49 protein-coding genes and 7 pseudogenes (1 of these 56 only partly in view) are annotated in these 55,600 nt (G+C 70.0%); 25 read left to right on the top strand and 31 right to left on the bottom strand.

What is annotated here, in order from left to right; genetic code table 11:
• Positions 1-2,355, top strand: partial view of a right-handed parallel beta-helix repeat-containing protein gene (locus tag ACLQ2N_RS22055; RefSeq protein ID WP_425815592.1) — the 3' portion only. Its footprint begins 345 nt before the window's first position; the window shows 2,355 of its 2,700 coding nt (coding positions 346-2,700); its start codon lies beyond the left edge, outside the window; it ends in the stop codon at positions 2,353-2,355.
• 63 nt (positions 2,356-2,418) lie between these two features.
• Here the strand turns inward: ACLQ2N_RS22055 and ACLQ2N_RS22050 are convergent, their stop codons facing one another.
• Positions 2,419-3,168, bottom strand: a complete 750-nt coding sequence (locus tag ACLQ2N_RS22050; protein ID WP_425815590.1) for a FadR/GntR family transcriptional regulator — start codon at positions 3,166-3,168, stop codon at positions 2,419-2,421.
• A gap of 505 nt (positions 3,169-3,673) precedes the next feature.
• Between ACLQ2N_RS22050 and ACLQ2N_RS22045 the strand changes: the two genes are divergently transcribed.
• Positions 3,674-4,333, top strand: coding sequence for a ThuA domain-containing protein (locus ACLQ2N_RS22045; protein WP_425815588.1), 660 nt, complete (start codon positions 3,674-3,676; stop codon positions 4,331-4,333).
• Between the two features lie 82 nt (positions 4,334-4,415).
• On the opposite strand, the gene ACLQ2N_RS22040 is transcribed toward ACLQ2N_RS22045, so the two are convergent.
• The 5 genes from ACLQ2N_RS22040 to ACLQ2N_RS22020 form a co-directional block, all read right to left on the bottom strand.
• Positions 4,416-5,456: a LacI family DNA-binding transcriptional regulator gene (locus ACLQ2N_RS22040; RefSeq protein WP_425815586.1), complete on the bottom strand. Its 1,041-nt coding sequence runs from the start codon at positions 5,454-5,456 to the stop codon at positions 4,416-4,418.
• A gap of 74 nt (positions 5,457-5,530) precedes the next feature.
• Entirely contained in the window at positions 5,531-6,703 is a 1,173-nt protein-coding gene (locus ACLQ2N_RS22035) for a fumarylacetoacetate hydrolase family protein (protein ID WP_425815584.1), read from the bottom strand.
• A 36-nt stretch (positions 6,704-6,739) separates the two neighbouring features.
• Positions 6,740-7,543: an enoyl-CoA hydratase/isomerase family protein gene (locus ACLQ2N_RS22030; protein WP_425815582.1), complete on the bottom strand. Its 804-nt coding sequence runs from the start codon at positions 7,541-7,543 to the stop codon at positions 6,740-6,742.
• Positions 7,540-8,637: an extracellular solute-binding protein gene (locus ACLQ2N_RS22025; RefSeq protein WP_425815580.1), complete on the bottom strand. Its 1,098-nt coding sequence runs from the start codon at positions 8,635-8,637 to the stop codon at positions 7,540-7,542. Before ACLQ2N_RS22025 ends, ACLQ2N_RS22030 begins: the two co-directional genes overlap by 4 nt.
• Complete coding sequence (locus ACLQ2N_RS22020; protein WP_425815578.1) at positions 8,634-9,842, bottom strand: CaiB/BaiF CoA transferase family protein; 1,209 nt, start codon at positions 9,840-9,842, stop codon at positions 8,634-8,636. The genes ACLQ2N_RS22025 and ACLQ2N_RS22020 overlap by 4 nt, the downstream gene beginning before the upstream one ends.
• A 201-nt stretch (positions 9,843-10,043) precedes the next feature.
• Here ACLQ2N_RS22020 and ACLQ2N_RS22015 point away from each other — a divergent pair, with 201 nt between their 5' ends.
• The 4 genes from ACLQ2N_RS22015 (at position 10,044) to ACLQ2N_RS22000 (ending at position 13,937) form a co-directional block, all read left to right on the top strand.
• Positions 10,044-10,790 (top strand): SDR family NAD(P)-dependent oxidoreductase, encoded by a 747-nt coding sequence (locus ACLQ2N_RS22015; RefSeq protein ID WP_425815576.1) that lies wholly within the window; start codon positions 10,044-10,046, stop codon positions 10,788-10,790.
• Complete coding sequence (locus ACLQ2N_RS22010) at positions 10,787-11,854, top strand: aldose 1-epimerase family protein (protein ID WP_425815574.1); 1,068 nt, start codon at positions 10,787-10,789, stop codon at positions 11,852-11,854. Before ACLQ2N_RS22015 ends, ACLQ2N_RS22010 begins: the two co-directional genes overlap by 4 nt.
• Before the next feature lie 836 nt (positions 11,855-12,690).
• Positions 12,691-12,975, top strand: a complete 285-nt coding sequence (locus tag ACLQ2N_RS22005) for a hypothetical protein (protein ID WP_425815572.1) — start codon at positions 12,691-12,693, stop codon at positions 12,973-12,975.
• A 632-nt stretch (positions 12,976-13,607) separates the two neighbouring features.
• Positions 13,608-13,937: a VOC family protein gene (locus ACLQ2N_RS22000; RefSeq protein WP_425815772.1), complete on the top strand. Its 330-nt coding sequence runs from the start codon at positions 13,608-13,610 to the stop codon at positions 13,935-13,937.
• A gap of 742 nt (positions 13,938-14,679) precedes the next feature.
• On the opposite strand, the gene ACLQ2N_RS21995 is transcribed toward ACLQ2N_RS22000, so the two are convergent.
• Positions 14,680-15,405: a glycoside hydrolase family 11 protein gene (locus tag ACLQ2N_RS21995; RefSeq protein WP_425815570.1), complete on the bottom strand. Its 726-nt coding sequence runs from the start codon at positions 15,403-15,405 to the stop codon at positions 14,680-14,682.
• A gap of 360 nt (positions 15,406-15,765) precedes the next feature.
• Here ACLQ2N_RS21995 and ACLQ2N_RS21990 point away from each other — a divergent pair.
• The 3 genes and pseudogenes from ACLQ2N_RS21990 to ACLQ2N_RS21980 all read left to right on the top strand — a co-directional run.
• Positions 15,766-15,920: pseudogene (locus tag ACLQ2N_RS21990) on the top strand (short-chain dehydrogenase); the annotation flags it as partial.
• A gap of 53 nt (positions 15,921-15,973) precedes the next feature.
• Entirely contained in the window at positions 15,974-16,477 is a 504-nt protein-coding gene (locus ACLQ2N_RS21985) for an ArsR/SmtB family transcription factor (RefSeq protein ID WP_425815568.1), read from the top strand.
• A gap of 25 nt (positions 16,478-16,502) precedes the next feature.
• Complete coding sequence (locus tag ACLQ2N_RS21980) at positions 16,503-17,357, top strand: M23 family metallopeptidase (RefSeq protein ID WP_425815566.1); 855 nt, start codon at positions 16,503-16,505, stop codon at positions 17,355-17,357.
• Between the two features lie 826 nt (positions 17,358-18,183).
• On the opposite strand, the gene ACLQ2N_RS21975 is transcribed toward ACLQ2N_RS21980, so the two are convergent.
• Both ACLQ2N_RS21975 and ACLQ2N_RS21970 read right to left on the bottom strand, forming a co-directional pair.
• Positions 18,184-18,588: a hypothetical protein gene (locus ACLQ2N_RS21975; RefSeq protein WP_425815564.1), complete on the bottom strand. Its 405-nt coding sequence runs from the start codon at positions 18,586-18,588 to the stop codon at positions 18,184-18,186.
• A gap of 283 nt (positions 18,589-18,871) precedes the next feature.
• Complete coding sequence (locus tag ACLQ2N_RS21970; RefSeq protein WP_425815562.1) at positions 18,872-19,267, bottom strand: winged helix-turn-helix transcriptional regulator; 396 nt, start codon at positions 19,265-19,267, stop codon at positions 18,872-18,874.
• Between the two features lie 120 nt (positions 19,268-19,387).
• Here ACLQ2N_RS21970 and ACLQ2N_RS21965 point away from each other — a divergent pair, with 120 nt between their 5' ends.
• Positions 19,388-20,215, top strand: a complete 828-nt coding sequence (locus ACLQ2N_RS21965; protein ID WP_425815560.1) for an enoyl-CoA hydratase/isomerase family protein — start codon at positions 19,388-19,390, stop codon at positions 20,213-20,215.
• 382 nt (positions 20,216-20,597) lie between these two features.
• Here ACLQ2N_RS21965 and ACLQ2N_RS21960 read toward each other — a convergent pair whose 3' ends face one another.
• A complete protein-coding gene (locus tag ACLQ2N_RS21960; RefSeq protein WP_425815558.1) occupies positions 20,598-21,215 on the bottom strand; it encodes a hypothetical protein in 618 nt (205 codons plus the stop codon).
• A 738-nt stretch (positions 21,216-21,953) separates the two neighbouring features.
• Here ACLQ2N_RS21960 and ACLQ2N_RS21955 point away from each other — a divergent pair.
• A pseudogene (locus ACLQ2N_RS21955) lies at positions 21,954-22,148 on the top strand (transposase); the annotation flags it as partial.
• A gap of 338 nt (positions 22,149-22,486) precedes the next feature.
• Here ACLQ2N_RS21955 and ACLQ2N_RS21950 read toward each other — a convergent pair.
• From ACLQ2N_RS21950 to ACLQ2N_RS21930, 5 genes and pseudogenes are all read right to left on the bottom strand, one after another.
• Positions 22,487-22,936 carry a hypothetical protein gene (locus tag ACLQ2N_RS21950; RefSeq protein WP_425815556.1) on the bottom strand — a complete coding sequence of 150 codons (450 nt, stop codon included), beginning with the start codon at positions 22,934-22,936 and terminating at the stop codon, positions 22,487-22,489.
• Between the two features lie 45 nt (positions 22,937-22,981).
• On the bottom strand, positions 22,982-23,386 hold the full coding sequence (locus ACLQ2N_RS21945; protein ID WP_425815554.1) for a cupredoxin domain-containing protein: 405 nt from the start codon (positions 23,384-23,386) through the stop codon (positions 22,982-22,984).
• A 39-nt stretch (positions 23,387-23,425) separates the two neighbouring features.
• Positions 23,426-24,061, bottom strand: coding sequence for a COG4315 family predicted lipoprotein (locus ACLQ2N_RS21940; protein WP_425815552.1), 636 nt, complete (start codon positions 24,059-24,061; stop codon positions 23,426-23,428).
• 117 nt (positions 24,062-24,178) lie between these two features.
• Positions 24,179-24,530, bottom strand: a pseudogene (locus ACLQ2N_RS21935) (MerR family transcriptional regulator); the annotation flags it as partial.
• 47 nt (positions 24,531-24,577) lie between these two features.
• Positions 24,578-25,501: a hypothetical protein gene (locus ACLQ2N_RS21930; RefSeq protein WP_425815550.1), complete on the bottom strand. Its 924-nt coding sequence runs from the start codon at positions 25,499-25,501 to the stop codon at positions 24,578-24,580.
• Between the two features lie 139 nt (positions 25,502-25,640).
• On the opposite strand from ACLQ2N_RS21930, the gene ACLQ2N_RS21925 reads away from it, so the two are divergent.
• From ACLQ2N_RS21925 to ACLQ2N_RS21910, 4 genes and pseudogenes are all read left to right on the top strand, one after another.
• A complete protein-coding gene (locus tag ACLQ2N_RS21925) occupies positions 25,641-26,222 on the top strand; it encodes a hypothetical protein (protein ID WP_425815548.1) in 582 nt (193 codons plus the stop codon).
• Positions 26,223-26,500: 278 nt separating this feature from the next.
• The gene (locus tag ACLQ2N_RS21920; protein ID WP_425815546.1) at positions 26,501-27,115 is read left to right on the top strand and encodes an HAD family hydrolase; all 615 of its coding nucleotides are present in this window, start codon (positions 26,501-26,503) and stop codon (positions 27,113-27,115) included.
• 67 nt (positions 27,116-27,182) lie between these two features.
• A pseudogene (locus ACLQ2N_RS21915) lies at positions 27,183-27,332 on the top strand (NF041680 family putative transposase); the annotation flags it as partial.
• Between the two features lie 83 nt (positions 27,333-27,415).
• Positions 27,416-27,715 (top strand): annotated as a pseudogene (locus ACLQ2N_RS21910) (transposase); the annotation flags it as partial.
• 9 nt (positions 27,716-27,724) lie between these two features.
• Here ACLQ2N_RS21910 and ACLQ2N_RS21905 read toward each other — a convergent pair.
• The 3 genes from ACLQ2N_RS21905 to ACLQ2N_RS21895 form a co-directional block, all read right to left on the bottom strand.
• Positions 27,725-28,252: a GNAT family N-acetyltransferase gene (locus ACLQ2N_RS21905; protein ID WP_425815544.1), complete on the bottom strand. Its 528-nt coding sequence runs from the start codon at positions 28,250-28,252 to the stop codon at positions 27,725-27,727.
• A 1,260-nt stretch (positions 28,253-29,512) separates the two neighbouring features.
• Positions 29,513-30,487, bottom strand: a complete 975-nt coding sequence (locus ACLQ2N_RS21900; RefSeq protein ID WP_425815542.1) for a hypothetical protein — start codon at positions 30,485-30,487, stop codon at positions 29,513-29,515.
• 135 nt (positions 30,488-30,622) lie between these two features.
• A complete protein-coding gene (locus tag ACLQ2N_RS21895; protein ID WP_425815540.1) occupies positions 30,623-30,775 on the bottom strand; it encodes a hypothetical protein in 153 nt (50 codons plus the stop codon).
• 183 nt (positions 30,776-30,958) lie between these two features.
• On the opposite strand from ACLQ2N_RS21895, the gene ACLQ2N_RS21890 reads away from it, so the two are divergent.
• The 4 genes and pseudogenes from ACLQ2N_RS21890 (at position 30,959) to ACLQ2N_RS21875 (ending at position 35,844) form a co-directional block, all read left to right on the top strand.
• The gene (locus ACLQ2N_RS21890) at positions 30,959-31,699 is read left to right on the top strand and encodes a beta-phosphoglucomutase family hydrolase (RefSeq protein WP_425815538.1); all 741 of its coding nucleotides are present in this window, start codon (positions 30,959-30,961) and stop codon (positions 31,697-31,699) included.
• Positions 31,696-34,074 carry a glycoside hydrolase family 65 protein gene (locus ACLQ2N_RS21885; RefSeq protein WP_425815536.1) on the top strand — a complete coding sequence of 793 codons (2,379 nt, stop codon included), beginning with the start codon at positions 31,696-31,698 and terminating at the stop codon, positions 34,072-34,074. The genes ACLQ2N_RS21890 and ACLQ2N_RS21885 overlap by 4 nt, the downstream gene beginning before the upstream one ends.
• A 183-nt stretch (positions 34,075-34,257) precedes the next feature.
• Positions 34,258-34,380 (top strand): annotated as a pseudogene (locus tag ACLQ2N_RS21880) (esterase); the annotation flags it as partial.
• A 369-nt stretch (positions 34,381-34,749) separates the two neighbouring features.
• Complete coding sequence (locus ACLQ2N_RS21875; RefSeq protein WP_425815534.1) at positions 34,750-35,844, top strand: hypothetical protein; 1,095 nt, start codon at positions 34,750-34,752, stop codon at positions 35,842-35,844.
• 335 nt (positions 35,845-36,179) lie between these two features.
• Here the strand turns inward: ACLQ2N_RS21875 and ACLQ2N_RS21870 are convergent, their stop codons facing one another.
• Positions 36,180-36,671, bottom strand: a complete 492-nt coding sequence (locus ACLQ2N_RS21870) for a hypothetical protein (RefSeq protein ID WP_425815532.1) — start codon at positions 36,669-36,671, stop codon at positions 36,180-36,182.
• Between the two features lie 454 nt (positions 36,672-37,125).
• Here ACLQ2N_RS21870 and ACLQ2N_RS21865 point away from each other — a divergent pair, with 454 nt between their 5' ends.
• Together ACLQ2N_RS21865 and ACLQ2N_RS21860 are read left to right on the top strand one after the other, a co-directional pair.
• Complete coding sequence (locus ACLQ2N_RS21865; RefSeq protein WP_425815530.1) at positions 37,126-38,529, top strand: cytochrome P450; 1,404 nt, start codon at positions 37,126-37,128, stop codon at positions 38,527-38,529.
• A 285-nt stretch (positions 38,530-38,814) separates the two neighbouring features.
• Positions 38,815-38,976: pseudogene (locus ACLQ2N_RS21860) on the top strand (SDR family oxidoreductase); the annotation flags it as partial.
• A 197-nt stretch (positions 38,977-39,173) separates the two neighbouring features.
• On the opposite strand, the gene ACLQ2N_RS21855 reads toward ACLQ2N_RS21860, so the two are convergent.
• From ACLQ2N_RS21855 to ACLQ2N_RS21810, 10 genes are all read right to left on the bottom strand, one after another.
• The gene (locus ACLQ2N_RS21855; RefSeq protein ID WP_425815770.1) at positions 39,174-39,674 is read right to left on the bottom strand and encodes a metallophosphoesterase family protein; all 501 of its coding nucleotides are present in this window, start codon (positions 39,672-39,674) and stop codon (positions 39,174-39,176) included.
• Positions 39,675-40,451: 777 nt separating this feature from the next.
• A complete protein-coding gene (locus ACLQ2N_RS21850; protein WP_425815528.1) occupies positions 40,452-41,873 on the bottom strand; it encodes an NADH-quinone oxidoreductase subunit N in 1,422 nt (473 codons plus the stop codon).
• The gene (locus ACLQ2N_RS21845; protein WP_425815526.1) at positions 41,870-43,378 is read right to left on the bottom strand and encodes a complex I subunit 4 family protein; all 1,509 of its coding nucleotides are present in this window, start codon (positions 43,376-43,378) and stop codon (positions 41,870-41,872) included. The genes ACLQ2N_RS21850 and ACLQ2N_RS21845 overlap by 4 nt, the downstream gene beginning before the upstream one ends.
• Before the next feature lie 5 nt (positions 43,379-43,383).
• Positions 43,384-45,243 carry an NADH-quinone oxidoreductase subunit L gene (locus ACLQ2N_RS21840; RefSeq protein ID WP_425815524.1) on the bottom strand — a complete coding sequence of 620 codons (1,860 nt, stop codon included), beginning with the start codon at positions 45,241-45,243 and terminating at the stop codon, positions 43,384-43,386.
• On the bottom strand, positions 45,240-45,545 hold the full coding sequence (gene nuoK / locus ACLQ2N_RS21835) for an NADH-quinone oxidoreductase subunit NuoK (RefSeq protein ID WP_425815522.1): 306 nt from the start codon (positions 45,543-45,545) through the stop codon (positions 45,240-45,242). Before nuoK ends, ACLQ2N_RS21840 begins: the two co-directional genes overlap by 4 nt.
• A complete protein-coding gene (locus ACLQ2N_RS21830) occupies positions 45,542-46,105 on the bottom strand; it encodes an NADH-quinone oxidoreductase subunit J family protein (protein ID WP_425815520.1) in 564 nt (187 codons plus the stop codon). The genes nuoK and ACLQ2N_RS21830 overlap by 4 nt, the downstream gene beginning before the upstream one ends.
• Before the next feature lie 19 nt (positions 46,106-46,124).
• Positions 46,125-47,069, bottom strand: coding sequence for an NADH-quinone oxidoreductase subunit H (locus ACLQ2N_RS21825; RefSeq protein ID WP_425815518.1), 945 nt, complete (start codon positions 47,067-47,069; stop codon positions 46,125-46,127).
• Positions 47,062-48,324 (bottom strand): hypothetical protein, encoded by a 1,263-nt coding sequence (locus ACLQ2N_RS21820; RefSeq protein WP_425815516.1) that lies wholly within the window; start codon positions 48,322-48,324, stop codon positions 47,062-47,064. The genes ACLQ2N_RS21825 and ACLQ2N_RS21820 overlap by 8 nt, the downstream gene beginning before the upstream one ends.
• Positions 48,315-48,665 (bottom strand): NADH-quinone oxidoreductase subunit A, encoded by a 351-nt coding sequence (locus tag ACLQ2N_RS21815; RefSeq protein WP_425815514.1) that lies wholly within the window; start codon positions 48,663-48,665, stop codon positions 48,315-48,317. The genes ACLQ2N_RS21820 and ACLQ2N_RS21815 overlap by 10 nt, the downstream gene beginning before the upstream one ends.
• Before the next feature lie 287 nt (positions 48,666-48,952).
• Entirely contained in the window at positions 48,953-50,092 is a 1,140-nt protein-coding gene (locus ACLQ2N_RS21810) for an FAD-dependent oxidoreductase (RefSeq protein WP_425815512.1), read from the bottom strand.
• 167 nt (positions 50,093-50,259) lie between these two features.
• Between ACLQ2N_RS21810 and ACLQ2N_RS21805 the strand changes: the two genes are divergently transcribed.
• Positions 50,260-50,907: a TetR/AcrR family transcriptional regulator gene (locus ACLQ2N_RS21805; RefSeq protein ID WP_425815510.1), complete on the top strand. Its 648-nt coding sequence runs from the start codon at positions 50,260-50,262 to the stop codon at positions 50,905-50,907.
• On the opposite strand, the gene ACLQ2N_RS21800 is transcribed toward ACLQ2N_RS21805, so the two are convergent.
• Entirely contained in the window at positions 50,891-51,319 is a 429-nt protein-coding gene (locus ACLQ2N_RS21800; RefSeq protein ID WP_425815508.1) for a VOC family protein, read from the bottom strand. The two genes, ACLQ2N_RS21805 and ACLQ2N_RS21800, sit on opposite strands and share 17 nt — an antisense overlap.
• Positions 51,320-51,420: 101 nt before the next feature.
• On the opposite strand from ACLQ2N_RS21800, the gene ACLQ2N_RS21795 reads away from it, so the two are divergent.
• The 3 genes from ACLQ2N_RS21795 to ACLQ2N_RS21785 all read left to right on the top strand — a co-directional run bounded on the left by ACLQ2N_RS21795 (position 51,421) and on the right by ACLQ2N_RS21785 (position 54,503).
• On the top strand, positions 51,421-52,410 hold the full coding sequence (locus ACLQ2N_RS21795; RefSeq protein ID WP_425815506.1) for a helix-turn-helix transcriptional regulator: 990 nt from the start codon (positions 51,421-51,423) through the stop codon (positions 52,408-52,410).
• 222 nt (positions 52,411-52,632) lie between these two features.
• A complete protein-coding gene (locus tag ACLQ2N_RS21790) occupies positions 52,633-54,198 on the top strand; it encodes a hypothetical protein (RefSeq protein WP_425815504.1) in 1,566 nt (521 codons plus the stop codon).
• Between the two features lie 152 nt (positions 54,199-54,350).
• The gene (locus tag ACLQ2N_RS21785; protein WP_425815502.1) at positions 54,351-54,503 is read left to right on the top strand and encodes a hypothetical protein; all 153 of its coding nucleotides are present in this window, start codon (positions 54,351-54,353) and stop codon (positions 54,501-54,503) included.
• 331 nt (positions 54,504-54,834) lie between these two features.
• Here ACLQ2N_RS21785 and ACLQ2N_RS21780 read toward each other — a convergent pair whose 3' ends face one another.
• Complete coding sequence (locus ACLQ2N_RS21780; RefSeq protein ID WP_425815500.1) at positions 54,835-55,416, bottom strand: TetR/AcrR family transcriptional regulator; 582 nt, start codon at positions 55,414-55,416, stop codon at positions 54,835-54,837.
• Between the last annotated feature and the right edge of the window lie 184 nt (positions 55,417-55,600).

Genomic DNA, 55,600 nt, shown 5'->3' with positions numbered 1-55,600 from the left:
GCGTACCACGATGAGAAGGTCACGCTGACCGGGTCGCACGAACTTCCGGCGGACGGGTGGCAGCGGCTCACCGACCTCTCGGCCGATACGCTCGCCGAGCCCCGGTACTCCTCCAACACCCGCCTGAACACACCGGAACTGCGTGACGGCGTATGGGTGTTCGACCTTGGCGCGCACGGGATCGACCCGGGAACGCTCTACAAGAACGGCTTCAACTGGGTGCAGCAGCCGTTCGCTCCGGAACTCGTCGTCGACGGCGGCACCCAGACCCTGGCCGAGTACCCGAACGGCGCCTCGTGCACCACCACGGAGACCGCCTGCCACCTGTGGGGGACGGGAGCCAAGTGGAAGGCCGACGGCCCCCGGGACCTGATGAACGTGGATACCGACGCCCGCTTCGGTCCGGAGGACGACTGGAACACCTCCGGCACGACGCCCCGCGCCCAGTTCGAGGACAAGAAGCAGCTCGTCCCCGACACCGGGCAGCGGGACACCTGGAGCCCGGAGGAGATGCGGCGCATGACCCCGTCCGTCTTCACGGTCGGCGGCCGCGCCGCCAGTGGCGACCGCTACCGCACCTGGGGACCCGAGGCGGTGCCCGCGGTGGATGATCCCGGCACCCGCGGATTCGGCGAGTACTCCGACGTTCCGGTCCAGCTGGATCCGCGCTGGATCGAGGACATCGACAACACCAGGTCCGAGACGGAGGGCTGGCTCTCGGGCTACCTCGGAAACAACTACGCCAACGACATGGTGCGCATCCTGTCGTGGAGTGGCGACAAGCTGTACACGAAGTACCCCTCCATGTACATCCCGCAGGACTCCTGGACCAAGGTCAAGGTGCTCAACGTCCTGTCGGAGATGGACACGGCCGGCGAATACTACATCGACCGCTACCACGACAACGACGTCCTCTACTACCGGCCCCAGGACGGGACGGTCGAGGGCAGGACCACCACGCTGCAGACGTTCGACAAGAACTTCATGCTGCTCGACGGCACCCGCGGCGTGACGGTCCGGGGCCTGGCCATGACCGGGTCGCTGATCAGCGGTGTGCAGTTGCTGGACGCCGTCGGGACCCTCATCGACGGGGTCGACATCTCCAACGTGAGCATGGACGCGATCCGGATCGGGCGTACCACGGACACGATCACCAGCATGCCGGACTACGAGACCGTGCAGGGCGGGCACGACAACGTCGTGCAGAACTCCTACCTCCACGATCTCGGCGGCGGAGGCGTCCTGCTCGGCGGCGGCGACCGTGCCACGCTCGCACGCGGAAACAACGTCGCCCGGCACAACGAGATCACACGCTTCTCCAAACTCGCCACATACACCCCGGCCGGCTACATGTACGGCGTGGGGAACACGTTCGAGTACAACTACGTCCACCACGCCCCGCACATGGCCGTGCAGATCATGGGCAATGACATGCGCGTCAACCACAACCACTTCTACGACGTGGTGAAGAACGCGGGCGACATGGGGGTCGTCTACGCCGGCCGCGACTTCACCTACCTGGGCAACGAGATCGCCTACAACCGCTTCGAGAAGATCGGGGGTTCCAACGACGCCCTGTACATGGACGACGGCGCGACCGGGGTCCGCTTCCACCACAATGTCGTGAGCGACGCGAAGTCCGGCGTCAACTTCAACTCCGGCCACAGCAATACCGCGGACGACAACGTGTTCATCGGGGTGGACCACGTGGGCCACGGCGGCATATACCACAAGAACGGCGAGACACACCTTCCGCCGGACAACAGCTGGGTGTTGGAGAGCCGTTACAACACGTTCCTCGACGTCCGCGAGGGCGAGAAGTACAGCGCGACTTCCCGGACCGTCGCCGCGTGGCACGCGCACTACACGAACGGGAAGCAGAAGTACTCCGACGGAAGGCCGATCACGTATCCGGAGATCACCGACTGGTACGTGCCACGCGTGACCGCGACGGGGCAGGAGTGCACGACCGCCGTCTACACCACGGCCGGGACCAACGGCTGCAGCCGCGCGACGGTGTGGGAGGATCCCGACTCGGTCTGGGTGCCGTCGCGGGTCGAGATCGACCACGCGGTGATCGTCGGCTGCTGCAGCTTCATCGAGACGAAGGTCGACTTCGCCGAGCCGGCCTCGCGGTACAGCCTGTCGCGGTGGAGCGACCGGGTCAACACCAACCCCGTCCTGGCCTCCTCGGTGGCGGAGACCGGCCTCGACCCCGACACGCTCACGTTCTCGTCCTCCGGCTCGGTGGCGCGGTCGTACGGGGCCGCGTGGGTCCGGGAGTGGAACCGCAGCGTCACGACGCAGGGCATCGGCCGGCCGGCCAACCGCGAGACGGACGCCGTTCGCCGGTAGCCGCCGGGTGACACCGTCTCCTCGCGCCGGGGCATCCACCGCTCGCGGATGCCCCGGCGCACGTCACGCGCCGGACGTGCCGGGCGGTCGCCGGCGCTCCCAGGAGGACGTGATGTGGTCCCGCATCGCTTCGGCCGCCTCGTCGGCGTCCTGGGCGAGCAGGGCGGCCGCGAGCCGTGCGTGCGCCTCGTGCGTCAGCTCGATGTGCTCACGTGTGGGATCGCCACTGTATTGGGGGTAGCGCACGGCTTTGCCCTGGATGCTCGACACGATGGCCCGCCCGAACGCGTCCCGCGACGCACGGTGGATGATCTCGTGGAACTCGATGTCGGCACGGGAGTAGGCCTCCGGGTCGCCTCGCAGGGCCGCGAGTTCGTCGAGCTTGGCCGAGAGCGCCGCCGCCTGCGTGTCGTCCATGAGACGGGCGGCGCGGGCGGACATGGCGCACTCGAGCGTCGTCCGGATCTCGATCAGGTTGTCGAGGAAGACCAGCCGGTCCTTCCGCTGGAAGAGCGCGTCGAGGATCAGGGGGTCGAGCAGACTCCACTGCTCCTGGTCGAGCACGACCGTCCCCCAACCCTGGCGCGTCGCGACGAGCCCCTTCTCGGAGAGGGCCATGGTCGCCTCGCGGATGACGGTGCGGCTCACCTCGTACTCTTCGCACAGGACGCCCGCCGAAGGCAGCGCCGTTCCGGGCGGGTACTCGCCGAGCACGATGGCCGTCGCCAGGCTCTGCACGACGGCGGCGGCGAGGGGAGGCCGACGCCGTTGTCGGGGGGACACGGCAACGGCGTCCGCGGATGGGTTACTCATCTGGTCAGCGACTCCCAATGTGTGTGCAGGTGTGCCCGGTCCCCGCTGTCCGAGGGCTCAAGGCTAGCGGAACATGCTAAGGTCATCACTCGTATCATAAGTGATGACCAAGGTTTCCGGTCACGCCACCACTCCGGAGGCGAAAGCACGCCCGGGGCCGAACGGAGCGCCCGCGAAAGGCACTTCGGGACGTGCCCGGTCAGAGCTCCGGGGGGCCGGATTCGCCCGTCACCACCGTGCGACACGCTCCAACCGAAGGCGGGGTGCGACGCATGTCGCTGGGTCCCGGTTCACGGCCACGACGGGAACACCCGGCCGAGGAGCGTGACCACAGGAAGGCCCGGAGCGCTTGGCGCCAGGTTACTCCCCGGTGCTCAATTCGCACTCAGGGATGGGATGTTGAGGGATCCAGCAGTAATCGACCGAACGCGGTTCCACCCGGCAGCGGCCGAGCGGAGCCATGAGAGCCGCAGGGACAACCGACACCGTACGGAGGCAATCCCAAGTGAGTCAGCGCAACGCCCTGGTGGTACGCGGCGGCTGGGAGGGGCACGACCCGGTCGGCTGCACCGGGATGTTCATTCCCCGGCTCGAACGCGCGGGCTTCGACGTATCCGTCGCCGAGGACCTCTCGGTGTACGAGGACGCGGACCTGCTCGCCGCAACCGACCTCGTCGTCCACTCCTGGTCCGGCGGCGAGCTGACACCCCTTCAGGAAAACACACTCGTCTCGGCCGTGGAGGCGGGAACGGGTTTCGCCGGCTGGCACGGCGGCGTCATCGGAACGAATGTCGCCGCCGCTCGCTATCTGCGCATGGTGGGGGGACGGTTCCTGTGGCACCCGGACGGGTTCCAGGACTTCACCGTCCGCATCACGGCGCTGCCGGAGCGGGACGGCGAGATCACCCAGGGGATCGGGGACTTCGACGTCCTCACCGAGCACTACTGGGTGCTGACGGACACTCTGAACACGGTGCTGGCCACCTCGGTCCTCTCCCCCGACGGCGGCCAGTGGGACGAGCCGGTCGAGTTTCCCGTCGTGTGGACGCGCCACTGGGGCGCCGGCCGGGTCTTCGTCTGCACCCTCGGCCACCGCGTCGCGGACCTGGAGGTGCCGCAGACCGCGAAGATGGTCGAGCGGGGCCTGGTCTGGGCGGCACGCTGAGGCCGGGGGCGGCCGGCGCGCCGGCGAGCGGCCGCCCCCCGCCTCAGCAGAATCCGCCCGGGCCCGGGCGGCACACCGCGCGTCAGGAGCTGCCGCGGGCGACGACCCGGTAGCCCACGTCGCGGTGCGGATCGCCGACCGGGTTGCCTCGCATCCTCTCCAGCAGCAACTCGGCCCCCAGCTCACCGATGAGGGTGCCGGGCACCGCCACCGTGGTGAGCGAGGGGACGAGATGCCGGGCCAGCTCGAAGTCGCCGAAGCCGGCCAGGGCCAGCGTGCCGGGGACGTCGATCCCCCGCCGTACGCACGCCTGCAGGGCGCCGGCGGCGAAGACGTCGCTGGAGAACATCACGGCGTCGGAGTCCGGATGCCGTTCCAGCACAAGGTCCAGGAGCGTGACGCCGGTGTCCATGGTGACCGGCTCCGGGCCCGCGTCCACCGTGCGCGGAGCCGTGCCCAGCAGCTCACGGACAGCGGTCGCGTAGCCGTCGAGCCGCTCGGCGGCCCGGAGGTCGCCGGAGGTGTGCCGCCCGGCGAACGTGATCCGGCGCCGGCCCCGCTCGACGAGGTGTCCGACCATCGCGGCGGCGGCCGCCGCGTTGGAGAAGCCGACCAGCAGGTCCACCGGATCGTCCGACCAGCCCCAGGTCTCCACGACGGGTACTCCCGCGGCGGCCAGCAGGGCACGGGTTCCGGGGGTGTGGTCGGTTCCCACCATGAGCAGTCCGTCCGGCCGCCTGCCGAGGAAGCTCCGCAGCACGTCCTCCTCGTGCTCCGCCCGGTAGTCGGTCGTGCCGACGAAGATCTGGTAGCCATGGGCCGCCAGGGCGGTCGAGAAGGCGTGAACGGTGTCCGCGAAGACCGACGCGTTGATCTGCGGGACCAGGACACCGACCGTGCGGCTGCGGTTCGACGCCAGGTTGCTGGCGGCGAGGTTGGGCACGTAGCCGGTCGCCGCGATGGCCGCTTCGACGTTGGCCCGGGTCTCGTCCGGCACCGACCGCGGGTCGCGCACGACCCGCGAGACCGTCTGCGGGGACACCCCGGCCGCCGCCGCCACGTCCGACAGGGTCACCGAACGGGTGGCGGAACGCTTGCGTGGGCGGCGGGGTGGCTGGGTCACATCCGAAACGATATCCATTGCGTCCGCCGGCGGGCCGTCCGCCCGGCCGCGCCGGGCGGACGGCTCGCCGGGCGTCACAGGGCTCCTCGTGCGGCCAGGGAGCGCATCAGATCGGAGATTCCGAAGGTCCACGGCTCGCAGGCGTCGCTCGGCCTGATCCGGCTGACGAGTGAACCGAGCCGGGGCGTGGCGACGGTGACCAGGTCTCCGTCGTGATGGGTGAAGCCCTGGCCCGGGGCGTCACGGTCCTCGACGGGGGCGAACATCGTGCCCAGGTAGAGCACCGCACCGTCGGGGTACCGGTGGTGCGGTCCGATCAGCTGACCGACGAGGTCCAGTGGGTCGCGGCTGATGGCGGACATGGAGGACACGGCGTCGAGTCGGTAACCTTCCTCGCCCTCGACGGTCAAGGTCACCGCCGCCTTCCGCACGTCGTCCATCCCGAAGGACGCGTCGAAGAGCCGCACGAAGGGCCCCAGGACGGCCGAGGCGTTGTTGTCCTTCGCCTTCGACAGGAGGAGTGCCGAACGTCCTTCCACATCACGGAGGTTGACGTCGTTTCCGAGAGTCGCGCCCACGACCTCCCCCGCGGAGGAGACGACCAGCACCATCTCCGGTTCGGGGTTGTTCCACCGTGAGGTGGAGAGGACCCCGGCATCGGTCGCGGTGCCGACAGCGGCCAGCACGGGGGCCTTGGTGAAGATCTCGGCGTCGGGCCCGATGCCCACCTCCAGGTACTGACTCCACATCCCCCGGGCGACCAGGAGTTCCTTGAGCGCGGCGGCCTCCGCGGAGCCGGGCCGCAGGGATGCCGGATCGTCCCCGACGAGGCCGCGTATCCGCTCGCGCACCTCGGCGGCGCCGGAGGCCTCGCCCCGCACACGTTCCTCGATCACCCTCTCCAGCATGGACACCACGAAGGTCACGCCGGCGGCCTTGACCGCTTGAAGGTCCACGGGGGCGAGCAGCCAGGGACGTGCCGGATCACGTGTCTCGGGCGGCGTGTTGCCCAGCAGTTCGTCGAGTCCGGCGAGGCGCTCGCCGTCGGCCGTGCGCAGCTGCGCCGCCGGATCGGGGGTTTCGCAGAGGTCGCGTACGGTCGGGAAGGCCGCCGTCACGTCGTGCACACCGCTGTCGCGGACGGCGACGACGCAGGGACCGGTGCCGGGCTGCCAGACCCGGCCGACGAGGGCCCCCTCCGTGCCGTCGTCGGGCAGGGTGGTGGCGGCGTCGGGCCACTGGGTCATGTCGTTCCTCTCAGGCTTTGCGGAATGTGGGCGCTCTCAGGCCTTGCGGAAAACGGGCGGGCGCTTCTCGGCGAACGCGCGGCGGCCTTCGGCGGCGTCCTCGGTGGCGAAGCAGATGGTCTGCAGGTCCCGTTCGTAGGCGAGAGCCTGGTCCTCGGGCAGATTCCCGGCCGCCCGAAGGTTGATCTTGGCCGTTTCCGCCGCCACGGGGGCCTGGGAGGCGATTACCGCGGCGAGGGCCCGGGCCCGGTCGAGCAGTTCGTCGGGGGCGACCACCTCGCTGACCAGGTGCCACTCCAGCGCCCGTGCGGCATCGATGCGGTCGCCGGTGAGCAGCATGAGTGCCGCGTTGCTCGGCCCGGCGGCGCGGCTGAGGAAGGCCGCCATGCCGCCGCCCCCGATCCAGCCCAGTGTGATCTCCGGCGCTCCGAAGGACGCCGTCCGTGAGGCGATCCGGATGTCGCAGGAGAGCGCGGTCTCCAGCCCGCCGCCGAGGGCGTAGCCGCCGACGGCTGCGATCGTGGGCGTCCGGGCCTCGCGGATGGCGTCGCAGTAGTCGACGCGATTGCGGAACTCCCACGGGGTGCGGTATCCGTCGAGTTCGCGGATGTCAGATCCGGCACTGAAGGCGCGCCCGCCCGCACCGGTGAGGATCACCGCGCGAACGTCGTCCGTGGTGTCGCACCATTGCACGGCCTGGACCAGGGCGCGGGACATCTCGGGGGTAACGGCGTTCAGTTTCTCGGGCCGGTTCAGCGTGAGGGTGGCGACCCGGTCGGCGACGTTGAGCAGGACGTGTCCGGTGCCGAGGTCGGGCGGGGTGCTGGTGGTGTCGGTCATGCTCGTCCTGCTTCCTTCGTGGTCCGGCTCGCGCGGTAGAGGGCTCGTAGCCGGCCGACTGCCGCCCCATGGCCGGTCCCGCCGGCCAGTGCGTCCCGGACGACGGCGGAGGCGGCGCTCTGGAAGGCGATGTAGCCGGCATGGCGGGGGCGGACCCACGCCTGCTCACAGGTGCGGGTGGTCCGGCGGTAGAAGTCCGCTGCGACGATCGCCGGGTCGGTCCAAGCGGCGCGTGCGCTGGGCTGCCCGCTGTGCCGGGGCAGGAAACCGCACTGGGCGGAGGGCGACATCAGCCAGCGGATGTGGTCAAGGAGTTCCGAGGTGGGGGTACAGCGGGAACTGACGGCGAGTCCGGTGCCGCCGAGGGTGGAGCCCGGCCGTCCCCCCGGCCGGGCGGCCGGGGCGTCGGTGAACGTCAGCCGGTCCGCGTAGGTGACGTAGCCGTACACCAACGGGCAGTGCGCCAGGCGGTCGGTGCCCGCCATCAGCTCCAGCAGACCGATCGGGTTGAGCGTGCGCGTACCGGCGGGTGCGCGGGCGTCGATGCCGGCCATGAGGTCCAGGACGGCACGTCCCGTCGCGTCGCTGATCAGTTCACCGGGGCCAGTGGCCGGCTCCTCGCCGAGGGCGACCGCGACGGAGGCGAAGGTGAGGAAGGCGTGCGGTCCGGCGAGCGACAGGGCCACCGGCGCGCGGCTCGCGAGGCCGAGCACCTCCTCCCAGGTGGTGGGCGGCTCCCCGGCGAGATCGGCGCGGGTCGCGGAGACCTGGGTGGCCGCGTCCAGGGGCAGGGCCCACTGCCTGCCGTCCATCGCGTACGAGTGCATGGTGGGGCCGATCGAGCCGGCACGCCAGCCGTCCAGTTCGTCCCTGCCGAAGAGATCATCCAGCGGGCGGAGGCAGCCCGAGGCGAGTGCCTCCCCCAGGTGCGGATGGTCCAGCACGACGAGGTCGTACCGGGCGCAGAGCTCGTCGACGGGATGGGACTCGAAACCCTCCAGCGGCTGGACGGACCAGTGCACGAGGCCGCCGGCCGCCGCGGCGAGGGCGTCGTGGCCGCGCGGGTGGTCCCAGGTCAGTCCGGCGTAGGTCACTGGGTCTCCGTCACGGTGCCGGAGGCGAACAGCGCCTCGATCTCCTCCTGGCCGAGGCCGGCCTCGGCCAGGATCTCGCGCGAGTGCTGGCCGGTGAGCGGGGCGCCGCGGTCGATGCGGGGCGGCGTGGCGGAGAACTTGTAAGGGAATCCGGGCACCTTCACACGGCCCTCGGTGGGGTGGTCGTAGGTGATGAAGGTGCCGTTGTGGCGGATCTGCGGGTCGTCGACCAGATCCGCGTAGCCGTAGACCGGTCCGGCCCATACGCCCGCGGCCTCGAAGGCGTCGAGCCAGTGGCGCGAGGTACGGGTGCGGAGTTGGGAGGCGGTGCGCGAGAAGAGCTCGTCGCGGTGGGTCCAGCCGTGCTCCTCGTCCTCCATGGACAGGAAGCTGTCCTCGCCGAGGAGTTCGCCGAGTGTCTTCAGCGGCGGGAAGGCGAGGACGATGTAGCCGTCGGCGGTTTCGAACGCGCCGTAGGGTGCGCGAATGTAGACATGTGCGTGCGGTTCGCCGGAGCGGTTCTGCTCCAGGCCGCCCACGGTGTGCACCGACAGTTCCTGCATTTGGAGTGTGGTGACGGCATCCAGCATGTTCACCGTCACGAGCTGTCCCTCACCGGTGCGTTCGCGGTGGAGCAGCGCGGCGAGCACCCCCTCGAAGGCGGTGGACGCGGTGACCGCGTCCACGAGGTACTGGCCCGCGGCCTGCGGTGCCTCGCCGGCGCGGCCCGCGGAGAGCATGGCGCCGGACATCGCCTGGAGCAGCAGGTCCTGGCCGGGGCGCTGAGCGTAGGGTCCGTCCTCGCCGTAGCCGGAGATGGAGACGTACACGAGCGACGGGTTGATCTCCGCCAGCGACGAGTAGTCGACGCCGAGTCGGTCGGCGACACCGGGGCGGTAGTTCTGCAGGAAGACGTCGGCGTCGGCCACGAGCCGGCGGAGCACCTCTTTGCCGTCCGGGTCCTTGAGGTCGACGGCGAGGGAGCGCTTGTTGCGGTTCAGCGAGAGGAAGGAGACGTTGATCCGGTTGCCGCCCGCGCCTCCCGCTGCCGCATGACGCTGCCACTCCCCGGTGACCGGCTCGACCTTGACCACGTCGGCCCCGAGGTCGCCGAGCCGCTGGGCCGCGAACGGGCCGGCCATGGCGATGGAGCAGTCGAGGACCCGGTACCCGCTGAGTATCCCGGGCTTGTCAGGCGTCGTCATGGGACTCCTTGAAAGAGGAGGGAGGAGAAGAGGAGCGAGAGAGGGGAACTCGCCGCGCCGCCGCCGCATTTGTTGTTCCGAGCCCTGTTGTTAGCGCTACCGGCAGCGCTAACATTCACGCTATGCGGGCCCCGCTCGCAGTGTCAACGCCTCGATCCGCCCCGCGGCGCCCGGCCGGCACCGGGAAGATGGGAACCACCGATGAGTCAACCGCAAGCAGCACTCGTGACCGGCGCCGGCGGCGCCCTGGGACGCGCCATAGCCTCCCGCCTGGCCGCCGACGGGCACGATGTGGCCCTGCTCGACCGCGACGCCGCGTCGCTGGAGCAGACGGTCGAGGAGGTACGGAAGTCGGGTGCCCGTGTCCTGGCTCTGACCACCGACCTGCGCGACGCACAGGCGGTCGAAGCGGCCGTCGAACGGACCACGTCCGAGCTGGGCACCCTGCGCGTCCTGGTGAACAACGCGGCCGTGTACCCGAGCCGGCCCTTCCTTGATGTGCCGCTGGCGGAGTACGACAATGTGGTCGCGGTGAATCAGCGCGCCTACTGGGTCGCCGCTCAGGCGGCAGCGCGCCGTATGACCGGCACGGGCGGCGGGGCGATCGTGAACGTGGCCTCGATCACCATGCACGGGGGCTGGGACTCGCTCGCCGCCTACATCTCCACCAAGGGTGCGGCCGTCGCCTTCACCCGCGCACTGGCCCGCGAGCTCGGGCCTGCGGAGATCCGCGTCAACTGCGTCTCCCCCGGCGCGTTCCCCACGGCGGCCGAGGAGATCCACGACGATCCCGAGGCCTACACCCGGCATGTGCTCGACCATCAGGCCCTCAAGCGGCGCGGCCGCCCGGAGGAGCTGGCCTCGGCCGTCTCCTTCCTCACCGGACCGGACTCCTCGTTCGTCACCGGCCAGTGCCTGGAGGTCAACGGAGGGTGGGTGATGGCGTGAAGCTGAACGGACGCGACTACGACCGTCACGCCCTCGCCCGGCACGCGGGCGACGTCTCGGCCGCCGGCGGTGTGCGGTCCGTCGTCCTGGACGACGGCTCCGAACGCGGCATCCGCACGCTGGAGTTCCGTACCGGCGCCGGACTCTCCTTCGATGTGCTCGTGGACCGGGCCATGGACATCGGCGGGGCGGAGTTCCTGGGCCGCGGGTTCGGCTGGCGCTCCGCGACGGGGTTCCGCCACCCCGGCCTGCACGAGTACCGCGACGACGACGGCCTGTCGATGATGCGCAGCTTCTCGGGACTGCTGCTCACCGCCGGTCTCGACCACACGCTGTTCGGCGCCGAGGTGGACGCCTCGCAGTACCGCTACCCGCCGCGCCGCACCGCCTCCCACGCGCTGCACGGCCGGGTCGGCAACCTGCCCGCCCGGCTCACCGGCTACGGCGAGCAGTGGCAGGACGAGGACCACTGCGTCCTCTGGGCGGAGGGCGAGGTCCGCCAGGCCGCGATCTTCGGTGAGCACCTGCGGCTCACCCGCCGCATCGAGGCCGATCTCGGCGGCACGGAGATCCGGCTCATCGACCGGGTGCGCAACGCCGGCTTCGACCCCACACCGCACATGTTCCTCTACCACATCAACGTCGGCTGGCCCTTCCTGGACGAGGGAGCGCGCTACGAGATGCCGCTGCGCCGCACGCTCTGGCAGAGCGACAGCGTCGCCGAACAGGGGGTGCTGAACACCGAGATGCCGGGCCCGCTGTCCGGATTCGTCGAGCAGGTCTACGAGCATGAACTGGAACCGGACGCCGACGGCTCGGTACGGCCCCGGCTGGTCAACGACCGCCTGGGGATGTACTTCGAGCTGGAGTACGACCAGGCGCAGTTCCCGTCCTTCTTCCAGTGGATGCACCTGCGCGAGGGCGCCTACGCCGTGGGCTTCGAGCCCTCCACGCACCATGTGCAGGGTGAGGCCGCGGCCCGGGAGAGCGGATCCATGACGTTCCTGCAGCCGGGTGAGGAACGCCTGTACACGACGACGTTCCGGGTCGGCCGGACCGGCTGATCACCTGACGGAGCGGACCGTGCGAACCGGTTGGGCCGGACGCCGCGCCCGTCTACGCTGACGGCCCACCGAGGCGAGAGGGATGACGCACAGGGAGCCGGTCCGGATCATTCCCGGGCTCACCGTGAACCGGGAGCCGTACGAGAAGGCCGGGCGGGTTCCGGTACGAGTACGCGGCGTCGCTCCACGCCCGCAACGGGCGACGCGCCGATCTCAGCGCATCAGCAGCGCCGCGGAGCGGGTCGGCGCCCGTCAAGTCAACTCCCTCCTGGTCCAGGAGGCTGTCGACTGGGGAAAGCACCGGCAACTCGGGCAGGCGATGGCCGACCTGGACATGGACGCGATGCCGATCCCGCCGTCCAGCTCTGGCTATCCGCCGGCGCTGCTCTACCGCCGCGAGACGATGGGCCGGTGGAAGTTCTGGAACACGGACTTCGCGCAGGAGACGCTCCATGGCTTCGGTGTCGCGGTATTCGACGTGGGCCTGCCCGCTCCACTCACGCTCACCAGCGCGCGCCTGAACCCGTTCGTCGCGACGCCGCACAGAAGCTGTACGAGGAGCGCGGAGACAAGGAGCTGCTGCGCAAGACCGCGACGGACGACCGGATCGATCAGCTGTGGGTGTCGGCACCGCTGCGCGACACAATCGTCGGCTACGCCCTGCTGGACACCCCTGCGGGTGCCTCGGACCACCCCGGTACCGGGCTCGTCGAGGGGATCATGGCTTGCAGGGCCATGCCCGCAGCACCGGGGCGAATCGTAGCGGCCTCTGGAGGGCTTCAGCTCGCTCCGGGCCATACGGTTTCGTCGAGGAACTGCTCAATTCTGGTCGCTACATGGCCGAGCACAGCTGCGGAAGCAGCAAGGGGCCCCGGGACTTCCATCCCGTGGTCCGCGCCGTCGACTTCGAGAACGAAGGGCGTGAGCTCGCGGGCGAGCCTTCCCTCCCACAACACATCCGCAGTTCCCCCGACGAGCAGGAACGGAGCTCGGGCGGCGCGAAGCCCCGCCACTACCTGCGGGTCGGTAAGCAGGGGGGTGAGCCATACGGCTGGGAATCCACGCTCGCCCACGAGGGAGGCTGCAACGCTCCCGAGCGACTTACCGACAACGAGCACTGATCCCCTGGGGACAGCGGCTGCCGCGACGTCGACCACCTCGGCCGCTCGCGGCAGGACCCACTCAGCACGCTTCGAAGGCTGGAGGTCGGCCGGTGCTTGCCACCACGCACGGTGCACCTGCGCGCCTCGAGCCTCGGCAGCCGAACCAGCGAACAGTGGCAACGGGGCGAACGGGCCGCCCAACCCACCCGGCAGGACCACCACGGCACGCGGAGGAAAAGAACCGATCACAGCAGGAGATTATCCGCGTGCCCACCAGACGATCACAGCGCCCCCAGAGGCACCGCGCCTCCGCTCGGCGGTCCTACTCGTAACAGAATGATCCCTGCGGGCTGACCTACAGGGATCCTGGCTCGCGGTCGGCGATGAACCGGGTCAGGGTTCCCTCTCGTAGTTCCAGAAACTGCCGCAGGTTGTCAGCTGCCTTGGCTGGATGAAGCGGCGCGCTCCAGGAGATCGCTCACCGCGTGCGTGTCCCGGTGGGGGCGAGCGAGTGAAAGACGGGCAGGCGCGTGCCGTGAGTCTGCCCGGGGGCCGACTTCGCCGTCGAGCGCTCAGCGACGGTACCAATCTGCCCATGGCCGAGTCGCTACTGGCCGGTCGAATGGGGCCTGGTTGCGCCGTCTCTTGACATCGGTCCCTCGCTGTCAGGCTTGGCGGGCGTAGGACGCGAGGCGATCGGCGAGCTCAAGACCCCGGGCGCCACCCTCGCGATCGCCGGCACCCGCACCGTCCCGCTGTTCGCCCCAGGCTCTGCCCGTCCGGCGGACAACCACAGCGTGATCACCGAGTTCCTCGTCGACGACGTCGACCGTGTGCACCAGAACCTGACCGGCTTCGTCACCGAGCCCACCACGATGCCCTGGGGCAACCGGTCGCTGCTGTTCCGTGACCCCGACGGCAACCTCGTCAACTTCTTCACCCCCGTCACCCCGGCGGCTATCGAAAAGTTCGCACGCTGACGCCACGCACAGCCGCTCACGCGGGGAGCCCTGAGATCCCAGGGTTCCCGGTGCACGCGGCCGCCGAGTCCAGGAGAGCCACCAGCCGGGGGCACCGGAACACACCGCTGACCTGCGGCTAACTCCCGGAATCCGGGCGTTTCCCGGCTCCCCAGACGACGCCGACCGCCACAACATCCCGGAGGTTGACGGTTGCCCCGGTGACGATGGCGACGGCCCCGGACCGTGCCGATGACCTGAAACGCACGGCTGTCGGGCCTAGGGAAGCCCCCGTGGGAGCCGTCCGGGTACGAAGGAGGCGATGAAGCCGCGGAACTGGGGCGGGCAGCCGGGGCGAGCCATCCCCGGGGACGCCCGACGCAGAGCGTCAGGCGTCGGATGGGGCCGGAGCGGCGGGAACCGGGCCGTAGATCCCAGGCCCTGGCAGGCGCTTACATACTGGCCGCCGAACTGGCCGCTCCTGGGTCGGCGGCGTGAAGACGTACTGGCTTCCGTGGACTCCGATGACCTGATTGTGCTCCATGTAGCGGCTGAGACGCCCTGTGCACCGGCCCCCGCGACCGGTCGAGGCCTGTGCGAGCGCGGTGGCGGAACCCGTACCCGCGGGGCGGAAGGCGGCCGGCCGCTGCGGGAGGGGCTGGGTTCCGCACCGGCCGGGCCGCTCCCGCGGTGACGCGTTGACCATGGTTGCGCACTCCGCCGCGAGACGGGACGCGCAACCGGTCGTTCGCCTGCCAGAGGTTCAGCCGCTGACCGTGATGTTCGAACTCCCGCTGCTCTGGTACCCCTCGGTGGCCATGATCATGTAGTACTTGAACTGGCCCATGCTCATGCCCGCGCGCGCCCAGGCGTCGAAGTGGTTGCCGGTGGTGATGGTGCCGGAGCCACTGGTCACCTTCGACTGCCGGACACTCCAGTACTGGTCGAAGGTGCGGGTGCCCTCGACGGAGGGTGCGTTGTACCGCGTCGTCTTGTAGATGTCGTACGTGCCGCCGTCACTGGAAACGGTGCCCCTGTACTCACCGGTGGGCCGGTAGCTGCCCCAGTTGTCGACGATGTAGTACTCCACAAGCGGGTTCGACGTCCAGCCGTAGAGGCAGCCGTAGCCGTTGCCCGACGGGTTGAAGTAGCCGTTGTAGCGGACCGTCCTGCGCCCACCGGTGTTCCAGCCCTTGCCGGCGACGAAGTTGCCGCAGTTGGTCCACTGGGTGCTGTAGCTGCCGCCACCTTTGAGGGTCATGGAGACGGAGCCGCCGCCGTCGGTCCAGAACGAGTAGTACATACCGTCGGTGCCGGTCCGGCTGGTGGTGATGGTGGTGGCGGCGTGGGCGGTTCCGGGCAGCAGCAGCCCGGACGCGGTAGCGAGCGCGACCGTGCCGGCGCCGCCGAGAAAGTTTCGTCGGCTCATGCCGACGAAGGGAGCGGGGTCCTGCCTGATCTGGTCCTGTTGCGAGCCGTCCTGCTGCATGGGATCTCCCGATGAAGGCTGGTGGGGGGCGGGCGGCTTCTGCCACCCGCGGCCTTGCACGAACCACGGCGAGACCGCCCGGTGGTCGTCGCAACCGCAACGATCCACCGTCGTCCCGGCCACGCGGCGCGCGGCCGACCGACGGACTTCCGTCATCCGATGGGCCACAGTTTTCGTAGAGGGCCATGCTCATGTCAACTCTTCGCCATTCTTTCGGAAAGAATTCTCTTCTCGAAGGACGCCCCGGCAAGGAGACATCCGCAGCTCAGGCCGCTATTCACGCACGCGGTCGCGGTGGCACGACTGAACCAGGAAGAGAGAACTTCCCACTCGTGCGCTTGGCGACCGAAACTTTCGAAAGGCTCCTGCGGCCGCGGGCTCGGACAGCAGGCCGTCGAGGAGCTGGGGGACGGCGCCCGCCTGCTGGTCCTCGACGTGACAGATCCCGACGGCGCCGCACGGGCCGCGGCCCAGGTGGCCGCCTGGACGTGCTGGTCAACAATGCCGGGACCTCTGTGGGGACAGATGCACGCTTGCACGTAACTCCGTAATTGCGTAATCTCGCTCCATGGATCTCGAAGAGCGTGTCGCCGAACTCGAACGGCGCATGGCGGAACTGGAGGCGGCGCCGCCCGCCCCGCCCGTGGGGGAGGGTGACTTCTGGGCGCTCGACGCGCTGAAGGCGCGCCATCCGGTGACGCAGGAGGCGGATGGCGCCGTGCTGTTCACCGGCGCGGTGCGCGTCCCGACCGGGCACCGCTACGAATGGCAGTACGGGCTGCTGACCGAGACGCTGTTCGACGACAACTGGTCGGAGGCGGCCGCGTCATTCGCCGCGCTCGGCCATCCCGTGCGGCTGACGCTGCTGCGTGAGGTCCTGGGAGGCCTGCGCACCGCGGCCGAACTGGCCGCACTCGACGGCGTAGGGACGACCGGCCAGATCTACCACCATCTGCGTCAGCTGACGGGCACGGGCTGGCTGCACTCCCCGGAGCGCGGCCGCTACGAGATCCCGACGGGGCGAGTCGTGCCACTCCTCGTCGTGCTCACCGCCGCGCGCCCCGTCGCATGACCGATTCACGGACAAGGGGGAAAGCATGTCCGTTGACCGACGGAAGATCGCCGCAAAGGTCCAGTACGCCTTGTGGGTGGTCTTCTTCGCGCAGATCGCCGCCCGGTTCTTCATAGAGCTGCCGTACAACTACTGGGTGAGCTGGCTCCCGGCGCTCGGCGCGCTCGGGATCGGCCTGGTCGTCGCACGCTCCGCACGCCAGCGGACCGGGACCCGGCCCCTGGCACCCGTCGCCGTTGCACCCCCGGTCACCGGCCGCTGGTCCGCGCCCAACAGCCCCGCCGACAAGGTCCCGAGCCACGGAACGCACAGCCTGGCGCAGACCTACGCCATCGACATCGTGGCCGAGCCGGCGGGCGGGCCCGCCCGTCCCGCCCCCGTCTGGTTCTGGCCCGTCGCCCGGCGCAACCGGGACTACCCCGCCTTCGGCGCACCGTTGTACGCCGTCGCCGACGCGACCGTCGTGCACGCGGAAGACGGCCAGCGCGACCACCTGAGCCGCAGCTCGCTCGCCGGGGTCCTGTACTTCTGGCTCGTCGAAGGGGCCTGCAGAACCCTAGGAGGTAGCCGTCGCATCGTGGGCAACCACATCGTCCTCGACCTGGGCGACGGAACGTACGCGGTGTACGCGCACGTTCAGCGAGGCTCACTCCGTGTCCGCCCGGGCGACGAGGTCGGGGCCGGTCAACCGCTCGGCCGCTGCGGCAACTCGGGCAACTCGACCCAGCCCCATGTGCACTTCCAGCTGATGGACGGACCCGACCTGGAGACAGCGCGCGGGATTCCCTTCACCTGGAGCGGAGTCGGCGTGCCCGCCGCCGGCGGGACATTCACCGTCGACGCGGACTCCACCGCTCCGGCACCGCCTCGGAACACCTGACCCGAACCGCCCGCGCTCTGCCCACCCTTGTCTCCGGGCGGCCCGTCGAGAACGGTGAACAGCGGCGAGAGGTGGCCCTTGGGTGCGGTGAGGACGATGTCGGCCTGGGCGCCTTCCCGGCCTGGCGTGCTCCAGGAGCCGGAGACCCGGAGCGGGACCGCCGTCCCGTACGAGCCGATGCGCCGCACCCCGCCGTAAGTGGATGCCCCCGACCGGCCCGTTGCGCCCGCGCCCGTCCGACCTGGCAAAGCGGTGGAGGGGCACCCCCCTGGGTGTGCTCGTCAGCAGCGGCCTCCTTCGGCCGCTGCTGACGGACGTCGGCGTTCCGGGGTCTTGTGGTGTCGGCGGCGGGCGGCGGCCAGACGTGTGCTGACAGCCGCGGGCTCGGTGCCGGTCACGGTGGCGATCTTGTCGATGCCGAGCCCGAGTTCCTCCATCCGAGTCAGGGCCTGTCCGCTTCGGCGGGCGACGGGTCTGGGTATGGCGTTGCCAGGCCCAGGCGGCGGGGTCGGGTTCGCGGACGATGGTGCTCCAGTGGCTGGCGATGCGTCCGGGAGCAGGAGAGCGATCGCGTACGGCCCCGCCGCTGGCGGGCTCCGCATCTTGTCCGGCGTCGACGCGGAGCCCTCCTCGTGCCGCGGCCCGGCACGGTGGGTGTCAGTTCCTGTGCCTCAGCCGCGCGTACCAGGCCTGGACGCGTGCCCGGACCAGGGAGGCGACGACGAGCACGGCGAGTCGGACGCCCTTGTCCACATTTGCGCGGACCCGTCACCGGGGCCGCAGTTCCCGCAGGCCTGCACAGCACGCAATGGGCCAGGGAGTGCCTTCAGTTCCGTGTCGGACGGCGTCGGAACGTACCCCGGTTGTAGTCGGCCGTCACCGATGCTCTACCGCCGGCAGGCACCGTGGCAGTCTGCTCCACCGTCGGGGGGTACAGGTCATGGTCGGTGCCGCGCACCCTGCCCGCCGTAATGGTGTAGCGGCCCGGCTTCACACCGGCGAGGGTGCTGGTTCGGGAGACATGCTCTGTCATGCCCTCCGGCCCCCGCACCGTCACGTCGCCGATCTTGCCGACGGGCAGGCTCCCGACACGCACGTGGAGCTGCCCCTCGGACTCTGACTGCCAGGGCATCCAGCCCTCGTTCACAGCGACGACGCTTCCGCCGACCATGCAGGCGACGACGCTGAAGATGACGCTGCGTCCCCATCGTGTCGAAGCCCAACTGGCCATCCCTCATCCCTTCCTCGGCCACTTGTACACGGCGCACGATACGGTCGGCCGACTCCCCCGGCTCCAGAGCCAGCCATCACGTGCCTCTGGCTCAACGGCAGGGCAGCGCGAGGGTCCCTTCCCTGGATATCGAGGTCGGCACCGCGGACGCAGCACTCCCCAAGGGAACCGCCACCGCGCGGCAGTACCGCCCCTTCACGGTCAGCTCGGATTAGGCGCCGAGCGCAGCAAGCATCCCCTGGGGTGGGTACCGCTCGTTACGGCTCGCCTCATGGTCGTCGTGTCAGCGCGGGGCTCGCTGGTCGTAGTCGCGCTGGCGTGCTTGGATCTCGGAGGCGTTCGCGACGGTCCAGTCGTAGAGGTGGGCGAACGGCTCGCGCAGGGATTCGCCGAGAGCGGTCAGCGAGTATTCGACGCCGACCGGCGAGGTCGGCAGCACGCGGCGCTCGACCATCCCGTTGCGTTCGAGCCGGCGCAGGGTCTGCGTGAGGACACGTTGCGTGACGCCGTCGAGGCGGCGCTTGATCTCGTTGAACCGGCGCGGTTCGACCAGGACTGCCATCACCATCATCGACCACTTGTCGGCGATCTGATCGAGGATGGGCCGGCTCGGACAGTCGGCCCGAAACACTACGTCGTGCTCGGCGACGGCCCGGTAGACGGCCTCAGAAGTGGCCATAGCGGTATCCTCCACGATCCCCGGGATGCCTGAAGTGCCTTATTGACGCAGGTCACAGCCGGTTTCACTGTAGGTATGCAACAGGAACCAGAATCCTGCCAGGTACCGAGGGGAAAAGCCATGGGCCACGACGCCTACCAGACCTTGCGCGTCAGCCGGAAGGATGCGGTCACACACGTCACGATCGACAACCCGCCGATCAACGTACTCAGCGTCGCGGTCATGACCGACCTGCGGCGCCTGCTCACCACGCTGGCCGGCGACGACACCGTACGCGTGATCGTGTTCGACAGCGCGGACCCGGACTTCTTCCTCGCCCACGTCGACATGACCGCCACCCCGAACGCCCTCGCCGGGCTCATGGCCGACCTGCCGGACGGCGTCAACGTCTTCCAGGCCGTCGGGGAGCAGCTACGCCGCCAACCTCAGGTGACCATCGTCAAGCTCGCCGGCAAGGCGCGCGGTGGCGGAGCCGAGTTCGTCGTAGCCGCGGACATGGCGTTCGCAGCGACCGGCACGGCCGGGCTCGGCCAGATCGAAGCTCTCATGGGCATAGTCCCTGGCGGTGGCGCCACGCAGTACCTCACCGAGCGCGTCGGCCGTAACCGCGCCTTGGAGATCGTGCTCGGCGCCGACCTGATGGACGCCGAGACCGCCGAGCGGTATGGCTGGGTCAACCGAGCCGTCCCAGCCGACCAGCTCGACGAGTTCGTCAACCGCCTCGCCCGTAACATCGCCGCGCTGCCCGACGGCGTTGTGACGGCAGCCAAGCATGCCATCGTTCCCCACGATCATTCTGATGGCCTGGCGCGGGAGAACGCCGCCTGGGCCGGGCTCGTATTCCGACCCGCCACAGCACAGCTCATGGACGCCGGGCTGGCCAACGACGCCCAGACTCGGGACGGCGAACAGGACCTCGAGAGTCTGTTCCGCCACCTCGCCGGGTAGCTGAACCCGGTGCAGGAGCCGCTGTTACCGAAGAGGGCCAGGCCGCGCCCGCCCACCGGCTCTACGACGAGCGGGAGAAGTCCGTCCAGCAGATCCCCGACAAGTGCGGCGCGCCGTGCTCGACGGTGTACGGACACCTCAACAAGGCCAGAACCTTCCCCTGTCAGCCCAAGGAGGCCAGGACCACGAAGCCCTGACTGCCCGTTTGCGGCTGGTGACACGGTTCTTACCGGCACCCCAGAAAACGGGCTGTGAGGCTCAGAGCGCTCACAGCGGTGACACCGGGTGAAATGACTGCGGGTGTCCTATGACAGCCAATCTGGAGTGGTCGCCACCGAACGTGGATTGCGGGTAGCTGATCAGGTCTGTGCTGACGAGGAGCTCAGCCGACCAGCAGATAGAGAACCAGCCTGATCAGCACAAGGCCAGTAAGCACAGTTCCAGCGATGAGCAGCGGGCTGCGGGTGTGGCGGAGGAGACGGATGCCGCACCGGACTCCGTAGACGGCCAGGCCGCCGGAGATGAGCAGAAACACAAGACTGCCCGCCAGTCCGCCCCCGCCCAGGACGCTGAGAATGACGTAGCCCACCAGGAACTGCGGGAGCCCCAGAAGCCAAACCTTCCTCACCTCTGCCCCGTCTGGGGCGGCCGGCGGCGGAGTCACAGCGGGCATGGGCGGCGTGACCGGCGGTGGAGGACCTGCGGCGATGTTGGAGGCAGGGGCATGCGTCGCTGGGGTGGAGAGCGGCTCAAGGGCTGTGCGCAGCCGTTCAGCGAACTTCGGGTCCGCCTGCACCTCGTCGGCGATCACGGAGCTGACGATGCCCGCTGATCCCTCGCCGGGCTGCTCATGCAGGCGGGCGAGGGCGGACGACCCCAGCGCGCTCCTTCCGAGCCGGCCCCATACCAGTTCTCGCACCGCCGCGGTCTGCTCTGCCGACGCCGACGTGCCTCCGGTCAGCACCCTGATCGCCGCAGCGGGTAACTCTGAAGCCTGCATTCCGATCCTTCCAACACCAGTGTGATCCGATCGTATGGGCATTTGGCGTACCGAGGAACTGAGCAGACCAGCGCAGATTCGAGGACTGGCCACAAGTCCTCGGCCGTAACGAGAACCGTCAAGGTCCGATGGCGAACGATTCAAGTTGGCTGTCACACAACACGGGGCGCTCCCGTTCCCGGCACACTCAGCCCATCGACGTGCCTGGACGAGGAGAAGCGCGATGCCCGAGAAGCCACCCCGGATGACGCGTACGACGCGGTGCCGGTGAACCGGTGATCCCGTGACGGAACCCACGTCTGCGTCGGACGCGACGGCGGCACCATCACCGACCTGCGCTCCCACGGCATGAACGACACCACCTACTCACTGAAGAACAACGACCCGACGCGCGCGGCCTCAACTGCCTGCGGGCCCCGGTCCCGTCTCGTCCGGCGCGTGGGATCACCCCGGATCGCCCGCCGCGGCGCTCCGCACTGCTCCGGCTTGGACGAGACGCGAGCACGACGCCTGGCGGGTCGAGTCGCTGAATAGCGGTCAGCAGACGCGGCCGGTGCAGATCGCCCTGAAAACGATGGTCACTTCGGGCGCGCTCAACCGCGATCGAGGTGTGAGGCTTGGTGCCGAAGCCACTCCACCACGGGGACTGTAAAACGTTCGGTGCAACTCCCGATCATGGAAGATGCATCGATGACCAGCAACAACGTGGACCGAGCCCGTCGCACCGTCTGAGGCTGTGGTGCCGACGTGTCGCGTCAGACGATCTCCACGATCACCGACAAGGTCCTCGAGGGCATGGCCGAGTGGCCGAACAGGCCCCTGGACTCGGGGCGGTTTCCATCAGTGGTTGCGAATCAGCTGGTCATTGGTCCTGTGAGCCATTCTTTCCTCGACATCACCTTCGACGGCCGACTCTCCTCAGCACGCCAGTAGCCCTCAACAACTCGAGAATACCGCTCGTTTGACAGTCCCCTCCTGGACACTGAGCCGATGGTGCTGGCATGTCCAGCGCGAGGAGTTCGCGGCTCGGCACGTCCAGCGACAGATCGGCCATGCCTCGTCAACGACTGTGGGACACGCGGGCCTGGGCTGTCGGCACACGCAGGTGGGCATGCGCATCCCGGTCGGGTTGTGGAAGTCAGGTACCGGGTAGGCGAGGTTCGCGGCTTGCCCCGCGGCTTGGTGGTGCTTTCGATCAGGTGAACTCGGGCCCGGCACGATCAGCGCCGCCGTTTGCGGTTCCGCCTCCGGACGGGAGGCCGCGCGGCCGTTCAGTGTGCGCGTCTGCGGCGGAGGCGGGTGAGCAGCAGGTACAGCATGGCGAGCGCGGCAACGGCCTGGGCCATTGCGGTGGCTTGCTTCTCGCCGTACCAGACGGGCTCGTACATGTCCGGGATCGGTCCCAGCTCGCCGACGTTGACGTAGCGGTAGACGAGGAGCAACGCGAGTCCCCCGATCGCAACTGCCGCGGCGAAGAGGTCTCCCGGCAGCCGCCGCCAGAAGAGGACGAGCAGCGCGGCGAGAGCCGCGAGGGCCGCCTCGAGGCGGAAAAGGGTGCCCTGGCTGATGCCCGACGTGATGGTGTCGTACCGGGCGGCCAAGTGCGCGTGCAGGTAGGCGTCGACCGCGAGACCAGCTGCGGCGAGTACCCGTGTGGCAGCCCACGCGAAAGGGCCGAGAGCGCCTTGGCGTGTGGGCGGGTCGGTCGGCTGTGTGGACATGGCGGGTCTCTCTGGTCGCGCCGCGGCTGGCGCGACGGCCGGGGCTCAGTTGACGGTGAGCGTGCCTTTCATGAACGGGTGGATCGTGCAGGTGTAGGGGAAATCGCCCGACCGCGCCGGGGCCGTGATGGTGGCACTCTTGCCGGGGGCGATGTCTTCGGTGTCGAAGAGGCTTCCCTTGGACGCGGTCAGAGTGTGCGCGGTGGTGTCGCTGTTGATGACGGTGACCTTCGCCCCGGGCCGGACGGTCAGAGAGGCCGGCCGGAACTTGAAGTCCTTGATCGTGATCTTTGTTCCGCCGATGTCCGTGGCCGGGCTGGTGGCCGATTCGGTCGGGCGGTCACCGCCGCCCCCTCCCCCGTTCGAGCACGCGGTTGAGGCCGCAAGGACGAGGGCACAGGCGGTGGCCACGATGAACCGGGCCGCGCCGGCAGGGAAGGAGCGGGGCATGGAGCCTCCGAGCGGTATGGGGGCCGGACCGGCCGCAGGTCAGTAGCCGCTGTCGTTCGTCCGGGGCCTGGTGGTGATCTTCTTGCCGTCGGGGCCGACGACGAACCACTTGGCGCCGAAGGCGTCGACGTCCTGCCCGTTGGTTTCGCCGGCTTTCTGGTCGTCGGCGAACCGGTACAGCGGGTGCCCGTTGTACGTCACCTGCTTGGCGCCGTCGTCCCGCTTGGTGGTCTTGAGCAGGTCCTTCTTCAGCCCGTTGCCGGCGGTCGGGGTCGACTCGGCGATGAACGGCGGCCACGCCTTGGCGCAGTCGCCCTTGCACTGCGACTTGCTCTTCGCGTCCTTCTCGAAGAGGTACAGCGTCCTGCCCTTCTGGTCGACCAGCATCTTGCCGTAGGTGCCGTCCTTGACGTCGACCGCGGGGTCGGCCGACGAGCTCGCCGCCGGCACCACGCCGGGATCGACCTTGTCCGCGGCGACATGGGTCTCCGCGTCACTGACGCCGGCTTCCCCGCGGTCCTCCGAACACCCGGTCGCCGCAGTGGCGATCAGCAGAGCGGAGGCAAACGTGGTGACAGTCCCGAAGTGCCGATTCATGAGGTTCTCCATGATCGTCTGCCGCTGCGTGAGCAGCACGCGGGCCGCCGAGCAGGGGCCGCTCGTTCCAGTGCACATCCGGCCGAACAAACCGACCAACCGACCGCGTCCGTTCGGAGTGCGCGGAGTGCGGCAGCGTCCACAGGTGTCCCCTACACCGTGCCCGGCCGGGCATCACGGGGCGCCGTCCGACATTTCCGCCGGGCTGGAGCCACGTTTGGCCACCGCTCAGCACCGCTCGCCTCAGTCGCAGCGTGCGGATCTGCACATCCAGGGCGTCGGCGTGTGCTGCGGCGACCTCGGGAACCGAGACTTCCCGGTCCAGTACCTGCCGGATGACGGCAAGCTCCAGTCCCAGGTCACGCAGAGTACGCACCAGATCCGGACGGGTGAGCGCGCCGTTGTCGTAGAGGCGGTAGCCGGCGGGGCTGCGGTCCGTCGGCGGCACGATCCCGGTGCCGGAGTAGAACCGGATGGTCTTGACCGTCAGCCCGGTCCGCCGGGCCAGGTCACCGATCGTGAAGAGCGCGTCGCCGTCTCCGTCCATGCCCACACTCTCATGCCTCCCCCTACGGGAGCTCAACGGTGCGGACGTTACAGCCAGCCCCGCGCCTTGGCCCGCAGCGCCGCCTGGAAGCGGTTGGCGGCGCCGAGCTGGGACATCAACGCGGCGACGTGGGCACGGTACTTGCGTACGGACATGCCCAGGGTCCGCGCGGCCGACTCGTCCTTGTCGTGCTCCGCCAGCGCCCACAAGACCTTCACCTCGGTCGCCGTCAGGTCATGCTCGTCCAGATCCGAGGCGCCGGCCCACAGCCGTTCGAACAGGTCGATCAGCACCGCGACCAGGCCCGGCTGGCGGATCATCAGCACATCGGTGTCCCGGCGGTCGGGGTGAAGACGGACGAAGGCCAACCGCCGGTCGAGGATGAGCAGGGGCAGAAAAGGCTCGGCCGTCACCCGGTGCAGATCACCGAGCTGGTGCAGATACCGGGCGTAGGCCAGCTGCTCCGGAACATCCCGGGTGGCCGTCTGCACGAGGGTGCGGCTCCTCATCCCGTCGGCGAGCAGCCTCCGATAGCGGCGCACCTGGGCCTCGGAGTGGTCCGCGCCGCGCGGGAGCGGCTTGGCGTTCATCGTCTCGACCCGGCCGCGCACGGCATCGATCCTCCGGCCGAGGTCGGCGAGGCCGATACGTTCGACGAGCTCGACAGGGCTGCCCCGGCGGGCCTCCTCGGCCAGGCTGCGCACCGCGTCGAAGGCGCTGTCCATGCTGGCCAGTTCCTGTGTGGTGCGCTCCACCCGGCGGCGGATCAGGAGGTCGACGGCGGCCGCGGGCGGCAGCGGGGCGAGCAGTTCGTCGATCAACCCCAGCTCTCGCAGGGCGTCGAGGGTCTCCTTGAGCCCGGGAAGGCCCAGCTCCGCCGACATCGAGTCCGGATCGGTGGCCGAAGTCCGCAACAGGTAGCGATAGACGCTTTCTTGCTGGGCGGTCAGCCCCAGGCTCTCCAGGCTCACCGGTCCCCCGTTCCGTGCAGCTTCCTGCACCACAGGTCTACAGGCGGTCCGGGTCCCGTGACGACCATCGACCGGCAAAGAATGGCGGCGCCGGGCCGGGAATTCGCCCGCGGCTCACCGAGAGGGAACCACCACCGTCATGGTCTATCTCCGCAGCTTCATCCCGTGGATCGCGCTCACCCTGCTCACCGGCGTCGTCGACGTCGGCTGGGCCGCGACCATCGCCCTGGCCCTGGCAGCCGGTCTGATCGTCGGCAGACGCCGCGCCGGCAGCGCCTGGGGTGCACTGGCCATCGAGTGCAGCGCCCTCGTCTTCCTGGCCGGCTACACCGCCGTGGCCTTCACCGCGCCCGACTCGGCCACCGTCGCCCACTACGGCGGACCGGCCTCCTCCCTCTGGCTCGCGGTGACCGCCTGGGCCTCACTGGCCCTCCGACGGCCCTTCACCCTCGGCATCGCCCGCGCCCAGGTACCCGAACAGCACTGGAACAGCCCGCTGTTCCGCCACGTCAACCGGGTCATCACGGCGGTCTGGGCGCTCGCCTTCACCGCCTCCGGCGCCGGCTCCGCGCTCCTGCACCACTACCGGCCGGAGGCCGACACGGCGCGCACGCTGCTGACGGTGGCCGCCTTCGCACTGCCGGCCCTCTTCACCGCCCGGTACCCGGACCTGGCCCGCGCCCGGCACACAGCCACACCCCGCGAAAAAGCCGCCCGGTGACGTACCCGACGACTGGCCGAGCGAATGCGCCGTTGTGCTCGTCGCCGCATCAGGCGCGTTGGCCTGGCTCCTGCGGATCAGAGGTGTGTAAGGGAGCGCTCGTGAGGGGCGCCCCTCCGCAGCACGGGCGGCCGGTCCGTGGCCGCCACTTCCTCGTCTGTTGCTTGGCCTCGGTCGGGGCGGTAGGACTCGGTGCCGGTCTCGAGAGAATCCGCCTCTTCGTGAACACCTGAGCCCTGCCCCGCTCTACGCAGAGGCGAACTGACAGGATCGGGGCCATGAGCGACTCGCCTTTCGATGCGGTCCTGTGCGACTTCGACGGCGTCCTGCGTCTTTGGGATCCGGACGGGATGACCGCGCTCGATCATGAACTGGGGCTGTCTGCAGGGGCTCTGGCGTCCGCAGCGTTCCGTCCGGGCCTTCTGGATGCGGCAGTCACCGGTCAGATCAGCGACGCCCAGTGGCGGGAGCGAGTCACGGACGACCTCACCGCTACCTGCGGGTCGGCTCGGGCTCAGGCCCTCGTCCACGCATGGTCCGCGCTCACGGGCCGGGTCGACACGGACGTCCTGGAGCTCCTGGCCGCGGTCCGTCGCCGCGTGCCAGTGGTCCTGGTCTCCAACGCCACCACACGGCTGGAAGACGACCTCGCCGCTCTGGGGCTGGCAGACGCCTTCGACGCGGTGATCAACACCGCCCGTATCGGAGTGGCCAAACCCGACCGCCGCGTCTTCGAGGCGGCTGCCCGCAGTGTGGCGGCCGACCTGCATAGGTGCCTGTTCATCGACGACACCCCCGCTCATGTGACAGCTGCCCGGGAGACCGGCCTGACCGGGCTCCACTACCAGCACGTCGACCAGCTGCGCAGCACCCTCGCACCATTGCTGGCGTGACCCGACGGCACGCCGCGACTCCGGCGCACCGGACGCACCAACATCGCCACGGTCTCCGCCACGCAGCCCTGCCCGCGTTCCCAAACCCCGCGGCACCGGCCCCGGACGATTACCCGGCGCAAAGAACAGACACCGGGCACCCCGCTACGACGTCGGTAAGACCGTCAAACGCCCCGAGACCCTCAAGGCCATCGGCAAGCCCGGAAGATCTTGGTAGATAAAGAACAAGCTAAGTGAACGTTTCAGAATGAGCTGCGCTGTGGGCCTTGGGTTCGGCGATCTTGGTGGGCGGGGTGCCCGGGCCTGCGGGGACGCCCTCGGCGCAAGCCTCGACGGTTGTACGCCGACCGGGGCTACGACTTCGACAAGTACCGCCGCCTGCTGCGGAAACGCGGCATCAAACCCACGATCGCCCGACGCGGGACAGCCCACGGCTCCGGACTGGGCAAGGACCGCTGGGTAGTCGAGCGCGCCTTCGCCCGGCTTCACCAGGTCAAACGGCTCCGCACTCACCACGAAGGGCGCCCTGACCTCCACCAGAGCCTGCTCGAAGTGGCCTGCAGCCTCATATGCCTCCGCCGCCTGAGGACCTCGAAGTGAAGCGGTCAGTCAGTCGCCCAGAACCCGCTCCCACAGCAGCCCGTCCCGCCAGTCCCCGTCGAGAAAGATCGAGGAGTGGGCGACACCGTACGGACTGAATCCGTTGCGGCGCAGCACCCGTTGCGAGGGCACATTCTCCAAATTGGTGGACGCCTCAGCGCGGTGCAGCCCGAGTTCATCCGTCATGACCTGGAGTACAAGCCCGACTGCACGCCCGGCGTGCCCTTGGTTCTGGGCAACGCCGGCGATCCAGTACCCGACGGAACCGCGGCGAAGGTGCGGCTGCGGCAGGATGCCTCCGACGGTGACCTGCCCGATCACCTGGTCGTCGGCCAGCACCACACCCGGCCAGACCGTGCCGGCCCGGAATCCGGCCAGCAGCCTGTCGATTCGCTCTGCCTGGCCCTCCGGGGTGAAGAATTCGTTTGGCTGGGCGGGTTCCCATGGCCGAAATGCCTCGAAGTCCCGCATCCTATGCGCGGCGATCGGGGCGGCGTCGCTGGGCTCTACCAGGCGGATTCTGGTGCTGTTGCGCATGTGCTGATCCCCATGGCGGTGTGTCGGGTGAGACCGGCCAGCCTATGCGAGCCGCAGGGGGACGAGCCGCACGCCCAGATCGGCGCCCTCATGGAGGAGGACTTCGCCCTCGCCCTGGTCCGCGCCCACTGCGCGCACTTCTGAACCACCGCCCGGCCCGCCTGGCATCCCGTGAACACAGGTGGCTCCCCACGCAGGCGGTCCCAGCCGTTGACGGCATCCGCTGACACCACCGGCCTCCTCATGTTGCACCGGCACAGAAAGCGGCGGCCTCTCCCCCGACCGCAAAGCCCGACGGCATCCCGCGCTTCCCCCGCCCGTACGAAGCCCGACGGCATCCCGCGCTCTCGCACCGCCCGAGCCGCACGCCATTCCGCCCCCGCGCTGGCCGCCGGCCGCCGCTTTGCCGGACGGGGTGCCGACGCGGGACGGGATGATAGCGGCGCACTCCGCCCCCGCCGAGGACCTTGGGCTCGGAGATATTGTCGAGCCAGAAGGAACCGCCGGCGACGGCGAGGACAATGACGAGGGCGCCTCCGAGGCTGACCAGCTTCACTGCCTCGGCGAAGCGCTCCACGGCCTTACCGGCCACACGATCAACCTCGGACCCCGGGGCGGCCGACGACGTTGCCCGATCGGGCGTGCATCGAAAGTGCTCGTTGTACGGGCGCCGTGGACAAACCTCACCGGTCCGCGTTCGTACCGGGCGGCCTCGAGCAAGGGACATCAGGATGTGACCAGGGGCGGCACCGCAGCAGCCCTCGGCGCTCACGCTCAGCCATCCAGCCCCGGGTGCCATGCTCGATGTGGTGTTCCAGGGCGGCATCAGCTGCCGCTGGCTGCGGCCGGCAGCCTTCGGCTCCTCGACGTCGCCACAGAGGACCGCGGCCGTGCCTGGACCGCGGCCATCGTACTGACCCGAGCTTCCCCGCCGCCCGGCTACCCGCCCCATCCTGGCCGACTGCTCTCCCGACCACCGATCGATGACGGCCCCCGCATTCACCCAGAACCTGGAGTTGCGGGAGGGTGCGGCGACCGCACGGTCGCGACACCGGGACAGGGTTGCATCCCCGATCCACAGCCGTTCGATATCCGCGACGGGCCGCAGCGGACGCGATCACGTCGTTGGTGCGGACGGTGAGGTGGAGCCAAGACGTGCCGCGGCGGCGGCGACCTGGGCGGACCGGAACCCGCTGGTAGCCGTCTACTGCCGCACCGACCTCGTGAACGTGAGGGTGGTGGATGAAGGCCCCTGGACCCTCACCATCGGTCGACCACGTGCACCTGCGCTGCGGTCAGGCCGTCGGGTCCGGTGGGCAAGGTATCGCGGGCATGGTTTCTGATGGTGATCAGCTCGTCGTCCCAGCGGGCGTCGAGCAGTTCGGCATCCGTCATGATCAGTTCGCCGGGGGGTTGTCCGATAGCGGCGAGGTGTCCCAGGTGACCCCAGGGCAGCCGTTCAACCTGCCAGCCCGGCCAGGTCTTGCGCATACGTGCCAGGCATCCCGGCGGGACGATGTCGGTGGTCCAGTAGCGCAAGCGACGTGTACGCACGTCGATGACCGCACCATGGGCCACAGCGCCCTCGGCGGCAAGGGGATAGGGCAGCTCCGCGGCCAGGGTGCGGGCCAAAAACTCCCCCTGGTGTGCGAGCAGCGGGGCGATGGTGTTGTTCAGTTGCCAGTGGGTGAGGGCCCCGTCGGCGTCGATGACGCTGACCAGGCACGTCGCGCCGGCAAGGGTGTCGGCTATCGACTCGTCGTGGCGGACCGTGATCGTACGGCCTTCCGGGTCCCAGCCGACGAACCAGTAGTCGCGCGAGGCCACGTACACCTCGACCGGGTAGTGCGCCACGGGTCCTGGCGGCAGTCCGGGGACGACGAGGCTGCGAAGCTCCTCGTCGCCACCCCAGGCATGAGCGACGTCCCAGCCCTCCCAGCCCGGCGATCCCGCCAGGTGCAGGGCCATGCTCTCCCGGTGCGCGGCGCCCGCGCGCGGCATGCCCAGGGCGCAGCTGTAAAAGCGGTAGCGACGCCTGGCCAGGTCAAGGGCGATGCCCTGGCAGGACCGCGCCGTCTTCGGATCCCCGACGACGGGTCGGCCCTCGCCCAGGACTCTCTCCACCAGAGATGCGCGGTCCTCGGCCCCGGTCAGGTGCCACCGGCCGTATTTCTCCTCCCACTCCCGCACGGAGCCGTCCTCCAGGCGTACGAGGTACGCAGACCAACAGCCCATCAGGCGACACTAGCAACCACCCGGGCTACTGCCCCCACCCGTCTATCGGCCCTCCCCACCCACGAGGGCCGGCAATGCCCCGCCGGTGGAGCGGGAGGGCCTGTCGGTCAAGCGGTGTGACGAGGGTGGTTGGGGTTACTGACGGGCTGCGGAGAGTCGGCCGTCGAAGGTGATGCCGAAGGCGTTCAGCGTGGGACCTCGCCACCGCATGGGTGCTGCTGCCTCCCGCTCCACGTCGCGTGGTGCGGCGGTGACCCGGCCCAGCAGTTCGTGCTGAGCGCCGCCCACGACCTGGTCAACCCGCGGGCCAACGATGCGTGGACGTAAAGGACGCGCAGACCGACGGCACCCGCCCTCCTCCGAGTGGAACAGGCGCGGAGTCCGCCGGCCGTTTCGAGTCCGGGGAGGTCGGCGACGCACCTCACAGCGTGTCATCCGGTCGGACCCGCTTCGGCGGGGAACTGTGGGGTCATGACGACACAGCTCGGACTTCCCGAAGGCATCCAGGCATGTCTCTTCGATCTCGACGGGGTGGTCACCAGGACGGCCGTGGTGCACGCCGCCGCCTGGAAGGCGACCTTCGACGCCTTCCTGCGCGAGCGTGACGGAGCGGACTTCCGCCCCTTCTCCGACTCCGACTACGACCAGTTCGTCGACGGCCGCCCCCGCGCCGACGGCGTCCGCTCCTTCCTCGCCTCCCGGGGCATCGAACTGCCCGAGGGCACCCCCGGGGACCCACCGGACACGCGGAGTGTCAACGGTGTCGGCAACCGCAAGAACGAGCTCCTTCTGGAAAAGATCCGTACCGACGGTGTGGAGCCGTACGAGGGCACGCTGCGCTACATCGACGCGGTCCGCGCCGCCGGGCTCTCCACCGCGATCGTCTCCTCCAGCGCCAACACCCGCGATGTGCTGCACTCCATCGCCGCCGAGCAGTTGTTCGACGTACGGATCGACGGCGTGGTGGCCCGAGAGCGGAAACTGCCGGGCAAACCGCACCCCGACACCTTCCTGGCCGCCGCCCGGGACCTCGGCGTCGAGCCGTCCCGGGCAGCCGTCTTCGAAGACGCGCTGGCCGGCATGGACGCGGGCAGGTCCGGGCACTTCGGCTTCGTCGTCGGCGTCGACCGCGTCGGGCAGACCGACGCCCTGTACGCCCACGGCGCCGACCGTGTCGTCAAGGACCTCGCCGAACTCGGAGGCAACACGTGATCACCAACCGGACGTACACCGTGGAGCCCTGGCGCGTGCGCGAGACGGCTCTGGACCTCGGTCTCCTGGCGCAGAGCGAATCCGTCTTCGCCCTGTCCAACGGGCATGTCGGCTGGCGCGGCAACCTCGACGAGGGCGAACCGCACGGCCTGCCCGGCAGTTACCTCAACGGCGTGTACGAACTGCATCCGCTGCCCTACGCCGAGGCGGGCTACGGCTACCCGGAGTCGGGCCAGACGGTCATCAACGTCACCAACGGCAAGCTGCTGCGGCTGCTGGTGGACGACGAGCCCTTCGACCTGCGCTACGGGCGGCTCGGCAAGCACGAACGCACCCTGGACTTCCGGCGCGGTGTGCTGGAGCGGAGCTGCGAGTGGACCTCTCCGGCGGGTACGACCGTCCGGGTGCGTTCCACCCGCCTCGTCTCCCTCACCCAGCGCGCCATCGCCGCCGTGCAGTACGAGGTGGAGCCCGTCGACAGCCGGACCAGGGTGGTCATCCAGTCGGAGCTGGTCACCAACGAGAGTCTGCCCTCGTCGGACGGTGACCCTCGGACGGCCAAGGCGTTGCAGTCCCCACTGGAGCCGGAGGAGGACCAGGCCGTCGGGTCGCGACTGCGACTGGTCCACCGCACCCGGCGCAGCGGCCTCAGGGTCGCCGTGGCCGCCGACCACGTCGTGGACGCCCCCGGGGAGATCACCACCAGCAGCGAGAGCAACCCGGATGTCGCCCGCCTGACCATCACCTCCGTCCTGGACCCGGGACAGCGGCTGCGGGTGCAGAAGACCGTCGCCCACGGCTGGTCGGGGGCCCGTTCCCGGCCCGCGATGAGCGATCAGGTCGAGGCCGCACTGGCTGCCGCCGCTCACGGCGGCTGGGACGAACTGGTGGCCCAGCAGCGGGCCTACCTCGATGACTTCTGGGCCCGTGCCGACGTCGAGGTGCACGGCGACGAGGAGATCCAGCAGGCCGTCCGCTTCGCCCTCTTCCATGTGCTCCAGGCCGGTGCCCGCGCCGAACAGCGGGCGATCCCGGCCAAAGGGCTGACCGGTTCCGGGTACGACGGCCACGCCTTCTGGGACACCGAGATGTTCGTGCTGCCCCTCCTCTCCTACACCGAGCCCAAGGCGGTCGCCGAGGCGCTGCGCTGGCGGCAGGCCACCCTGCCCGCCGCCCGGGACCGGGCCACCCAGCTCGGACTGCGCGGCGCCGCGTTCCCTTGGCGAACCATCGACGGTTCGGAGGGCTCCGCCTACTGGCCGGCCGGCACCGCCGCCTTCCACGTGGCCGCCGACATCGCGCACGCCGCGGTGCGCCACACGGCGGTGACCGGCGACACGGCCTTCGAACGCGAGACCGCCCTGGAACTCCTGGTGGAAACAGCGCGGTTGTGGCGCTCCCTGGGCCATCACGACCCTCACGGTGTGTTCCACATCGACGGCATCACGGGTCCGGACGAGTACAGCGCCGTCGTGGACGACAACACGTACACCAACCTCATGGCCCGCTCCAATCTGATCGCCGCGGCCGATGTGTGCGAGCGCCACCCGGAGGAGGCGGCCCGGCTGGGTGTGGACGAGGAGGAGAGCGCCGCCTGGAGGGACGCCGCCGAGGCGGTGCACATCCCGTACAACAAGGAGATCGGCGTGCACGAGCAGCACGCCGGCTTCACCCACCACCAGCGCTGGGATTTCGCGAACACCCGCGCCGACCAGTACCCGCTGATGCTGCACTTCCCCTACTTCGACATCTACCGCAAGCAGGTGATCAAGCAGTCCGACCTCGTGCTGGCCATGTACACCTGCGGCAGCTGGTTCGAATCCCACTGCGACGACGACCAACTGGCCGCGAACTTCGCCTACTACGAGCCGCTGACCGTACGGGACTCCTCCCTGTCGGCGTGCTGCCAGGCCGTCGTCGCCGCCCGGACCGGGCATCTGCGGCTGGCCTACGACTACACCGCCGAGGCCGCGCTGATGGACCTGGCCGACCTGGAGCACAACACTCGCGACGGACTGCACATCGCCTCGCTGGCCGGTACGTGGATGGCGCTGGTCGCCGGATTCGGCGGCACCCGAAGGGACGGCGACAGCCTGCGCTTCACGCCCCGGCTGCCCGAGAAGTTCAGCCGCCTGGCCTTCCGGCTCCAGTTCCGCGGCCGGTGCCTCCAGGTGGAGATCAGTCCGGACAAGGCGACGTACTCGCTGCTGCTCGGCGATCCCCTGACCATCCACCACCACGGCACGCAGGCGCACGTGAACGGTGAGGGGCCCGTCACCCTCGCGATCTCGCCGCCGAAGCGGAGGCCCACGCCCGAGCAGCCATTGCACCGCCGTCCGGGCGCCACCGACCGGCCGGGCCCCGAGCAGAGGTGAGACGGGGCCACCGGTCGGGCTCACCGGACAGCCGCCCGGGCGGCCCCGGGCCGGCGAGGTGCATGAGGCATCGCGAGTTCCTCGCCCCAGGAACCCCGGCGGATGGCGCCGTGCCGTACATCTCGTGGCTCGAGATCATGTGTTCCGGGCCGGGGCGACGCCTCGGCGCACCTCGTCGCCCGCGCCGTCCGCGTCGCCGGCATGGTCCACGACTTCCTGCTCCTCGACAGCCTCCGCGACACCCGCGCCGCCAAGGTCGCCCGCAAGCTCGCCGTCGACTTCCTCGCCGACGCGCTCAAGGACTGACAACGCGTCCCCGCCCGTGGACACCGAGCGCTTGGAGCGCATTGAGCCCTCCGGCGAGGAGGACCGCCCAGGGCTCGGGGGATACGGCTCGGCGGGGTGAAGCCCCGGATCCGCCGGTGGGCGGTTCTGGGGTCGGGTGTACTCGTGGATACCCTCGGCGCCGTGGCGGGTATTCCGCACTCTGATCCTGCGCCGGGCGGTTGCGGAAGCTCCCTCGATGTACGCGAGGAGTGCGAGGGAGGGCCGTTCGGGCCTGCGCGGGCACGGGGCGCTGCCCCTGATCTTCCCCGAGCGGCCTTTCCGCTCGCGCTGCCGGGTCCGAACCTTGACGGTGAGGGCCGCCCGGAGGCGGCCGGGAATGTGGGTGACGTGATGCACGCGAAGCTGCCGGAGCACTGTCCGCTCCCCGAACGGGCGGCAGTGGTGAGCAGGCGGCCCTCTGCTCCTGGTCCCCGGCTGGCCGCCCTGCAGCGCAGCTTCGGCAACGCGGCGGTCACCCGTGCGCTGGCCGGCGCCCCCGTACAGCGTTACACCGAGCCGGACGCGGAGCAGGACACCGTGTCGTACGACCGGATCTCGCAGAACGGGAGGATCGCGATCTCCGGCCGTCAGGATGCCTTCGCGGAAGCCGGATTGATCGCATCGGCGAACGCAGCGTTGGCCGCCTCGGAGCAGGTCCGCATCCGCCTCGAAGCGGGCCGCGAGGTGGTGATCGGCGGCCGGGTGCTGCACCGGGTGCTGCCTGTCTTCGCGTCGAGGGAGGCCGCCGAAGCAGCACAGACGAACAGCGAACACGAGCCCATAGCGGGTGAGAGCGCGCAGGACAGGGCGACGAAGCTCGACTCCTACCGGCAGAGCGTGGTTCAGCCGCCCGCCGCACTCGGACTGCTCCTCCAGGACATCGCCAGGCTGGCGGGCGGGGGCCGCCCCAGCGACCGGAGCGTCAACAGCGTGCACCAACGGCTGCTCGCACTCGCGATGGAAACCCAGGGAGCAACGTGGGCCTCCGACAACGTGCCGCTGAACCCTCTGCTCGACCCGGCCGATTACCTCAGGACGGCGGGGCGGCTCATCGGCGTGATCGTCATGGAGTACGCCCCCTCCCGGGAGCCGGAGCGTGTGATGCAGGACCTCCTCATCACGATGCCCAACGACTGCCAAGCCGCCGCGCAGAGGCTGCTCGGCACCAGGATGGGCGAGCTGCAACAAGCACGGGCCGAACCCGCGGTCGGCCAGAACCACTACGTGAACCTCAGCGACACGTCCGGTCGATGGAACAACCATTTCGGCGCGGTGATCATGCGGGACGGCGACGACACCCTCACCTTCGAGGCGGCGGCGGACAGCACCAGCCGTATCGGCGAAGGGAAGTCCCTCGGATACTTCGCGTTGTACGGGAAACACGGCACCTCGCAGTCCTTCGACGCAGACCTGCGCCGGCAGAACGCGGCGGCGAACGGCTGAACAGCCCTCACTTGCGAAGCGCGTCGGCCGGCACCACCGCGGGGGCTGCTGCCCGAATTGCCGGAGGCCGGGATGGTCCGAAAGCCAGGCGAAGAGGGACGAAGACCCAAGCTGGTCCCCGGCGCTCGTACCGGCCGGCCATCGGGCGCTTTTCGCCCGGCACGACGCGTTCTGGAACGGCCGTGCCGGCACTGCTCCCGTACCCATCCGAGCCGTGCATGGTCAACCTCCGTCGGAAACGTCGGAGGGGCTCGCGACTCGGCCTGGGCGGGGCACCGGAGCGGGCCACCATCGCGCGGCGCAGGTGCTCGGATGCCAAGGCCGCGCGTGCCGGCCTACTCGGCATCGCGCCTGCGGCTCCGGTCCCGCTCTTCCAGCCGCCTGATGCGCCAGGCAGGGAGCGGGTGGCGGGCCTCCGTGACGATGAAGTGCGCCATGTCGACCAGCATGCGTCGAACAACTGAGACAGGAACGACCAGATCGTCCCATTGGCCGTAGTGGGCGTGAAGGCGAATCCGATCGTCGGAGACGCGCTCCATGACGTAGCTTTCCACGCCCAGCAGCAGCTCGTCACCGGCCTCGATCTTGAGCCATTGCAGAAGCACGGACGAAACTGCCCAGTCAGACCCGCACTGGTCAACGAACTCCTCAGCCGCCCATCGCAAAGCCTGTGGCGTGCCCTCGGGGGCCCTGATCAAAGTCCTGCCGAGGGCGGGAGGGACCTGTCGCATCGAGCCGTCCTCGCTCGCGTCAGCGGCGGGGATCTCCTCCAGACCGAAGACCCAGGTGCCTTCGGAGGAACGGGCAGCGTTGTTCAGGTGGCTCATCCGTACGACGATGCCACGCCCGTCGCGGCGCGCAGCCCACGAGGTTCCCGAAGCGCCCCGCTCGTGATCGTCCTGGACAAGGAGACGAAGACCCGCTCACAACCCACGCCACCTACGGCGAGTGATGAACGGCACCCGTGCCGGACGCGACGTCCTGCTCAGCGAGCTCGTTCGAGGGCCGCGCCCGATGTCCCAGGGCATGGAATGGTTCGACAGCCCCGGGCGGGAGGAGAGCGGTCCGGGGTGGTGCCGTTCCGCGCCATCACTGCGTCCCGCGCTGTCGCCGGGGACGCGCAGGAGGCATTCCGCTGCAGAGCGGCCGTCGTCGCCGACGAAGGTTCCACGACGGACAGAGCCGGCCCCTACGTGACCACTCCCGCTGTTGATCGTTGCGCATCCGTACTGGCGGCCAGAACCGCAAAGGCCGACGAATGCGAACAGGACAGCGAAGCTGATGCGTGTGAACAGGACTGCCTGCCCCGGACAATCGCCCATGCCGCCCGGCCCGGGAGCACTCACGCGCTCCCGGGCCCTGCGGTTCTGGCTGGACCCGGCCAACCTCGCGGCCCGCCTCGATCAGGCGGGCCCGGTCGTCCGGACCAGGACAGGCCCGGCGACCGCCTTCCAGGTCAACGACCCATCGCTGCTGCGCAAGGTCGGCAGTGACGAAGACACCTTCCGGTTCTGGGGCCCGGACCCGAGCCTGCGCGACTTCAACGGGAACGGAGTGGTCGGCCTCGAGGGGGACGCCCACCGGGAGCGGCGCGCCGTGATGAGGCCCGCGTTCGCCGCGTCCCGGCTCATCACTCTCGGGCCCAGCGTCCAAACGTGTACCCGGCGACTTCTGGCCGACCTGCCCTCGGACCGGCCTCTCGACATCCGGATGGAGATGAGCAGACTCGCCTGCGGCCTCCTCGTCAGCTGCATTTTCAACAGCGAGCTCGAACCCGAGACGCTGTCGAGGATCGCGGCCGCCCGCTCCACCCTGTCCGGCGGCACCTTCTGGCGCTACGCGCTCTCACCCTGGCCCTGGGTGCCCGTGCCTCGGCGTCGCGCCTGCCGCCGCGCGCTGGCCGAACTGGACGAGGCCGTCCGCCAGGTGCAGGCCGGCCACCGGCCCGACCCGGACGGTCAGGACCTGGTGTCCCTGCTCAGTGCCGCCGCTCCCGGGAACCCCCACGCGGTGCAGCGCGATATTCGTGCTCTGCTGATCGCCGGGATGGAGACCAGCGCCTCCACTCTGGCCTGGGCCTGCTACGAACTGGGCCGCCACCCGCACTACCAGCAAGCGCTCCGGGACGAAGCCGACACCGCGCCCGATGCGAGTCGCCTGCAAGCACACCAGCTCCCGCTCGCGACCGCCTTCATCCAAGAGGTCATCCGTCTCCACGGCATCCCGTTCCTGGTCCGCCGCACCCGCTATCAGACCAGCCAGGGCGGTGTACGAATGCCTGCCGGAGCCGTGGTGACCCTGCCTCTGGGGGCCCTGCGCCGCGACCGGAGCCGCTATCCCGACCCGGACGTGTTCGACCCACAGCGCTGGCTCCCCCACGCCGAGCCGCCCCCCGTCCCGGCAGCGCTGCTCGCCTACGGCCTGGGGCCCCGGTACTGCCCCGGCGCAGCCGCTGCCGACGCCATGCTGCCCGTCGCCCTGGCGACCCTGGCCGGCTCGCGCACCCTGCGTCCGGCGCGGTCGGGCCGCAAGATCGGCATGAGCCTGGAGCTGACACCGACGCCCAAGGGCCTGACCATGTACGCCACACCATGCGAACCTCGACTCGCCGGCACCGGGCCGGCACCCGGCACAAACGTCGATTCCGGCTCAGGGGCGGCTTCCACCGAAAGTGGGCACCCCTGACCCTCGCCCTCCTGCGCCCCACCGCGTGTGACTGCGACCAGTCAGGCGGGGGGCCGGCTACGACGGCAGCGTGGGTCTCACCGATGGGTTCGTCAGTTGATCGGACTGGCCTACCCGGTTAGTGATCACAGATGCGATGGGGGGCCGGATCGAGCTCGGAGGTCCGGCCATGGCAGAACAGGAAAAGCGGCAGCGGGCGACCGTGGTCACCGGCGGGGGCCGGGGTATCGGCGCGGCGATCTGCCTGCGGCCGGCGGCCGAGGGACACGACGTCGCCGTCGGGCTGACTTCCACACCGACCCGCAGCGGCTCGCCGAGATCGCGCCGCTCGTCCCGATGGGCCGCGCCGGCCGGCCAAAGGAGATCACCGGAGCGGTCGCCTGGCTGCTCTCGGACGACGCCTCCTACGCCACCGGCACGGTGATGAGGATCGCCGGCGGCAGGTGAGCACAGCTCCGCCACCTCGGGGCGTCATCCGTTGCTGAGTGCCAGCCTGACACCGAAGACGCCGATGACAGTGCCGGTGATCCGGGTCGCCTGCGGGACCCCTGCAACCGTCATGGCTGTGTGATGCGCGTGCTCGCCGGCCTCGACATGAGCACCCGGGCTCCCCGGACCGGTGGCGCGGCAGGCGTCGCCGCCGCTCAGCGTCTGGGTAGGCGGTGCAGGGTGACCTCGGTGAGCGTGCGGTCCGTCACGGTGCACGTCATGTAGGTGCAGTACGGCTGCTGTCGGCGATCCGTCGGCGATCCGGGATTCAGCAGGCGCAGCCCACCCGGAGCCTCGGTGTCCCAGGGGATGTGGCTGTGGCCGAAGACCAGGACGTCCAAGTCCGGGTAGAGCGCGGCGCAGCGCGCCTCCCGCCCTGGGGCCGCCCCTGTCTCGTGGACGACGCCGAAACGCACGCCTCCCAGCCGGACGCGGGCCACCTCCGGCAGCCTGGCCCGCAGTTCCGGACCGTCGTTGTTTCCGTACACGCCGACCAGGCGCCGAGCGCGGTGCTCCAGCAATTCGAGGGTAGCGACGTCGACCCAGTCCCCCGCATGGACGACGACGTCCGCACGGTGCACATCGTCCAGCAGTTCATCGGGAAGGTGCCTGGCACGCCGGGGCACATGGGTGTCCGAGACGAGCACCAGCCGCAAGGGAGGGTGCACGGGTGTCGCGGTTGTGTCGTCGTCCATCTGCCAGCCATTTCTTCGGGTACGCCTCTCGGCAGCCGAGGGAGTGCCGGTTCGGTGCGTTCTTCCTGCTCATGACCACGAGGCGTCACCCTCACGCACGCGGCCCGGGGAGGCTTCTCCGCGCTGCTGCGGAAGAACGTTTTCGACCGCCGTGTCCGGGCCCCTCGCCAGGAACTGAAAATCGCGATCGTCACCGGGATCGAACACATTCCACCGAGGTCGGTGTCAGAAACGCCTCGCCCGACTGGCCCCGTCGAGAACGAGTTCATCATGATCCCGCCCGCAGCCTGGCCGCAGGCACCCCACTGGTGCCGTTATCCGAGACGGCGTTTCCGCCCTCGTGCACCCTTAAGACCTGTCCGGCGCTCCTCACAACCCATGCCCTTCACAAGATCCACTCGCCAGGAGTGAGCACAGCCGGGCGACAAAGGACAGAACGCAGGATGAACGTCTGTGCGCCCCCCTCGCAGGGCTTCCCGCGACCCCCGCCATTCCTTCCCGATCGGGTGACCAGGCTGCGGGCTGCTACACGCACACGCCAGGGGCATCCGGGCCGGCGTCAGACCGCTCCGTCGCCGCCGCGTCCGAGACGCCAAGCCTGCCGGTGAGACGGTTGTCGCTCGTGGGGACTGTGAGGGGTTCGACGCCGATGAGGCGAGGCTCACTCCGGTGCGTGTCCCTCGGCCGGGTCCGTTTGCCGGCCGCATTTCGTCTGGGGCCCACGGCTCAGACGCCTGGTCAGCGGGCGAGCGGACCGGACAGCGCGTCCAGGAAGGTGCCGCCCAGCAGGCCGAGCAGGACGGAACCCGTGGCCGCTCCGTAGGCGATCGCGGCGGCGGTCCTTGATGTTGTCTGCGAGACGCCGGCAGGCTCGCGTGCCAGGAACGCGGGGGCGATCCAGCGCAGGTAATAGAAGAGGGACGCCACCGTGTTGACCGCGGCGACGACGGCGAGCCATGCGTAGCCTCCGTCGATGGCCGCGGTGAACACTTCCAGTTTGCCGAGGAAGACGGCGGTGGGGGGCGTGCCCACCAGGCCCAGCAGGCAGACGACGAGGCAGGCCAGCAGGGCCGGATGCGCCCGGGCCGAGCCCCGGTAGTCGTCGATGGTGCGGGCCTGGCCGAGTGCGCAGACGACGGCGAAGGCCCCGAGATTGGTCAGTGCGAACCCGGCCAGGTAGTACAGCAGTGCCTGCTGGTCGAGGCCGGTGCGTCCGGCGACGGCCACCGGGAGCATGAGATAGCCGACCTGGCTGATGGTGGAGTAGGCGAGGAGCCGTTTGACGTCCTGCTGGAAGAAGGCCGCCAGGTTGCCCAGAGTCATCGATGCCATGGAGAGCACCGCCACCAGGTCGGCCCAGGGCAGGCCGGCGTCCCTGAGGGGCACGGCGGCGAGCCGGTAGAACGCCGCCAGGGCGCCGGTCTTCGGAATAGTGGTGAGGAACGCGGCGACCGGCGCCGAGCTGCCCTGGATCGTGTCCGGAACCCAGAAGTGGCCGGGCACGCCCCCGGCTTTGAAGAGGACTCCGGCGAGCAGGGCGAGCGTGCCGGCCGCCACCGGTCCGGACGGCGCCTGGGCGAGTTCGGTGCGCAGCGTGACGTACGACGTGGTGCGCCCGGCGGCCAGCAGGATGGTGATGCCGGTGAGCATGAGTACGCCGAAGAGTGCGCCCACGACGTAGAACTTCAGGGCGGCCTCGGTGCCCGGGCCGTCCTTGCGGAAACCGGCGAGCGCGTAGGCCGGCACGCTGGCCAGCACATAGCCGGAGGCGAGCAGGAGCAGATCCTGGGCTCCCGCCAGCATCAGGGCGCCGGCGGCTGCGAGCTGGAGCAGGACGTAGAACTCGGTCTCGCGCGGGTCGCCGTGCAGGCGTGGCATGGCGAGCGCGAGGACCAGCAGGGTGGCCCCGAGGATGACGATCGTGCTGGTCGCCGTAAGGGTGTCGAGCGCGAAGGACTGGCCGAAGGCCGTCTTCACGGGGTTGCCGGCGGCGAGGGCGGCGGCCACGGTCCCTCCGGCGCAGGCCGAGCTCGCCAGGACTCCGGTCAGCCACTGGCGGTGGCGCGGCAGCCAAGCACCGAGCAGCAGACCGAGCACGGCGGAGCCGGCGAGGAGCACCTCGGGCAGGAGGTCGAGGGGGTTCTCGTTCATCCCGGTCATCGCGCGAGCAGCTCCAGCACGGTACGCGAGGCGGGTTCGATGACGTCCAGGACGAATCGGGGAGCAAGGCCGAGAAGGAGGGCCAGGATGAGCAGCGGAACGACCGCGAGCCCCTCATGGAGGCGGATGTCGGGGAACGGCCGGGCGGCGCCCGGCGCGGCGAGCGGCAACCGCAGCGGCCCGAGGAAGATCTGTTGCAGGGCGCGCAGGAACAGACCCGCGGTGAGCAGGATGCCGAGCACCGCCAGTCCGGTGGCCACCGGCTGCGGGCCGAGGCTGCCGGTGAGCACCTGGAACTCGGCGATGAAGCCGGAGAAGCCGGGCAGCCCGAGGGAGGCGAAGGCGGCGACACCGGTCAGCGCGGCGAAGACCGGCGCCCGCCCCGCGACCCCGGAGTAGGCGGACATCTCATACGTACGGCCGCGCTCGTACAGCACGCCGGACAGCAGGAACAGCGCCCCGGTCAGAAGCCCGTGGCTGACCATCTGGAAGACCGCTCCGGTGACGGCCAGGTGGCGGGCCTCCTCCTGGCCGGTGCCGACGGCACCGGCCGCGCCGATCGCCAGGACGATGTATCCCATGTGGTTGACGGAGGTGTACGCCACCATCCGTTTGAAGTCGCTCTGCGCCAGGGCGACCAGCGCGCCGTACAGCACGGAGACCACACCGATGGTGACGAAGACGGCGGCGTACTCGCGCCAGGCGCCAGGCAGGATGGGCATGGCGATGCGCAGGAAACCGTACGTGCCCATCTTCAGCAGCACCCCGGCGAGGATCGCCGATCCGGTGGCCGGGGCATCGGTGTGCGCGGGCGGCAGCCAGGTGTGGAAGGGCACCGCAGGGGTCTTGACCGCCAGTCCGACGCCGATGGCGAGGAGGACGAGGGCGCCGTACGTGGCACGGCCGGCCAGCGGGTCGGCGGTGGTCAGTTCCATGATGTCGAAGGTGTGGGGGTCGGCTGCCAGGTACAGGCCGATGAAACCGAGCAGCAGGGCGAGGGAGCCGAGGAAGGTGTAGAGGAAGAATTTCAGGGCGGCGCGGGCGGCGTCCTTGTGTCCCCAGCCGGCGATGACGAAGTACATCGCGACGATGGACAGGTCGAAGAACACGAAGAACAGGATCAGGTCGAGGGCGACGAAAAGACCCAGGCAGGTGGTTTGCAGGAAGAGGAACAGGGCCGCGAACTCCCGAACCCGCCGGGTCGAGCGCCAGGAGTACAGGGCGCACGCCAGGAACAGCACACAGGTGACGGCCACCATCGGCAGGGACAGGCCGTCGACTCCGATGTGGTAGCTGATGCCGGCGCTGGGGATCCAGCGTGCCCGCGTCTCGTACCGCATGCCCGCTCCGGGCTCGTAGCCCGTCCAGACGGTCACCGTCAGGGCCAGTTCGGCGGCGGTGGTGGCCGCCCAGGCCGTCAGGAAGAGGCGTTGGGGCGCCCTGCTCGGCACGCACAGCAGGGCGGCCGCCATGACGGCCGGGAGCAGAACGATGGCCGTGAGCACGACGGTCACCTCACGAGGACGAGCACGACGGCGAGGACGGTGAAGGCGGCGACCGCCTGAGCGAGGTACTGGTGCAGCTGCCCGGTCTGCGGTCGGCGCGCCCAGTGGCCGAGCGCCCTGGCACCTTCGGCCACGCCCTCCGCGGCACCGTCGACGAACCGTTCCACGTGTGCGTTGGTCCACTTGGCCAGCCGGACCGATCCGCGGGCGGAGGCGTCAACGGCACGATTGAGCACCCGGTCGTCGAAGACGGCGAGTGCGTCGGCCAGGCGCAGCACGGGGGCTACGAGGAGCGTGCGCGCGGCGGATTCCAGGCCGAGCCACTGCGACATCGCGGCGGTGATCCGGCCCGGTGGGGCGAAAGGCCGTGGACCTCGGATCCAGACCCCGGTGGAGACGGCGACCGCCAGCGCGGCGGTGAGGGCGAACTCCCAGACGTGCGGCACCGGTTGCGCCTCGGCGCCGAGCACCCGCCCCACCGCGTCCCGTGCAGGCGGGAAGGAGGTGACGGTCAGGGCGGCACAGGCGACGGCCAGGATCACGAGCGGCAGCCGGGACGCGTACGGCTGCGGCTGCGGCTCGCGGGCGTCCGCCGCAGGCGCGGGCCGGGGCTGCCAGACGAACCACAGGGCCTTGACGCTGTAGACGGCGGAGATCGCAGCGCCGGCCAGCCCGACGGCGTACAGAGCCGTACTGCTCTCGAGGACACCGGCGAGGAGTACGTCTTTGGCCGGCCACAGGGCCAGGGGCGGGACGCCGGCCAGCGCCAGGGCGGCGACGCCGAAGGTGACACCGGCGGTTCGGTATCGCCGCGCCGCGCCACACAGAGCGGGGAGGTCTTTGGTGCCGAGGACCGTCAGCCAGAGGCCCGCGACGAGAAAGGCCAGGCTCTTCGCGGCGGCATGGGCGATGAGTTGCAGGGTGCCACCGGTCACCGCGCCGACGCCGGCAGCCAGCACCATGAAGCCGATCTGGGCGCAGGTCGAGGCGGCGAGGAGCTGCTTGAGGTCGCTCTGGGCCACGGCGACCAGGCCGAGCACGACCGCCGTCACGGCACCCGTCCACGCCACCGCGTGGCCGCCCCAGCCGGACCGCATGAGGAGCGGCTCCAGCCGAAGCAGCAGATACGCCCCGGCCGCGACCATGGTCGCCGAGTGGAGCAGGGCGGAGACGGGACTGGGTCCCTGCATGGCCCCGGACAGCCAGAAACTGAACGGCAGCTGGGCGGACTTGCCGAACGCAGCCGTGATGACACCCGCGGTGACGAGGTCGGACCACGCACCGGTCGTGGCCGCGAGGTCGTCGAGGGCGAGGGAGCCGGCCTGACCGCTGGCCAGCGCTGCCCCGGCGGCGAGGTAGAGGCCGAGGTCGGCGGCGCGGGTGGTGAGGAAGGCGGTGGCGGCAGCGTCACCGCGTGCGCTGTCGCGCCACCCATAGCCGATCAGCGCCCAGGAGGTGGCGCCCATCACCTCCCACGCCATCAGCAGGACCGGCAAGGTGGTCGCGGTCACCGTCGCCAGCATCGCGCCGCCGAACAACAGCATCAGCCCGAAGAATCGGGCGCGTGCCTCTCCCGGACCGATGTCCGCGACGCTGAACACGAGGACGGCCGTGGTCACCGCGGTGACAGTCACGGCCATGAGGCCCGACAGTCCGTCCACCGCGAGGCCGGCGGGAAGCCCTTCCAGCAGTGGCGCTTCGACTCGCGGGTGCTCGAACGCAACCGCGACGGCGAGGCCGAGCCCGGCGGTGGCCGTGCCGACCGCGACGGCGGGAGCGCAGCGGTCCACCGGCCGGCCGGCGACCGCGAGCAGTGTCCCCACGGTCAGCGGCAGGGCGATGAGCACCCACAGCAGCGCGCTCATTCCTTCAGCTCCGCCGCCATGTCGGTCATGTCGATGTCTCGGGCTCGGAAGAGCGCGGTGACCACAGCGAACCCGATGGACATCTCCACGGCCATGACCGTGACCGCCAGGACCACGAGCACCTGCCCGTCGGCGGCGGCCGGGGCGATGTAGTGCCAGGCAGCCGCCGCGCCGACGATGACGCCGCCCAGCATCAGTTCGAACCCCATCATGAGCATCACAACCGACTGCTGGGTGAGCGCCCCGAAGAGGCCGATGCTGAACAGGGCCGCGGCCAGCAGCAGGAAGAGCTCCAGACTCATCGGCCCACCCCTCCCCGTACCGGGTCGTCAGCGGTAGGGGACCTCAGGTCGTGCCCGAACCGGTCGTACCGGCCCCGGCGGGTGGCCAGGACGACGGTGGCGACCATGGTCGCGAACAGCGCCAGCCCCAGGGTCATCATCGTGAGCATCTGCGGACCCATCAGCGACATACCGAGGTCCACGGTCGGATCGGCCGACGGCCGACCGCGCCGGGACGGCCACGGAGCGAGGAACACGCCCGCGGCCAGGACAGCGAAGAGCGCCGCGCAGATCACGGTCGCGCCCTTCTTGTTGTGCACCATGCTCATCGGCATCAGCCCGGCCGGATTCATCATGTACATGAGCATGAACACGGCCATGATGGCCATCTCGATGGTCATCATCAGCACGATCACGACCCCGAGGTAGTCCAGCCCGAGCACCAGCACCTCGCCTCCGACGCACAGCAGCGACGCCAGCAGCGCGTACGTCGCCCGGGCCATGGAGTCGAACCGGAACACCATGGCTCCACCGGCCACCGCCGGAAGGGCCAGCACCCAGAAGATCACGTCGTCGAGCATCGGCAACGCACCTTGCCTTTCATCGGTTCAGTACGACGACGGCGACGAACAGCGCCTGCAGCAGCGTCAACGGCACCAGCACTATCCAGGCCACTTCCATGTACCGCTCCATCCGCAGTACGGGCAGCGCCCGGCGCCCGGCCACCAGCAGAGCCACGACGGCCGCGGTCTTGAGGAGCGTCCACGCCCAGCCCGGCAGCAACGGACCATGGCCTCCTCCGAGAAACAGCGGCACGCTGAAACCGGCGGTCACCACGAGCAGCAGCCACCGGCCGCCGAGGAACACCAACCGGTCCACGCCCGCGAGTTCGGCCGACGCGCCACCGGCAGCGTCCCGGGACAGCGGGTGGGAGAACGGCCCCCAGAAGGACATCGCGAGCGCACTCAGCAGGTAGGCGGCGAACGCGACCGGCATCCAGACCACGAACCACACACCGTCCTGGGCGGCGACCACGTCTCCGACGCGCAGGGACTCGGCCCCGAGGGCGGCGGTGGTGAGCGCGAACATGTGCGGCAGTTCGTAGGCCAGACCCTGCGCCAGGAACCGGTAGCCGCCCATCAGCGACAGAGCCGAGTTCGGCCCCCAGCCGGCCAGCCACACCGCTGCCCAGGCCAGCGCCTCCATAGCGTTGAACCACACGACGCCGACCGGCGGATCGCTCACCGCGCGAAAGCCCCACGGCAGTACGCCGCCCGCCAGCACCGCCGCCACGGGCACCAGTACCACGCCCAGCCGGCCCAGCAGCCGGTCGGCGGCCGTCGTACGGCGCGGCTGCTGGACGAGCAGCCGCAGGGCTTCACGCAACGGTGACAGCGCCCGTACCCCGGCCTCCCGGACACTCCCGGCCCGGCCGCGCTCGGCCTCCCCCGAAAGCACCGCGGAGAACCCCGCCGTGACGACGGCCGCCGCTGACAGCGCCAGGGGGAGGACGACGGCCGCCCACCAGGGTGCGGCATCAGGCATGGAACGCTCCGGCCACGGGTGCAGAGGCGAGTTCATCGACGTCCGGGTCCAGACTGGCCAGGATGATCCGCGCGCAGGCGTACTCGGCGCCGGTCAGCAGGCCGGGAAGAATGTCGAGCAACGCCCGCGACGGCGGCGTCGGCGTGTCCAGCAGGCCGCGCGGTCCGTTCCGATCGGCACACGTCAACGGCCGCGTGTCATCGAGGGAGTCGAGACCGCGCTCCGTTTCCTTCAGCCACGTCAGCAACCGGTCGTGGGCGTCTCCGTCCGCGGCCAGCGCCGGCCCGGACACTCCGGCCGCTTGGGCTTCACCGGCCGTCAGCCCCCCGAGTCCGGCGATCGACCAGCGCAGGGCCCGGGACCGCCCGATTCTGCGCACCGTTCCACCGAGCACACCGCCGATCGCCTCACGCGATGCCCCCGACAGCACATCGTCCCTGAGCAGACGGCACCGCGCGGCGGCATCGTCCCAGCCTGCGACTGCGAGGAGCCGTCCCGCGCTGTCCAGATGGGCCGCACAGCGCCGGCGCGCCGCGCTGCCCCTGGTGACGTGCTCGCCCCGGACGGCCCGCAACCACGGCTCGTCCCAGAAGGGCGGCCGATGGCCGGACGGTACGGGGAGGTGGTCCACCTCGACGCCCTGCACGACGTCTCCTTGGAGCGTGAGACGGAGGATCAGCCCCACGGGCCAGTCGCTCAGCCCGGGACCGAACGGCACGTGCAACTGGTCGAGCTTCAGTGCGTCCCGGTCATCGGCCCGCTCGGCCATCGGCAGGCCGGCCACCTCCCCCATGGCGTGACCCGTGTGGCCCCCACGGCCCCCGTGACCGTGGTGCGTTGCGGGCTCGCGCCCCGCGCGTCCGTTGCGCGGGGCATCTGGCCGATTCGTTGCCTCGCGGTGGTGGGCAGGACGGTCCGCCGCCCTCGCGCCGCGCGAGTTCACCGCTTCGCGGGTCAGTTCCCGGCGCGCCACGTCGAGTACGTGTGCGACCTGGCCGCTTCGGTCCACCGCGATGCGGACGGCAGGTTCCGGCACCGACTGCTCGATGCCGTCCACCCATTCCGATGCCGTGAGGACGGGAACGCCACAGACGAGAAGGAGGTCCGCGGCCGCCGGAACGGCCACGACGGGCCATCCACGGCGGCGCAGCTCCGCCTCCGCCTCCAGCCGCAGGGCTGTCGCTCCGGGCACCGTGACCATCAGCACTGCCGGGCGGTTCATCGCCGTACGCCGCAGCAGTCCTCTCACGCCCACCGCAGAGCCCCCTCGCGCCAGGCGTAGGCCACTGCGGCGAACAGCACGCCGAGGAAGAGGAACATCTCCACGACGGCCGTGGTGCCCACCCTGGAGACGACCTTCACCCACGGGTACATGAAGAGCATCTCCATGTCGAAGGCCAGAAAGATCATGGTCACCGGGTACCAGCGCACGTGGAACCGTGACACAGCGTGCCGGCCCGGCCCCAAGCCCCCGGAGAACGCGCCGGTTTCCAGGGGAGTTCGCACGGCGGCCAGGTACAGGCCCAGGCCGTACAGGGCTGCCACGCCGGCACCGACCACGCCGAGCAGGACCAGCAGCGGCTGCCATGCGTCCATCCCGCCCACCCTCCGCCCGCGGCGTCACCGTCGTCCCCCATAGTGCGCGGCCGACCACCTCTGGCCCTGCAGGCTGGCCCGAGCCGCCGAAGGCTCCCTGGTCCGACGCGCCTCGCCGTCCACCGGATGGCCGAGCAGCACTTCCCTCTGTGTTGATCTCAGCGGTCCGGGAGGTGGTGATCGCTGCGGCCATCGTCCTGGCAGGCCCGTGGACGCCGTCGGCGCTCTCGGTCTCGGCCATCTGGACCGCACCCTCGTGGCGCCCTGCGGCCATGAGGGGTACGCCCTCAGCCGGCGTCGCCCTGGTCGGGGTCGAAGGGTTCGTTCGAGAGCAGTCCGGCGGCGGCGCCGTCCAGCGCTGTCTGCTTGTCGCGGGAACGGGGCACCATGGTCTTCTCGTACGCGCGGATGGCGTCGGCGATGGCGTCGTGACTGGTGATGGCGATGGCGAGTTCGGCGGCGTCGAGCATGGCGAGGTTGACGCCGACGCCGAGCGGGGGCATGAGATGCGCGGCGTCACCGAGCAGGGTGACGCTGGGGTTGGTCTGCCAGGTGTGCGGGACCGGCAGGGCGTAGAGGGGGCGGTGGATGTAGGGGCCGTCGTTGTCGGTGATGAGTCGGCGCAGGCCGGGTGCCCAGCCCCGGTAGCGGTCCAGGAGCAGGGTGCGAATCTGTTCGGTGTCCTGGCTGGTCAGTCCCGCTCGGGTGAGCCAGTCGGCGGGGCCGGGCTGGATGATGTAGACGCGTACGTGACCGCCGCTGTTGCGCTGGGCGAACAGGCAGCGTTCACCGTCGGCTGCCATGGCGCTGCCCTGCCCGACGAGATCGGCGACGGAGGGGTGTGCGGTCTCGACGTCATGGAACCAGGCTTCGAGGAAGTTGATGCCGATGTGCTCGGGTATGGCAGGTGAGAGCACACGTCGGACTCTGGACCAGGCGCCGTCGGCGCCGATGACGAGGTCGGCCCGGACGACGCTGCCGTCGGCGAAGTGCAGCCGGCGCGGGCCCTCGTCGGGCCCTTCGACGCTCTTGAGCGTGCGGCCCCAGTGGACGGTGCCGGGGATGAGAAAGTTCAGCAGGAGGTCACGCAGCTGGCCGCGGTCGATCTCCGGGGCGGCGAACTGGTCACCGGCGGGCTGGTGGTGGAAGCGGAGGGTTCCGTCGGCGGCATCGAACTGCCGCATCTCCTGGCCTTCGGGACGGGCGAGGCGGGTGAACTCCTCCAGCAGGCCGGCCTCCTTCAGCGCGGCCTGACCGTCCTCCTCGTGCAGGTCCAGCGTGCCGCCCTGATTGCCGTCGTCGGGGCCGGAGGCCAGGTCGTAGACAGCGACGTCCACCCCGTTGCGCTGAAGGACGCGGGCGCAGGTGAGGCCGCCGGGGCCCGCTCCCACGATCGCGATGCGGGGGGCGGGTGAGGGAGTGGACATGGTGATGCTCCGTTCCTGTGGACCGGCACGAGTGGGACAGCGACAAGGCGTGATCGAGGCAGGGGCGGGTCGATCCACGGACCCGCCGCACCAGAAAAACACACCGGATCAACAAGTGCAACGGTTGCACTTTTTGAGCGGTGCCACAAGTGAGGTAAATTGACGGCATGCCCGATGCCACCAGCGCCGCGCGCACTCCCATGGGCCGTCGCGAACGCAAGAAGGCCGCCACCCGCCAGGCCATCGCCGATGCGGCCCTGCGCCTGTTCCTGGAGCGCGGCTACGACGACGTCGGGATCCGCGAGATCGCCGACGCCGCCGACGTGTCCACCACCACGCTGTTCAAGCACTTCCCGAGCAAGGAAGCACTCGTCTTCGACCAGCAGGACGAGATGAAGGCCCACCAGTTGCACGCCGTACGCAACCGTCCGGATGGGCAGTCCCTACCAGCCGCTCTGCGCGAACACGCTCTGCGCCACCGGCTGCTCCTCCCCGGCACGGATCCCGACGTCAACGCCTTCCTCAGCCTGGTCACCGGCACCCCTGTGCTGCTGGACCACCAGCACAACACCTGGTTGGAGAACACCGCTCCCCTGGCCCAGGTCATCTCCGAGGAGAGCGGTCTTTCCTCCGACGACCCTGCCAGCACCGCCCTCGCCCGCTTCGCCCTCGAAGCACCGCGCATCGCCCGCGATCAGCCCGACAGCGCCGCAGCCCTCAACGCCGCCTTCGACCTTCTCGAACACGGCTGGCAGAACATCGCCCCGGACACCGGGAATCCGCGGCAGGGCGCGCCCATCAACGCACAGTCCTGACATCCGAAGCAGCAGGGCCGGCGTACTTTTCGACGGCCTCCGCGGTGACGGGGGTGAAGAAGTTGACGAGGTTGCCGTCGGGGTCGCGGAAGAGCAGCGACCGGTTGCCCCACGGCATCGTGGTGGGCTGGTTGACGAAGTCGGTGACGAAGCCGGCGAGGTTCTGGTGCACCTGGTCCACGTCGTCGACGAGGAACTCGGTGATCACGCTGCGGTTGTCCGCCGGCCGGGCCGAGTCCGGGGCGAACAGCGGGACCGTGCGGGTGCCGGCGATCGCGAGGGTCGCGCCCGCGGTCCGGAGTTCGGCGAAGTCCTCGGTGGCCCACGTCGCCCGCACCCCTGTGGCTCGCTCGTAGAACTCGACGAGGCGTGCGACGTCGCCGGTGATGATGCGGATCGAGACGAAATGCATGGGAATCTCCTTGGCTGTGCCGAAAGCGGATACGCCACAGGCTAGGAAAGATAGTGGACGGAATCGGTCCTCTATTCGAATGATCGCGTTAAACTGCACGGATGCCTGGACCCACCGGCCGCGTGCTGGCACTCCTGGAACTGCTGCAGTCGGGCGGCACCCGGACGGTGGCCGAGCTCGCCGACCGTCTCGGTGTCGAAGGGCGCACCGTGCGGCGGTATGTGAGCCGGCTGATCGATCTGGACGTGCCGGTGGAGTCGGTGCGTGGCCGCTACGGCGGCTACCGGCTGGCTCCCGGGTACCGCTTGCCTCCGCTCATGCTCAGCAACGACGAGGCACTGGCCGTGCTGCTCGGCCTGGCCGCCGGCCGCAGGGCAGGACTGACGACGGCGGAGCGCACGGCAAGCGAGACCGCGTCGGCGAAGATCCGGAGGGTACTGCCCCAGCACATCGCCGGCCGGCTCGACGCACTCCTGGCAGCTGTCGCCCTCACCGACGAGCCCCGCGAACCGGACCCCCCGGATGCCGAGGTCCTGCTCACCATCGCCGATGCGGTGCGCCACAGCCGACCGGTCTCGGTCGACTACACCGATCGCGACGGACGGCACAGCGAACGCACGCTGCACGCGTACGCGATCGTCGCCCATGCGGGCCGGTGGTACGTGACCGGAAGGGACGCCCGGGCCGGCGAGGACCGGACCTTCCGGCTCGATCGCATGGAAACCGCGCGGGTCCTGCCCGGTTCGTTCGAAGCGCCCGTGGAGACCGATCCGGCGCAGCGCCTGCTGTCAGGGTTCGCCACGGCCGAGTACCGGCACGAGGTGACCCTGCGCATCCACGGGACGTCCGAGCAGATCCGCGCGCACCTTCCTGCCAGCGTCGCGCGCCTGGAGGAGGACGAGCCTGCCGCAGGCGGGGCCCCGGCGGCCGAGCGCTGGCTACGCGTCGAGCTGCGGGTGCAGCGGCTCGACTGGCTGCCCGGGGTCCTCGCCTCGCTCGACCGGCCGTTCGTCATCGAGCGCCCCGACGAACTGCGCACCCTCGTCGACGCGCTCTCCCAGCGCCTCGCGTCCTATGCACGCCAAGCCTGACAGCCGTTCACCGACCGCCAGTTCGGCGGAGCGCGGTCACAGCGGATGTCTCCCTCCCCGGCCCCGACGTCGGCCGTCTATTCGGACCGGCCTGGCAGTTCAACGGGCCCTGGGACTGGACGGCCTTCGCAGATCGCACCGAAGATCTTCCCGCCGTACTCCTTCTGTTGGCCCGGGCTGACTACTCTCCAGTCGCCCGGCCCGGCACAGGAGAGGTACGTCATGAGCACCCCGGTCCACCGCACCCCGACTCGGCAGTCGGTCCTGCCCCCGGCCCGGCAGCACCGAGAGCGGGGACGGACCGGAGACCCGTCCCTCACCTCCCCCGGCCACCCGCTCCTCGCGATCCAGGCCGGCCTCGGCAATCGGGCCGCGGTCGCCGCGGTGCAGCGTGCCGAGGAAACCGCCAGGAGCAGAGAACCGGAGAACGCCGGCCCACCCCCCGCCCCCAGGAGTTACCGCGACCGGATCGCCGCAGTTCTCGACAAGGTCAAGAAGAACCTCGAAGTCATCGACACCTTCGTCAAGGGCGTCCACGTTCCCGCCAACGCAGGCTTCGCCCAGCAGGCGTCTGCGACGGCGAGCGAGGGTCTCAAGCACTCAACCGGCGCATCGGGGACCGCCGCCGCGTCGGAGAACCTCGTCACGGAGACCGCCGGCGCCCTACTCAGCGGGATGGAGGCGGTCAAAGCCAGGAGGGACGCCGCAAAGCACGAGACCGGGTCCGCCTTCCACACGGCGGACAAGAAGGCCAACTCCAAGAAGGCCGATGCGGTCATCGGTGCCGCCGGAGCGGGGAACTACGCGCTCGGCATCGCCAAGGAACTCACCAAGGCGCAGATGGCGGCGCACGCCGCGACGGCATCCGAGGCCAGCGGTATCGGCTCCAGCGTGGTCGGAGCGGTGAAGGGCGCTCGCGCGGCGGCGCGGGTCGGTCTGACCGCTCGCAAGTACCACGCCCTGAAGGGGCTTGAAAGGCACGAGCGCACCGATGAGGAGGCCATGGCCCGGCTGGACCAGGCCCGGCGGGAAGCCGAACAGGCAGCCGATGACGCATACGTCGCGCTGGACGGCCACTGGGACCACGAGGGCGAGGACCGGATCGCGCGCGTCTCCCAGGCCATTGATGCCGCCTGGGCGGCGACGGGCGCCGCCCGTGCCGCGGCCGCCGACATCCGGAGCGCCGAAGACGCGAACACGATGAACACCGTGCACACGTACGCGCTGGGCAAGCAGCGCAACAAAATGGGCAAGCAGGCGTTCACCGCCGTGGGCGAGTCGGCCAAGGCCGCCGGCGGCATCGTGACGGCGGTCGCCGCCACGGCGGGAGGTGCCGGGCTGGCGAGCAATCCCGTCGGCTGGGGCCTGGCCGCCGGGGCAGCCGGCCTCATCCTCGGCGTCACCGCGTACAAGGCGGGCCGTGCCGGGATGAAGCGCTACGACGGGGCCCGCCGTCCGGAACGCTGGGGGGCGGACGAAAGCTCGGCCGAACCCGCGTCCCGGCCCGATGCGCTGAAGGAAGCCTTGAAGTTCTGGAAGAAAGTCGAGAACGGTGAACGCCAGGCCATGGCACGCAAGATCTACGGGCTCGCGGCGGGAGCGGGAATCGAGGGGAGCGGCCAGACGTCGCCCGCGATGCGGGACTCGGCCCGGGCCCTCCTCATCGCTCTCAAAGCGGGCCCCGTGCACCACAAGCTGACCCCGGACGAGTGGGTGGAGTCCCTCGACGACCCTGCCAGGAGCGCTGCGTGGGTGAAGGAGATCGCAGAGCAGTTGTCATCGGCCTGACGTCTCCGGTGGGGCCGCCTCGCGGGCGCGTTCGCACGTCGCCCCGGGGCTCGGAGACCGGTCCCGGTGCCGGTCGAAATGCGGCTGCGCGCGCCCTCACGCCTCCGCATACTGGCGGTCGCCGACTCCCGAGATCCGAAGGGCCTTCCCGCGTGCAGGCTGCCGTCACCGTCTCCCCCGCTCAGATCCCCGAACTCTTCGACGGCCCGGACCTCCTGGCGACCGCACCCGTCTCCGCCAACGGACGTTCCTCACTGACCACCGGTTTCACGACCGACGGAACACACACCGTCACCGCCGCGTAGAACGGCGACGACAGTTGCGACGCTTCGAACGGCACCACCCTCACGGTGTCCCGAGCCCCGTCGTCCCCAGCAGACAATCCGGGCTGCCTGCTGTGCCGGCTGATCGACTTCCACGTCGGGAACGTCCACAACGCGGTCAACGTGAACAGCCACAATGTGAGGCATCCACGAACAACCCCGGCCCGTCGGGCGGTGGACACGAGCGAGGGATACCGGTTCATGCAGGTGAGCCGCGCCGAGAGACTTTTCGATCCGAGCCGGGCGAACTGGCGGTGCAGGTACCAGGAGGCGGAGCTGTACGGCGGGGATCACGCCAGTGGCAAGAGGCGTGTCATGTGCTCGACGGGATGGCTCGCAGACCGCCGAGCAGTGCGGCGAGGTACCGGTGTGCTGTGTTGATCCGTTCGGCAGGAGTGCCGCCGTGGATGGTGACCGCGTGGGCGATGCCGCACATCAGCGGGACGAGATCGGCAGCGGACAGATCGGGGCGGACCACTGCGGCCTCGCGGGCCCGGTTGAGGAGTTCGGTGCCGGTCGTTGTCAGCGACTGCCTGAGCTCCGTGGTGCGGGGGAGGGCGTCGGTCGGTGCGGCGGTGACCAGGGCCAGGGAGGCGTCGGTGATCTGCGCGTCGAGGGTCCGCGTCAAGAAGCTTTCGAGTGCGCTCCAGGGATCCGTGTCGGCCAGCGCCTGTTCGCCGTGGGCGGCCAGGGCTTCCAGGCAGGGGGTGGCCACGGTCTCCAGCAGCGCCTCGGGGGTGGCGAAGTGCCGGTAGACAGTGCCGACTCCGAGTCCAGCACGGCGGGCGACATCGTTGAGCTGTAGCGTGACGCCCTGATCGACCAGGACGCGGGCGATGGCGACGATCCGGTCCCAGTTGCGGGCAGCGTCCTTGCGTAGCTGTGTGGTCGTCATGTGTGGCCAGTCTCTGTCGCGTGTCCTGTCATGTGTGTTCGGTGTTCGATCATACGCAGTCGTTCCCGGCTGGGAGGTCGGCGCTGTGGCGGGGGGGGCGGGGGGCCCCCCCCCCCCCCCGGGGGGTGAGCCCCGGGGCGGCCGGCCGCCCCGGCACCCCGGGGAGTTATACACCCCCACCCTG

This window comes from Streptomyces sp. DT224, assembly GCF_049844595.1.
GTDB lineage: Bacteria > Actinomycetota > Actinomycetes > Streptomycetales > Streptomycetaceae > Streptomyces.
This window is presented reverse-complemented; position numbering and strand designations above follow the sequence as displayed.

Coding starts and splice junctions, on each gene's coding strand:
- ACLQ2N_RS21890 (WP_425815538.1), top strand. CDS start 30,959: ATGACGACACAGCTCGGACTTCCCGAAGGCATCCAGGCATGTCTCTTC.
- ACLQ2N_RS22005 (WP_425815572.1), top strand. CDS start 12,691: ATGGCCGAGCACAGCTGCGGAAGCAGCAAGGGGCCCCGGGACTTCCAT.
- ACLQ2N_RS21985 (WP_425815568.1), top strand. CDS start 15,974: ATGGATCTCGAAGAGCGTGTCGCCGAACTCGAACGGCGCATGGCGGAA.
- ACLQ2N_RS21790 (WP_425815504.1), top strand. CDS start 52,633: ATGAGCACCCCGGTCCACCGCACCCCGACTCGGCAGTCGGTCCTGCCC.
- ACLQ2N_RS21945 (WP_425815554.1), bottom strand. CDS start 23,386: ATGCCCCGCTCCTTCCCTGCCGGCGCGGCCCGGTTCATCGTGGCCACC.
- nuoK (WP_425815522.1), bottom strand. CDS start 45,545: ATGAGTCTGGAGCTCTTCCTGCTGCTGGCCGCGGCCCTGTTCAGCATC.
- ACLQ2N_RS21810 (WP_425815512.1), bottom strand. CDS start 50,092: ATGTCCACTCCCTCACCCGCCCCCCGCATCGCGATCGTGGGAGCGGGC.
- ACLQ2N_RS21870 (WP_425815532.1), bottom strand. CDS start 36,671: ATGAGCCACCTGAACAACGCTGCCCGTTCCTCCGAAGGCACCTGGGTC.
- ACLQ2N_RS21975 (WP_425815564.1), bottom strand. CDS start 18,588: ATGGCCAGTTGGGCTTCGACACGATGGGGACGCAGCGTCATCTTCAGC.
- ACLQ2N_RS21800 (WP_425815508.1), bottom strand. CDS start 51,319: ATGCATTTCGTCTCGATCCGCATCATCACCGGCGACGTCGCACGCCTC.
- ACLQ2N_RS21840 (WP_425815524.1), bottom strand. CDS start 45,243: ATGAGCGCGCTGCTGTGGGTGCTCATCGCCCTGCCGCTGACCGTGGGG.
- ACLQ2N_RS21940 (WP_425815552.1), bottom strand. CDS start 24,061: ATGTGCACTGGAACGAGCGGCCCCTGCTCGGCGGCCCGCGTGCTGCTC.
- ACLQ2N_RS22015 (WP_425815576.1), top strand. CDS start 10,044: ATGAGTCAACCGCAAGCAGCACTCGTGACCGGCGCCGGCGGCGCCCTG.
- ACLQ2N_RS21960 (WP_425815558.1), bottom strand. CDS start 21,215: ATGCAGGCTTCAGAGTTACCCGCTGCGGCGATCAGGGTGCTGACCGGA.
- ACLQ2N_RS21850 (WP_425815528.1), bottom strand. CDS start 41,873: ATGACCGGGATGAACGAGAACCCCCTCGACCTCCTGCCCGAGGTGCTC.
- ACLQ2N_RS22020 (WP_425815578.1), bottom strand. CDS start 9,842: ATGACGACGCCTGACAAGCCCGGGATACTCAGCGGGTACCGGGTCCTC.
- ACLQ2N_RS22030 (WP_425815582.1), bottom strand. CDS start 7,543: ATGACCGACACCACCAGCACCCCGCCCGACCTCGGCACCGGACACGTC.
- ACLQ2N_RS21865 (WP_425815530.1), top strand. CDS start 37,126: ATGCGTGTGAACAGGACTGCCTGCCCCGGACAATCGCCCATGCCGCCC.
- ACLQ2N_RS21825 (WP_425815518.1), bottom strand. CDS start 47,069: ATGCCTGATGCCGCACCCTGGTGGGCGGCCGTCGTCCTCCCCCTGGCG.
- ACLQ2N_RS21965 (WP_425815560.1), top strand. CDS start 19,388: ATGGGCCACGACGCCTACCAGACCTTGCGCGTCAGCCGGAAGGATGCG.
- ACLQ2N_RS21830 (WP_425815520.1), bottom strand. CDS start 46,105: ATGCTCGACGACGTGATCTTCTGGGTGCTGGCCCTTCCGGCGGTGGCC.
- ACLQ2N_RS21905 (WP_425815544.1), bottom strand. CDS start 28,252: ATGCGCAACAGCACCAGAATCCGCCTGGTAGAGCCCAGCGACGCCGCC.
- ACLQ2N_RS21980 (WP_425815566.1), top strand. CDS start 16,503: ATGTCCGTTGACCGACGGAAGATCGCCGCAAAGGTCCAGTACGCCTTG.
- ACLQ2N_RS21805 (WP_425815510.1), top strand. CDS start 50,260: ATGCCCGATGCCACCAGCGCCGCGCGCACTCCCATGGGCCGTCGCGAA.
- ACLQ2N_RS21970 (WP_425815562.1), bottom strand. CDS start 19,267: ATGGCCACTTCTGAGGCCGTCTACCGGGCCGTCGCCGAGCACGACGTA.
- ACLQ2N_RS21950 (WP_425815556.1), bottom strand. CDS start 22,936: ATGTCCACACAGCCGACCGACCCGCCCACACGCCAAGGCGCTCTCGGC.
- ACLQ2N_RS21900 (WP_425815542.1), bottom strand. CDS start 30,487: ATGGGCTGTTGGTCTGCGTACCTCGTACGCCTGGAGGACGGCTCCGTG.
- ACLQ2N_RS21995 (WP_425815570.1), bottom strand. CDS start 15,405: ATGCAGCAGGACGGCTCGCAACAGGACCAGATCAGGCAGGACCCCGCT.
- ACLQ2N_RS21795 (WP_425815506.1), top strand. CDS start 51,421: ATGCCTGGACCCACCGGCCGCGTGCTGGCACTCCTGGAACTGCTGCAG.
- ACLQ2N_RS21925 (WP_425815548.1), top strand. CDS start 25,641: ATGGTCTATCTCCGCAGCTTCATCCCGTGGATCGCGCTCACCCTGCTC.
- ACLQ2N_RS22035 (WP_425815584.1), bottom strand. CDS start 6,703: ATGACCCAGTGGCCCGACGCCGCCACCACCCTGCCCGACGACGGCACG.
- ACLQ2N_RS22050 (WP_425815590.1), bottom strand. CDS start 3,168: ATGAGTAACCCATCCGCGGACGCCGTTGCCGTGTCCCCCCGACAACGG.
- ACLQ2N_RS21780 (WP_425815500.1), bottom strand. CDS start 55,416: ATGACGACCACACAGCTACGCAAGGACGCTGCCCGCAACTGGGACCGG.
- ACLQ2N_RS21815 (WP_425815514.1), bottom strand. CDS start 48,665: ATGGACGCATGGCAGCCGCTGCTGGTCCTGCTCGGCGTGGTCGGTGCC.
- ACLQ2N_RS21920 (WP_425815546.1), top strand. CDS start 26,501: ATGAGCGACTCGCCTTTCGATGCGGTCCTGTGCGACTTCGACGGCGTC.